Source organism: Agrococcus jenensis, from assembly GCF_003752465.1.
GTDB classification, from domain to species: domain Bacteria; phylum Actinomycetota; class Actinomycetes; order Actinomycetales; family Microbacteriaceae; genus Agrococcus; species Agrococcus jenensis.
In genome coordinates this window covers 2458333-2516003 of the sequence record NZ_RKHJ01000001.1, presented here as the reverse complement: position 1 = coordinate 2516003, position 57671 = coordinate 2458333, and the positions used below count along the sequence as shown (strand labels likewise).

Below are 57671 nucleotides of genomic sequence, written 5' to 3'. Positions count from 1 at the left end.
AAGAATCATGAGCATGCTGCGCTGGCTCACCGCCGGGGAATCCCACGGCCCCGAACTGCTCGCCCTCCTCGAGGGGCTGCCCGCGGGCGTGCCCATCACCGCGGAGCAGATCCAGGCAGACCTGCAGCGCCGCAAGCTCGGCGCCGGTCGCGGCGCCCGGATGAAGTTCGAGCAGGACGCGCTGTCGATCTCCGGCGGCGTTCGCCACGGCAGCACCCAGGGCGGCCCGATCGCCCTCCGCATCGGCAACACCGAGTGGCCGAAGTGGACCGAGGTCATGGGCGCCGCGCCGCTCGAGGAGGAGCTCACCGGCGCCCGCGCCGCGAAGCTCACCCGCCCGCGTCCCGGCCACGCCGACCTCGTCGGCATGCAGAAGCACGGCTTCGACGAGGCGCGCCCGGTGCTCGAGCGCGCGAGCGCCCGCGAGACCGCGGCCCGCGTCGCGCTCGGTGCCGTCGCCCGCGCCTTCCTCGGCGAGCTGGGCGTGCGGCTCGTGAGCCACACGCTCTCGATCGGGCCGGTGCGCGTGCCCGACGGCGCAGCGCTGCCCGCGCCCGACGACGTCGACCTGCTCGACGCCGACGAGCTGCGCTGCTTCGACGCCGCGACGAGCGCCGCGATGCTCGCGGAGGTCGAGGATGCGCGCCGCGCCGGCGACACGCTCGGCGGCATCGTCGAGGTGCTCGCGTACGGCCTGCCGCCGGGGCTCGGCTCCTACGTGCACTGGGACCGCAGGCTCGACGGCCGGCTCGCCCAGGCGCTCATGAGCATCCAGGCCATCAAGGGCGTCGAGGTCGGCGACGGCTTCGAGACCACCCGACGGCGGGGGAGCGTCGCGCACGACGAGCTCATCGTCGGCGAGGGCGGCGTGCACCGCGAGACCGGCAGGGCGGGCGGCATCGAGGGCGGCATGACCACCGGCGACCCGCTCCGCGTGCGCGCCGGCATGAAGCCGATCGCGACGGTGCCGCGCGCGCTGCGCACCGTCGACGTGTCGACCGGCGAGGCCGCCCAGGCGCACCACCAGCGCAGCGACGTGTGCGCCGTGCCCGCTGCCGGCGTCGTCGCCGAGGCGATGGTCGCGCTCGTGCTCGCCGACGCGATGGTCGAGAAGTTCGGCGGCGACTCGGTCGCCGAGACGCGCAGGAACCTCGACGCCTACCTCGCCGCGATCCCCGAGCAGCTGCGCACCACCTCGTGACCGCCGACCGGTCGGGCGAGGCCGGCGCCGGTCCGCGCCCGGGCGACGAGGCGGGCACCGTGCCGCCGATCGCGCTCATCGGGCCGATGGCGGCGGGCAAGTCGTCGCTCGGCCGCAAGCTCGCCGCCCGCTTGGGTCGCACCTTCGCCGACACCGACCGGCTGGTCGTGCTCGAGCACGGGCCGATCCCCGAGCTGTTCGCCAAGCACGGCGAGCCCGCCTTCCGGCGCTGGGAGGCGGATGCCGTGCGGCGCGCGCTCGTGCCCGGTGCGGTCGTCGCGCTGGGCGGCGGCGCCGTGCTCGACGAGCACACTCGCGCGCTGCTCGCGCACGCGACGGTCGTCCTCGTCACCGTCGACGAGCAGACCGCCGAGCGGCGCATCAGCGGCGGCGGCCGGCCGCTCGTCGCCGACGGCATCGCGTCGTGGCGGCGCATCGCGGCAGAGCGGGACCCGATCTACCGCGAGCTCGCGGACACCGTCGTCGACTCGTCGAGGACGCCGATGGCCCAGCTGGTCGACCGGCTCGAGGCCTGGCTCGCGGAGCGCGGGCTGTGACACTCCAGAGGGGGAGCGCATGACCACCATCCGCGTCGAGACCGAGGCGCCCTACGACGTCCACGTCGGCAGGGGCATCCTGGTCGACCGCATCCGCGAGTCGCTCGGCGACGCGACGCGGCTGCTCGTCGTGCACCAGCCGGCGATGAGCCGCATCGCGGAGCACCTCAAGGCGGAGCTCGACGTCGAGGTGCTGCTCGCGGAGGTGCCCGACGCGGAGGCGGCGAAGCGCATCGAGGTCGCGCAGTTCCTCTGGCAGATCATGGGGCAGGCGGAGTTCACCCGCACCGACGCGGTCGTCGGGCTCGGCGGCGGCGCGGTCACCGACCTCGCGGGCTTCGTCGCCGCGACGTGGCTGCGAGGCGTGCGCGTGATCCAGGCGCCGACCAGCGTGCTCGGCATCGTCGACGCCGCCGTCGGGGGCAAGACCGGCATCAACACCGAGCAGGGCAAGAACCTCGTCGGGGCGTTCCACCACCCGACGACGGTCGTCGCCGACCTGGAGCTCGTCGACTCGCTGCCGCGCAACGAGCTGCTGACGGGCTTCGCAGAGGTCGTGAAGGCCGGTTTCATCGCCGATCCGCGGATCCTCGAGCTGCTCGAGGGCTCGCTCGATGCGACGACCGACCCGTCGACGCCGGAGTTCCAGGAGGCGATCGCCCGCGCGATCGAGGTCAAGGCGCGCGTGGTGGCGAACGACTTCCGCGAGCACGGCGAGCGCGAGTTCCTCAACTACGGGCACACGCTCGGCCACGCCATCGAGCACACGGAGCGCTACCGCTGGCGGCACGGCGCGGCCGTCGCGATCGGCATGGTCTTCGCGGCCGAGCTCTCGCGGCTGGCGGGGCGCCTGCCGGAGTCGGTCGTCGACCGGCACCGAGCGGTGCTCGAGTCGCTCGAGCTGCCGACGACCTACCCGGTCGGCCGGTGGCAGACGGTGCTCGGCACGATGCGCAAGGACAAGAAGACGCGCGGCTCGATGCTGCGCTTCGTCGTGCTCGACGACGTCGCGCGGCCCCGCATCCTCGAGGGCCCGGACGACAGCCTGCTGTTCATGGCGTACCAGTCGCTCGCCGACTGACCCCAGCGCCGACCGCCGCCATCCCCGCACGCAGCGGCCATCGCCGCACGCGGAGTGGTCACTCCCGCGCGTGAGTGGTCGCTCTCGCGCGTGAGTGGTCACTCCAGCGCGTGAGTGGTCTCTCCAGCGCGTGAGCGGTCACTCCAGCGCTTGAGTGGTCAGGGACACGCGTGAACGGTCACTTCCGCGCGTACAAGTTCCTTCGCGTCTGGATGCCCGCTGCCCCGCGAGGTCGCTTCCCAGTGCACGGCCGAGCGCGCATCCCGACTGACCACTCAGCGGCGGGTGTGACCACTCAGCGGCGGGTGTGACCAGTCAGGGGCAGACGTGACCACTCGGGGGCGGGAGTGACCACTCGGGGGTGGGAGTGACCACTCGGGGGTGGGAGTGACCGCTCAGCGGGCGGCGCGGGGGCCGGCGCTGCGACGGGAGGGCTGGCGGCGCGGCCGCGCGCGGTGCAGACTCCCAGCCATGGCACATGGCGACATCACCCATCTCGAGATCCCGGTCACCGACATGGCGCAGGCGACGCGCTTCTACGGCGCCGTGTTCGGCTGGCAGATCACCGAGTCCGAGGGCTATGAGGGCTACCCGATGTGGCAGGCGCCCAACGGCGTCTCCGGCGGCGCGCTCACGGCACGCGAGGACGGCTTCACGCAGCCGCGCTCGGTGATCGAGGTCGACTCGATCGACGAGGCCCTCGCGAAGGTCGAGGAGCTCGGCGGCACCGTCACGCTCCCGAAGGGAGAGATCTCGCCGACGAGCTGGTGGGCGGTGTTCACCGACCCGGACGGCAACAGCATCGGCCTCTTTGAGGGCGAGATGTAGCGAGCCGCGCGGCGCCGTGCGCCGGCGACCATGCGGCAGGATGGCGGCATGCGCATCCTCGTCCTCAACGGACCCAACCTCGGCCGCCTCGGCACGCGCGAGCCCGACGTGTACGGCACCGCGACGCTCGCCGACATCGCGCCGCTCGTCGCGTCCGCCGGCACCGCGGACGCGCCGATCGAGGCCGACGTGCGGCAGACGGATGACGAGGCGGAGCTGGTCGGCTGGATCCACGAGGCCGTCGACGCCCGCACGCCGGTGATCCTCAACCCCGCGGCCTTCACGCACTACTCCTACGCGCTGCGGGACGCGTGCGCGCAGCTGCAGGGCGTGGCGCCGCTCGTCGAGGTGCACATCTCGAACCCGCACGCGCGGGAGGCGTTCCGGCACACGTCCGTCGTGTCCGCCGTCGCGACCGGCGTCATCGCCGGGTTCGGGCTCGACGGCTACCGCCTGGCCGCGTCGGCGATCATCGCCCGGTAGGATCATCTGTCGGCCCGATGAGGGCCGCGACGATCACGGAACGGAACACGCATGGCAACGACCAACGACATCAAGAACGGCGCGGTGCTCAACCTCGACGGCCAGCTCTGGAGCGTCGTCGAGTTCCAGCACGTCAAGCCCGGCAAGGGCGGCGCCTTCGTGCGCACGAAGCTCCGCAACGCGCGCAGCCAGAAGCTCGTCGACAAGACCTTCAACGCCGGCACGAAGGTGGAGTTCGCCACCGTCGACCGCCGCGACTACCAGTTCCTGTACAACGACGGCACCGACTTCGTGTTCATGGACAACGACACGTACGAGCAGCTGCCCGTCCCGGCCGACATCGTCGGCGACGGCGCGAAGTACCTGCTCGAGAACGGCACCGCGACCATCTCGATGCACGAGGGCGAGGCGCTGCAGGTCGAGCTGCCCGCATCCGTCGTGCTCGAGATCACCTACACCGAGCCCGGCCTGCAGGGCGACCGCTCGAGCGCCGGCACGAAGGCCGCCACGGTCGAGACCGGCGCCGAGATCCAGGTGCCGCTGTTCGTCGAGCAGGGCACGCGGGTCAAGGTCGACACGCGCGACGGCAGCTACCTCGGCCGCATCAGCTGACGTGGGCGAGGAGACCTACCCCGCCCGGCGGAAGGCGCGCAAGCACGCCGTCGAGGTGCTCTACTCGGCGCAGGCGCGGGACGAGGCGCCCGAGACGGTGCTCCGCGACACCGCCGACCGGCTCGGCTGGGCGACCCACGGATGGTTCCCCTTCGCCCGCGAGATCGTCGCGGGCGTGTCGGACGAGCTCGAGGGCGTCGACGAGCTGATCGCCTCGTCGAGCGCGAACTGGCCGATCGACCGCATGCCGCGCACGGACCTCGCGATCCTGCGCGTCGGCGTCTGGGAGCTCGAGCACGAGACCGCCCCGGCGAGCGTCGTGATCTCGGAGGCCGTGCACATCGCCAACGAGCTCTCGACCGAGCGCTCCGGCGCCTTCATCAACGGCGTGCTCGGCAAGATCGCAGCCGCGCGCACGTAGCGCTGCCGTCGCCCGGGGCGGACGCCGCTCCGGGCGGCTCTGGCGCGGCGCGCGTCGCGCGACCACGCTGGGGGCGTGAGCGAGCGCCTCGAGACGGACTGCGCGATCGTCGGCGGCGGGCCCGCGGGACTGATGCTGGCCCTGCTGCTCGCCCGCCGCGGCGTGCGCGTCGTCGTGCTCGAGCAGCACGGCGACTTCCTCCGCGACTTCCGGGGCGACACGATCCACCCCTCGACGCAGCAGGTGCTGCACGAGATCGGGCTGCTCGACCGCTTCCTCGCCCTGCCGCACGCCGACATGCCGCAGGTGTCGATGCGCTTCTCGGGGCACCGGCTCGTGCTGGCCGACTTCACGCGGCTCCCGACGGCGCGGCGCTGCATCACGTTCATGCCGCAGTGGGACTTCCTCGACCTGCTCGCCGACGCCGGGCGCGCGCTGCCCGGCTTCGACGTGCGGATGCGCCACACCGGCCGGGCGCTGCTGCGCGACGGCGGCCGCATCGCGGGCGTGCTCGCCGATGGCCCCGACGGCCCGGTCGAGGTGCGGGCGAGGCTCACGGTGCTCGCCGACGGCCGCGACTCCGCCCTCCGCGACGATGCCGGGCTCGAGCCGGTGGGTCCGCCCAGCGCGATCGACGTGCTCTGGTTCCGGCTGCCGCGGACCGAGGGGGAGCGGGTGCCGTTCATGCAGATCGGCGACGGCGCGCTGCTCTCGATCGACCGCGGCCACTTCTTCCAGGCGGCGCACATCGTCCGCCGCGGCGCGTGGACGGGCGATGATGCGTCGCTCGCCGCGCTCCGCCGGCGGGTGGCGGCCCTCGAGCCCAGCTTCGCCGAGCGGGTGGCGCGCCTCGGAGCCTGGGACGTGCGCGTGCTGCAGGTGCGCATCGACCGGCTCGAGCGCTGGCATCGCGACGGGCTGCTCGCGATCGGCGACGCAGCGCATGCGATGTCGCCCGCGGGCGGCGTGGGCGTCAACCTCGCGATCCAGGACGCGGTCGCCGCGGCGAACGCGCTCGCACCGGGGCTCGCGAGCGGGCGGCCGACCGAGGCGCTGCTGCAGCGCATCCAGCGTCGGCGGGAGCCGCCCGCCCGGGCGACGCAGGCCTTCCAGCGGCGGCTCGAGACCGTGCTCGTGCGCATCGCGGAACCGGGCGCGGCGGTGCCGGTACCGCTGCCGCTCCGGGTCGTGCAGCGGCTGCCGGCGCTCCGGCACGCGATGGGCCGGTTCATCGGCATGGGCCTGCGCCCCGAGCACGTCGACGCCCCCTCGACCCCCGAGCGGCACCCGTCGACGCGGTAGGGTGGAGTCATCAGACAACCTTGAAGCCCGTCCTGTGAGGCGGAGAAGGGAGTCCCCGTGACTGCACCGCGCACCGTGCTCGGCCCCGACGAGATCGCCAGGGCCCTGACGCGCATCGCCCACGAGATCCTCGAGGCGAACCAGGGACCCGACGACCTCGTGCTGCTGGGCATCCCCACCCGCGGCGCCCACCTCGCGCAGCGGCTCGCCGATCGCCTCACCGGCATCACGGGCATCGACTTCTCGGCCCGCGTCGGCGCGCTCGACGTGACGATGCACCGCGACGACCTGCGCGGTCGTCCGACGCGCGCGTCGCACCCCACGCGCATCCCGCTCGACGGCATCGACGAACGCGTCGTGGTGCTCGTCGACGACGTGCTCTACTCCGGCCGCACCATCCGGGCAGCCCTCGACGCGCTCGCCGATCTCGGCCGGCCGCGCGCCGTGCGGCTCGCGGTGCTCGTCGACCGCGGTCACCGGGAGCTGCCGATCCGCGCCGACTCGGTGGGCAAGAACCTGCCGAGCGCCCGCACCGAGCACGTCTCGATCCTGCTCGAGGAGGTCGACGGCCGCGACGGCGTGACGATCGAGTCCGCGACCGGGTCGACCGAGACCGGCGACGGGGGTGCCGCGTGAAGCACCTGCTGACGGCGGCGATGCCGCGCGACGAGGCCATCGGGCTGCTCGACCTCGCCGAGGACATGCACCAGATCCAGGACCGGGAGCTCAAGAAGCTCCCGGCGCTGCGCGGCCGCACGGTCGTGAACCTGTTCTTCGAGGACTCCACCCGCACGCGCTCGTCGTTCGAGATCGCCGGCAAGTGGCTCTCAGCCGATGTCATCAACGTCTCGGGCAAGGGCTCGAGCGCGTCGAAGGGCGAGTCGCTCCGCGACACGGGCCTCACGATCGCCGCGATGGGCGTCGACGGCGTGGTCGTGCGCTCCGGCGCCTCCGGCGCGCCCGCGCTGCTCGCCGACTGGATCGGCAAGCCCGTCATCAACGCCGGCGACGGCACCCACGAGCACCCGACGCAGGCGCTCCTCGACGCCTTCGCGCTCCGCCGCCGGATCCACGGGCGTGCCGCCCGCGGCAAGGGGCTCGACGGCGTGCGCATCGCGATCGTCGGCGACATCGCCCACTCCCGCGTCGCGCGCTCGAACGCCCTGCTGCTGCCGGCGCTCGGCGCCGAGGTCACGCTCGTCGGCCCCGCGGCATTCCTGCCGGTCCCGGCCGCCGACGGCACCCGGCTCGGTCTGCGCGCCGAGACGAGCCTCGACGCCGTCATCGACGAGCGGCCGGACGCGCTCATGCTGCTGCGCGTGCAGCTCGAGCGGCAGGCCGGGAAGGTGGCGCCGAGCGTCGGCGAGTACATCACCGGCTGGTCGCTCACCGACGAGCGCCTCGCGCGCCTCGGCGACGCCGCGATCATGCACCCCGGCCCCATGAACCGCGGGCTCGAGCTCTCGAGCCGCGCGGCCGACGGCGACGCCTCGACCGTGCTCGCGCAGGTCACCGCCGGCGTCTCCGTGCGCATGGCGGTGCTGTACTCGCTCCTCGCGTCGGACCACGCCGCCGACCACCGACCCGCGAACGACGGAGGCCTCCGATGACGACGCTGCTGCAGAACGCATCCGTGCTGGGCGGCGAGCGCCGCGACCTCGCGATCGAGGGCGGCGTGCTCGTCGACCCCGCGACCGTCGACCGCGCCACCGCCGAGGTCGTCGACGCGACCGGCCTCATCGCCCTCCCGGGCCTCGTCGACCTGCACACGCACCTGCGGCAGCCCGGTGGCGAGCAGGCGGAGACCGTCGCGAGCGGCGTGCGCGCCGCCGCAGCCGGCGGCTACACGTGCGTGTTCGCGATGGCGAACACGAACCCGGTCGCCGACACCCCCGCGGTCGTCGAGCAGGTGCACCGCCTCGGCCTGCAGGCCGGCCTCGCGACCGTGCGGCCCATCGGGGCCGTCACCGTCGGTCTCGCGGGCGAGCGGCTCGCCGACATGACGATGCTGGCGCAGAGCGCCGCTCGGGTGACCGTCTTCAGCGACGACGGGAAGTGCGTCGCCGACGCCGAGCTCATGCGCCGCGCGCTCGAGCACGCGGCGTCGCTCGGCGGCGTCGTCGCCCAGCACGCGCAGGACCCGCACCTGACGCGCGGCTCGGTGATGCACGAGAGCCCGCTCGCCGCGGAGCTCGGCCTCACCGGCTGGCCCTCGGTCGCCGAGGCGTCGATCGTCGCGCGCGACGCGATGCTCGCCGAGGTCGCCGGCGCGCGCCTGCACGTCTGCCACGTGTCGACGGTCGAGACCGTCGAGGTCGTGCGCGCGGCGAAGGCACGCGGCATCCAGCTCACCGCCGAGGTCACGCCGCACCACCTGCTGCTCACCGAGGAGCTCGTGCGCTCCTACGACGGCCGCTTCAAGGTCAACCCGCCGCTGCGGGCCGAGCGCGACGTGCTCGCGCTCCGGGAGGCGCTCGCCGACGGCACGATCGACATCGTCGCGACCGACCACGCACCGCACGCGCCGGAGGCCAAGCAGACGGCGTTCGCGGATGCCGCGTTCGGCATGGTCGGGCTCGAGACCGCGCTCGGCGTGGTGCAGCAGGCGATGGTCGAGACGGGGCTCCTCGACTGGGCCGGCGTCGCGCGCGTCATGTCGACGGCGCCCGCCGCGATCGGCAGCGAGCCCGGCTACGACGCGCCGCTCGAGGTCGGGTCGCCCGCGCACGTCGTGCTCGTCGACCCCGACGCCCGCAGCGTCATCGACGTCGACCGCCTGCACGGCCGCTCCACGAACTCGCCGTTCCTCGGGGTCGAGCTGCCCGGCCGCGTCCTGCACGTGTGGCACGGCGGCGTGCGCACGGTCGCGGACGGCCGCGTGGGCGTCGCGACCGAGGGCGCGAACCGATGACCAAGGAGCTCTTCGCGCTCCTGTGCGCCGGGTTCGTGGCCCTGCTCGCCGCCCTCGCGGTGCTCGGCGTGCTCGGGCGCCGGCGCCGGCAGCGCGACATCGAGGCGCCGCAGCCGTGGGTCCAGGCGGTGCCGACGCTCGTCGTCGAGGCGCTCTACGTCGCGACCACGCGAGCGGGCGACCCGTACGACCGCATCTTCGCCCACGGCCTCGGCTTCCGCGGCCGCACGCAGCTCGCCATCGACGCGGACGGCGTGCAGCTCGTCGCCGACCGCACTGAGGTGCGCATCCCGGCCGACCGCATCCGCGCGGTCGAGCGTGCCACCTGGACCATCGATCGCGTCGTCGAGCCAGGCGGGATCATCGTGATCGCCCACCGGCTCGGCGCCGACGTCGACACCTACCTCCGCATCATCGGCGACGACCGCGAGGCGTTCGACGCGCTCGCCGGCCTCGCCCCCATCCGCACGCAGACACCTGGGGAAGGAACCACCACATGAGCACCCCGACGCCCGCCGCCCTCGTCCTCGAGGACGGCACCATCTACCGCGGCACCGCCTACGGCGCCGAGGGCACCGCCCTCGGCGAGGCCGTCTTCGCGACCGGCATGACCGGCTACCAGGAGACCCTCACCGACCCCTCCTACGCGGGGCAGATCGTCGTGCAGACGTCGCCGCACATCGGCAACACCGGCGTGAACGCCGAGGACGCCGAGTCGCGCAGGGCCTGGCCCGCCGGCTACGTCGTGCGCGCCGCGAGCCGCGTGGTGTCGAACTGGCGCTCCGAGGGCAGCCTGGGCGAGCAGCTCGAGCGCGACGGCATCGTCGGGATCGCCGGCGTCGACACGCGGGCGATCACCCGCCGCCTGCGCGACGCGGGCGCCATGCGCGCGGGCGTCTTCTCGGGCGCCGCGCTCGTCGACGACGACGCGATGGTCGCGGCGGTGCGCGAGAGCCCCCAGATGGCGGGCCGCAGCCTCGCCGAGCTCGTCTCGACGACGGAGGCGTACACGCTGCCCGCGGTCGGCGAGTCGCTCGGCACGCTCGCGGTGCTCGACCTCGGCGTGAAGGCGTCGACGCTGCGCTTCCTGCAGGAGGAGGGGTTCGACCTCGTCGTGCTGCCGCAGAGCGCGACCCTCGAGGAGGTGCTCGCGCACCGCCCGATCGCCGCGTTCTACTCGAACGGCCCCGGCGACCCGGCCGCGAGCGACCAGCAGGTCGCGCTGCTGCAGGGACTGCTGCGCGAGGACCTGCCGTTCTTCGGCATCTGCTTCGGCAACCAGCTGCTCGGCCGCGCGCTCGGCTTCGGCACCTACAAGCTGCCCTTCGGCCACCGCGGCATCAACCAGCCGGTGCTCGACACCGCGACCGGCAGGGTCGAGATCACGAGCCAGAACCACGGCTTCGCGGTCGACGCGCCGCTGCACGAGGAGCTCTCGAGCCCGGCCGGCTTCGGCCGGGTCGAGGTGAGCCACTACTCGCTCAACGACCAGGTGGTCGAGGGCCTGCGCGCGCTCGACATCCCCGCGTTCAGCGTCCAGTACCACCCGGAGGCCGCCGCCGGTCCCAACGACGCCCGCCACCTCTTCGCGCGGTTCCGCGAGCTGGTCGTCGCCCACCGCGCCGGTGCGCAGCCGACCGGCGCCGACACCACCACCGATGCCGTCGTGGAGGCCGCCACCGGCCGCACGACCGACGCCACCGACTCGCAGAAGGACGCCTGAATGCCCAAGCGCGACGACATCCGCTCCGTCCTCGTCATCGGCTCCGGGCCGATCGTCATCGGCCAGGCCGCCGAGTTCGACTACTCCGGCACCCAGGCGTGCCGCGTGCTGCGCGAGGAGGGCGTCCGCGTCATCCTGGTGAACTCGAACCCGGCGACGATCATGACCGACCCCGACTTCGCCGACGCCACCTACATCGAGCCGATCACGCCCGAGGTGATCGAGACGATCATCATCAAGGAGCGCCCCGACGCGATCCTGCCGACGCTCGGCGGCCAGACGGCGCTCAACGCCGCGATCGCGCTGCACGAGCAGGGCATCCTCGAGCGCCACGGCGTCGAGCTCATCGGCGCGAAGGTCGACGCCATCCAGCGCGGCGAGGACCGGATGCTGTTCAAGCAGCTCGTGCTCGACGCCGGCGCCGACGTGGCCTCGAGCGTCATCGCGAAGTCCGTCGACGACGCCCTCGCCTTCGCCGACGAGTTCGGCTACCCGGTCGTCGTGCGCCCGTCGTTCACGATGGGCGGCCTCGGCTCCGGCTTCGCGCACGACGAGAAGGAGCTCCGCCGCTTCGTGGGCGACGGCATCCACTCGTCGACGATCGGCGAGGTGCTGCTCGAGGAGTCGATCCTCGGGTGGAAGGAGTACGAGCTCGAGCTCATGCGCGACACGGCCGACAACACGGTCGTCGTCTGCTCGATCGAGAACGTCGACGCGGTCGGCGTGCACACCGGCGACTCCATCACCGTCGCGCCGGCGCTCACGCTCACCGACCGCGAGTACCAGCGGCTCCGCGACATCGGCATCGACATCATCCGGCGCGTGGGCGTCGACACCGGCGGCTGCAACATCCAGTTCGCCGTCGACCCCGCGACCGGCCGCATCATCGTCATCGAGATGAACCCGCGCGTCTCGCGCTCGTCGGCGCTCGCCTCGAAGGCGACCGGCTTCCCGATCGCCAAGATCGCGGCGAAGCTCGCGCTCGGCTACCGGCTCGACGAGATCCCCAACGACATCACGAAGGTCACGCCCGCGTCGTTCGAGCCCGCGCTCGACTACGTCGTCGTGAAGGTGCCGCGCTTCAACTTCGAGAAGTTCCCGGCGGCGGATGCCACCCTCACGACGACCATGAAGTCGGTCGGCGAGGCCATGGCCATGGGCCGCACGTACGCGCAGGCGCTGCAGAAGGCGCTCCGCTCGCTCGAGAAGCGCGGCTCCTCGTTCCACTGGGAGGGCGAGCCCGGCGACGCCGCGGCGCTCCTCGAGCTGGCGAGCGTGCCGACCGACGGCCGCATCGTGACGCTGCAGCAGGCGCTCCGCGCCGGTGCGACGATCGAGCAGGCGCACGCGGCGACCGGCATCGACCCGTGGTTCCTCGACCAGATGGTCCTCATCAACGAGGTCGCCGACGAGGTGCGCGCCGGGAACGACGCCGGCGAGCTCGACGAGCCGCTGCTGCGGCGCGCGAAGGAGCACGGCTTCTCGGACGCGCAGATCGCGCAGCTGCGCGGCACGACCGAGGCCGAGGTGCGCGAGGCGCGCTGGGCCGCCGACGTCCGGCCGGTCTTCAAGACCGTCGACACGTGCGCGGGGGAGTTCCCTGCCGTGACGCCGTACCACTACTCGAGCTACGACCTCGAGACCGAGGTCGTGCCGTCCGACCGCCGCAAGGTGATCATCCTCGGCTCCGGCCCGAACCGCATCGGCCAGGGCATCGAGTTCGACTACTCGTGCGTGCACGCGTCGTTCGCGCTCGCCGACGCCGGCTTCGAGACGATCATGGTCAACTGCAACCCCGAGACCGTCTCGACCGACTACGACACGAGCGACCGGCTCTACTTCGAGCCGCTCACGCTCGAGGACGTGCTCGAGATCGTGCACGCCGAGCGCGGCGACGGCGAGCTCGTCGGCGTGATCGTGCAGCTCGGCGGGCAGACGCCGCTGGGCCTCGCGCGCGGGCTCGAGGCCGCGGGCGTGCCGATCCTCGGCACCACCCCGGACGCGATCGACGCGGCCGAGGAGCGCGGGCTGTTCCAGCGCATCCTCGACGACGCCGGCCTCGTCGCGCCCCGCAACGGCACGGCGACGACGGAGGACCAGGCGGTCGCGATCGCCGAGGGCATCGGCTACCCGGTGCTCGTGCGCCCGTCGTTCGTGCTCGGCGGCCGCGGCATGGAGATCATCTACGACACCGCGAGCCTGCACGGGTACTTCGACCGCATCGCCTCGCACGGGATCGTGGGCCCGGACCGGCCGCTGCTCGTCGACCACTTCCTCGACGACGCCGTGGAGATCGACGTCGACGCGATCTACGACGGCGAGGAGCTCTACGTCGGCGGCATCCTCGAGCACATCGAGGAGGCGGGCATCCACTCCGGCGACTCGTCGTGCACGCTGCCGCCCGTCGGCCTCGGCCGCGCGCAGCTGCTCGAGATCCGCGACGCCACCCTGCGCATCGCGCAGGGGCTCGACGTGCGCGGACCGATCAACGTGCAGTTCGCGTACGCCGCGGGCGTGCTCCACGTCATCGAGGCGAACCCGCGGGCGAGCCGAACGGTGCCGTTCGTGGCGAAGGCGCTCGGCACCCCGATCGCGAAGGCGAACGCCCGCGTGCTCGCCGGTGCCACGATCGCCGAGCTGCGCGCCGAGGGCATGCTGCCCGAGCAGGACGGCACGATCCTGCCCATCGACGCGCCCGTGGCCGTCAAGGAGGCCGTGCTGCCGTTCCGGCGCTTCCGCACGGCCGAGGGCCACGTCGTCGACTCGCTGCTCGGGCCGGAGATGCGCTCGACCGGCGAGGTGATGGGCATCGACCGCGACTTCCCGACCGCGTTCGCGAAGAGCCAGTCCGCCGCCTACGGAGGGCTCCCCACCTCGGGCACCGTCTTCGTCTCGCTCTCCGACCGCGACAAGCGGCAGGCCGTGCTGCCCGTGCACCGCCTCCAGCAGCTCGGCTTCCGGATCGTCGCGACGATCGGCACCGCCGAGGTGCTCGCGCGCAACGGCATCCGCGTCGAGACGGTGCGCAAGCACTCGGAGGCCGGCGACGAGCCGTCGATCGTCGACCTCATCGACGCCGGTGAGATCGACATCATCATCAACACCCCGACCGGTGGCATCGCCCGCGCCGACGGCTACGAGATCCGCGCGGCCACGGTCGCGGCCGACAAGGCGCTCTTCACGACCGTCTCGCAGCTCGGGGCCGCGGTCGCGGCGATCGAGGCGTCGCGCGAGCCGTACGAGGTGACGAGCCTGCAGGAGTACCACGCGCGGCGGGCCGGATGACGTTCCTCGCGCGCCTGACGGCGTCCGTCGCCGCGCACGGTCCGCTGTGCGTCGGCATCGACCCGCACCCCGGCCTGCTCGACGCGTGGGGCGGGGGAGCGCCGGTCGCGCAGGCCGAGCGCCTCGGCCGCGCGGTCGTCGCCGCTGCCGCGGGCCGGGCGGGCGTCGTCAAGCCGCAGGTCGCGCTCTTCGAGGCGCTCGGGTCGCCCGGCATCGCGGCGCTCGAGCGCGTGCTCGCCGACGCCCGCGATGCGGGGCTCGTGGTCATCGCCGACGCCAAGCGCGGCGACATCGGGTCGACGAACCTCGGCTACGCCGCAGCCTGGCTCGCGCCCGGCTCGCCGCTCGAGGCCGACGCGCTCACGGTGAGCCCGTACCTCGGCGTCGGCGCGCTCGACGGGCTCTTCGACGCGGCGGAGCGCGCGGACAAGGCGCTCATCGTGCTCGCCGCGACCTCGAACCCGGAGGCGGCCGCCGTCCAGCTCGCCCGCCTGCCGGACGGCCGCACGATCGCCGCGGCCGTGGCCGACGCGGTCGCCGAGCGCAGCGCCTCCACCGGCGCGGGCCACGGCCTCGTGATCGGGGCGACGGTCGACCGCGCCGCGTTCGGGCTCGGCGCGATGGATGCCGCGACCCCCGTGCTCGCGCCCGGGTTCGGGGCGCAGGGTGCCCGGCTCGAGGACCTCCGCGCGCTGTTCCCCGACGACGCGCTCGTGCTCGCGAGCGCCTCCCGCAGCATCCTGCAGGCGGGCCCGGACGGGATCGCCGCCGCGATCGACGCGGCCACCGCAGCGCTCCCGCGATGACGGCGGGCGCCGCGATGCCCGATCCGGCCGCCGCGGGCCGTGCCGCCATCGAGGCGCGCCGGGCCCGCGCGGCCGTGAAGCGCGCGCTCGGCGCGGGCCAGCGCGGCCCGCGCGACGTCGCCGAGCGCGCCTGGCAGGAGCCGGGCAGCCCCGAGGCGCTGCTGCGCTTCTCGGAGTACGCAGCGAGCCTGCGCGGCTTCGGCCCCACCCGGGTCGAGCGGCTCATGGCCGACCTCGGCATCGCGACCGGCAAGCGGCTCGGCGCGCTGGGCAATTTGCAGCGCGAGCGGGTTCGCGGTTGGCTTGACGACGTGGATCCCTCGCGTCGCCCCCGTCTCATCGTGCTCGCCGGGCCGACCGCCGTCGGCAAGGGCACGGTCGCCCAGTACGTGCGCGAGCACTTCCCGCAGATCCGCCAGTCGGTGAGCGCGACGACGCGCGCCGCCCGCCCGGGCGAGATCGACGGGGTGCACTACGCGTTCGTGTCCGACGCCGACTTCGACCGCATGATCGAGGAGCGCGAGTTCCTCGAGTGGGCGACGGTGCACAACCAGTCGCGCTACGGCACCCCGCGCTCGAGCGTGCAGGCCGCGCTCGACGAGGGCAGCTCGGTGCTGCTCGAGATCGACCTGCAGGGCGCGAGGCAGGTGCGCGAGTCGTTCCCGGATGCCGTGCTGCTGTTCCTGGCGCCGCCGTCGTGGGACGAGCTCGTGCGCAGGCTCGTCGGCCGGGGCACCGAGACCGCGTCCGAGCGCGAGCGCCGGCTCGAGACCGCCAAGGTCGAGCTCGCGAGCCAGCCGGAGTTCGACGCCACCATCGTCAACGCCGACGTGGCCGAGGCCGCGCACCAGGTCGTGGAGCGCATCCTCGCCGCCGAGGCGGACGACGGCGCAGCGCGCACCCGCTCCGGCCACTGAGCCCTCCGCGCGGCGCCGGTGGTGACCGGCCTCGCGCGCGCGAGTCGCCCTTGACTTCATCCGCTCCCTGTGGACAATTGGGGTACAACCAGTGCTCTCCAGACCTCGGAGCACGCGTCGCCGGCGGATGCCGGCTCGATGCGGAAGAGGACGCCATGGAGAGCTCCACCGTCACCATGTCGCGGCAGCGCGACGACCGGCCGCAGGAGCCGGCGCCGTCGGCACCCGCGGTGTCGCACCGCGGCGCGGGCAAGATGCTCGACGAGCGCGCGTACCTCGTCGCGTTCGGGCGCGGGGGAGCGCAGCGCATGGCGATCCCGCTGCACAGGGGCTGAGCCGTGGACCACGCGCTCGACATCCGCGTCCTGGCGATCGTGCTGGCGGTCGTGCTCATCGTGCAGATGCTCGCGCTGGCGTGCTGGCTCGTCGGCAAGGGCTGCGGCAGGGCGTTCGCGACCGCGCGGCGGTCGCGGGAGGCGCGCGAGCCGCAGCGGCCCCCGGTGCAGGCCGAGCCCATGGTCTGACGCGCATCCGGCGCCTCCCGCCGGAAGCCTCCGCCACGCGGTAGGATGGACTCTTGCGCCCACCGGCGCACGAGCTTCGCGGGCGCGAACCCGCACCCGCCAAGAGTCTGCAGGAGGCACCCATGGCCAAGGGCATCATCAACCCGCCGATCGACGAGCTGCTCGACAAGGTCGACTCGAAGTACCAGCTGGTCATCTTCGCGTCCAAGCGCGCGCGCCAGATCAACGACTACTACACCGACATCCACGAGGGCTCGATGTTCGACAACGTCGGCCCGCTCGTCGATGCGACGATCGAGGACAAGCCGCTCTCGGTCGCGCTCCACGAGATCCACGCCGACAAGCTGAGCCTCACCCACGACGAGGTCACCGAGGCCTGATGCGCGTCGTCGTCGGGATCTCCGGCGGTATCGCCGCATACAAGGCAGCGCTCGCCATCCGCGAGCTCGTGCAGGCGGGGCACGACGTGCACGTCGTGCCGACCGCGTCGGCCCTGCGCTTCATCGGGCGTCCCACGCTCGAGGCGCTGAGCCGGAATCCCGTCTCCGACGAGGTCTTCGACGACGTCGCGGCCGTGCGCCACGTGGCGCTCGGCCAGTCGGCCGACCTGATCGTGGTGCTGCCGGCGACCGCGAACACGCTCGCGAAGCTCGCGACCGGTCTCGCCGACGACCTGCTCGGCACCACCGTGCTCGCCTCCCGCGCGCCGCTCGTGCTCGCCCCCGCGATGCACACCGAGATGTGGGAGCAGCCCGCCACGCAGGCGAACGTGCGCACCCTCACCGAGCGAGGCGTCACCATCGTCGGCCCGGTCGCCGGCGAGCTGACCGGCGGCGACACCGGCCTCGGGCGCATGGCCGAGCCCTCCGAGGTCGTCGCGGCCGCGCTCGCGCGCGTCACAGGCTCCGGCGCCCTCGCCGGCCGCACGCTCGTCGTCTCGGCCGGCGGCACCCGCGAGCCGATCGACCCCGTGCGCTTCCTCGGCAACCGCTCGAGCGGCGCCATGGGCGTCGCGATCGCCGAGGCCGCCCGCGACGCGGGCGCCGCCGTCACCCTCGTCGGCGCGAACCTCGACGTGCCCGCGCCCCGCGGCGTCGAGACCGTCGTCGTCGAGACGACCGCGCAACTGCGCGAGCGGATGCTCGAGCGCGCCGACGCCGACATCGTCGTGATGGCGGCCGCGGTCGCCGACTACCGCGTCGACGACGTCTCCGACGCGAAGCGCACGAAGGAGTCGTGGGGCGAGCGCCCGACGCTGACCCTCGCGCTCAACCCCGACATCCTCGCCGAGCTCGCGCACCGCGAGCGCTCGACCCTCGTCGTCGGCTTCGCCGCCGAGACCGAGGCCGACGACGACGCGCTCGTGCAGCGCGGCCGCGACAAGCTCGCCCGCAAGGGCGCCGACCTGCTCGTCGTCAACCGCGTCGGCCACGCCGAGGGCTTCGGCCACGTCGACACGCGCGTGCGCGTGCTCGACGGCTCTGGCGTCGTCGCCGACGCGAGCGGCAGCAAGGCGTCAGTGGCCCGCGCGATCATCGACGCGGTCGCCGAGCGCATCGCCGCGCGACCCGCGTCCGGCATCCCCGCCCCCGCATCCCCATCCGAGGAGCATCAGTGAGCCTGCGGCTGTTCACGTCCGAGTCCGTCACCGAGGGCCACCCCGACAAGATCTCCGACCAGATCTCCGACGCGGTGCTCGACGCCATGCTGACGCAGGACACCGAGGCGCGCGTCGCCGTCGAGACGCTCGTCACCACGGGTCTCGTGCACGTCGCCGGCGAGGTGCGCACGACCGGCTACGTCGACATCGCGTCGGTCGCGCGCAAGGTCATCGTCGACATCGGGTACGACTCGAGCGAGGTGTCGTTCGACGGCAACTCGTGCGGCGTCACCGTCTCGATCGGCGAGCAGTCGCCCGAGATCGCCACCGGCGTCGACACCGCGGTCGAGGCGCGCGACGGCTCCGTCGACCCGCTCGACCGCGACGGCGCCGGCGACCAGGGGATCATGTTCGGCTTCGCGACCGACGAGACGCCCACGTACATGCCCGCGACCGCGTGGGCCGCGCACCGGCTCGCCGAGCGGCTCGCCGCCGTGCGCCGCAGCGGCGAGATCCCGTGGCTGCGCCCCGACGGCAAGACGCAGGTGACGATCGGCTACGACGGCTTCCGCCCCGTGAGCGTCGACACGGTGCTCGTCTCGACCCAGCACGCGCCCGGCGTCACCGACGCCGACATCCGCGCCGCCGTCATCGAGCACGTCATCGACCCCGTCGTCGCCCGGCTCGGCCTCGACGCGAGCGGCATGCGCGCGATCGTCAACCCCTCGGGCTCGTTCCTCACCGGCGGACCGAAGGGCGACGCGGGCCTCACCGGTCGCAAGATCATCGTCGACACGTACGGCGGCGCCGCCCGCCACGGCGGTGGCGCGTTCAGCGGCAAGGACCCGTCGAAGGTCGACCGGTCCGCCGCCTACGCGCTCCGCTGGGTGGCGAAGAACGCCGTCGCCGCGGGCCTCGCATCGCGCCTCGAGGTGCAGGCCGCGTACGCGATCGGCATGGCGCAGCCCGTCGGCCTCTACGTCGAGACCTTCGGCACCGGCACCGTCGACGACGCGACGATCCAGGCGGCGATCCAGGAGGTCTTCGACCTGCGCCCCGGCGCGATCGTGCGCGACCTCGACCTGCGCAAGCCCAAGTACCGCCAGACCGCGGCGTACGGCCACTTCGGCCGGGAGCTGCCCGACTTCACCTGGGAGCGGCTCGACCGCGTCGACGACCTGCGCGCCGCCGCGGGGCTCTGACCCCCTTGCCCGGGGCGCCGGTGGGCGAGCGGTTCGCCCGGGTCGTCGTCGACTCGCGCCTGCCGCAGCTCGACCGGCTGTTCGAGTACCGCGTGCCGCCGGGTCTCGAGGGCGTGGAGCCCGGCGTGCGGGTGCGCGTGCCGCTGCGCGGTGACCGGATGACCGCGGGCTACGTCGTCGAGGTGGCGGATGCACGCGCCTGGGAGGGCGAGGTCGCCGACATCGAGAAGCTCGTCTCCCCGGTGCCGGTGCTGCGGCCGGAGGTGTGGGCGCTCGCCCGCGCGGTCGCGGATCGCGCCGCGGGCGGCGCGGCCGACGTGCTGCGCGTCGCGATCCCCGGCCGGCAGGCCCGCGTCGAGAAGGCCTGGCTCGAGTCGCGCGCGGGCGACGCTGCGCCGCCGCCCCCGCCGCCCCCGCTGCCCGAGGTGCTGGAGACAGCCGCGGTGCTGCCCGGGCTCGTCGAGGCGCGTCGCCGCATCGCCCTCGAGTGCGCGGGCGGCGTCGCCGCCGTCGAGACGGCCGAGGGCACCGCGTGGATCGGGCGCTGGGCCATCGCGCTCGCCGCGCTCGCCAGGCAGGCGCTCGAGCGCGGCGAGCAGGCGATCCTCGTGGTGCCCGACCACCGCGAGCAGCGCCAGCTGCGGCTCGCGCTCGAGGCCGTGGTCGGCGTCGAGCGCGTCGTCGAGCTCGATGCCCGGCAGAAGAACCCGGAGCGCTACCGCGGCTTCCTGCGGTGCATCGACGACGAGCCGGTCGCGATCATCGGTCCCCGCTCGGCCGTCTACGCGCCGGCCGCGCGCCTCGGCCTGCTCGCCGTCTGGGAGGACGGCGATCCGCTGCTCGCCGAGCCGCTCTCGCCCTGGGTGCATGCGCGCGACGCCGCGCTCGTGCGGCAGGGGCAGTCGGGCTGCGCGCTCGTCATCGCCGGGCACGCGCGCTCGACCGACGCGGAGCGGCTCGTCGAGCTCGGCCACCTCGAGCACGAGCGGCTGGGCGCGCAGCGCGTGCGCGTGCTGCCGGCGGCCCTCGCCGACGACGGCCGGCGCGTGCCCGCCTCGGCATTCGCCGCGGCGCGCGATGCGCTGACGTCGAGACCGGTGCTCGTGCAGGTCGGCCGCCCCGGCCACGCACCGGGCCTGCGCTGCGCGGACTGCGGCGCCCGCGGCCGCTGCACCGCGTGCGGCGGCCCGCTCGGCCAGCGCTCCCGGGGCGCCGCGCCCGCGTGCCGGCTCTGCGGCCGGCTCGCCGCGGGCTGGCGATGCCCCTCGTGCGACGGCCAGCGGCTCGTGCCCGTCGGCCGCGGCTCCAGCCGCATCGCGGAGGAGCTCGGCCGCGCGTTCCCCGGCGTGCCGGTGGTCGTCGCCGACGGCGCGCACGAGCGGCTGACGGTCGACGCGCGTCCGCGCATCGTCGTCGCGACCCGCGGGGCCGAGCCCGTCGCCGACGGCGGCTACGGCGCCGTCGTGCTGCTCGACGGCGACGCGCTCCTCGCGCACGAGGGCCTGCGGGTCGCGGAGGAGGCCGTCCGGCAGTGGGCCGCGGCGCGCGCGCTTGCCGCGGAGGGCGCCACGGTCGTGCTCGCGGGGGTCGTCGGGCCGGCGGCCGCGGCGCTCACGGGCGACACGACGGTGCCCTTCGCGAAGGCCGAGCTCGCCGAGCGGCGGCAGCTGCGCTTCCCGCCCGCGGTGCGCACCGCATCCGTCGTCGGCACGCCCGACGCGGTCGCCGAGGCCCTCGAGGCCCTCGAGGGGAGCGAGCACCTCGACGTGCTCGGGCCCGTCGCCGTCGCGAGCGACGACCGCGCACGGCCCGGCGACGAGGTGCAGCGCGCGATCGTGCGGTTCGCGTACGGCGACGGCCCGCGCGTCGCCGGCATCGTGCGCGCCCGCGTGCTCACCGCCGCGTCGCGGCCGCGGCGTCCGGGCGCGCCCGCGAGGCTCCGCATCCGGTTGGATGATCCTGAGCCCTTCGACGGGCTCTGAGCCCCCAGCCCCTCCGAGAGGAACCATGCGCATCGTCTTCGCCGGCAGCCCCGCCGCCGCCGTCCCGAGCCTCGAGGCGCTCGCGCGGGCCCACGAGGTTGTCGCCGTCGTCACGAGGGCGGCGTCACCGCAGGGGCGCAAGCGCATCCTCACACCGACACCTGTCGCGGCGGCCGCGGCGGCGCTCGGCATCCCCGTGCTGGAGGCGAACCGGCTCGACGCGGATGCCACGGCCGCGATCACGGCGCTCGCGCCCGAGCTCGCCGTCGTGGTCGCCTACGGCGGCCTCGTGCGCGAGCCGCTGCTGTCGGCACCGCCGCACGGCTGGATCAACCTGCACTTCTCGCTGCTGCCCGACTACCGCGGCGCCGCGCCCGTGCAGCGCGCGCTCATCGACGGCCGGGGCATCACGGGCGTGAGCGTCTTCCGGCTCGTCCCAGAGCTCGACGCCGGCCCCGTCGTGCGGATGCGCGAGGCGGCGATCCCGGAGGGCGCGACCGCCGGCGCGCTGCTCGAGCAGCTCGCGGCGCTCGGCGCCGACGAGCTCGTCGCCGCCGTCGACGCGATCGCCGACGGCACCGCGACGTTCGAGCCGCAGTCCGGCGCGCCGACCTTCGCGCCGAAGCTGGCGCTCGCCGACGGGGCGCTCGACCTCACCGCGACCGCACCGGCGGTGCTCGCGCGCTGGCGGGGCGTGACGCCGGAGCCGGGCGCGCACGCGACGGTGCTCGACGAGCGCGGCGAGGGCGAGCGCGTGAAGCTGCTCGCGCTCGCCCGCTCGGGCGCCGAGCCGATCGAGCCGGGGCACGCGCTGCTCGCGGGCCGCACGGCGGTCGTCGGCACCGGCAGCGCGCCGCTCGAGCTCATCGAGGTGCAGCCGGCCGGCAAGCGGCCCATGTCTGGCGCCGACTGGCTGCGCGGCCGCGGAGGCAGTGCGACCTTCGAGCCGGGAGCAGCGGCATGAGCGGCGCGAGCGCACGCGAGGTCGCGCGCGACGTGGTGCTGGCCGTCGCCCGCGACGACGCCTACGCCAACCTGCTGCTGCCCGCGCGCATCCGCGAGGCCGGGCTGACCCCCGCCGACGCCGGCTTCGCCACCGAGCTCGCCTACGGCACGCTGCGCTGGCAGGGGCAGCACGACGCGCTCATCGCCGATGCGGCCGGCCGGTCGATCGACGCGATCGACCCGACGACGCTCGCGACCCTGCGCATCGGCTCGCACCAGCTCAGCCGCATGCGGACCCCCGTGCACGCGGCGGTGCACGAGACGGTCGCGCTGCTGGGATCCCACCGGGGGAGGGCCGGCTTCGCGAACGCGGTGCTGCGCCGGCTCTCGGAGGTGCCGGCCGAGGAGCGGCTCGCGCGCCTCACGGCGGACGCCTCGGACGACGACCGGCTCGCGCTCGAGACCGCCCACCCGGCGTGGGTGCTGCGGGCGCTGCGGCGCACGCTCGACCGCGAGGGGGCCGGCGACGAGCTGGGCGCGCTGCTCGCGGCGGACAACGACCCGCCCGCCGTGCAGCTCGTCGCGTTGCCGGGCATCGCCGACCCGGACGCCGTCGACGGCGCCGAGACGGCGAGCCCGATCGGCCGCGTCGCGCCGCCAGGGGATCCGGCGCGGCTGCCGCAGGTCGCCGACGGCAGCTGGCGCGTGCAGGATGCGGGCTCGCAGCTCGCGGCGCTCGCGCTGACGCGTGCGCGGCCGGTGCAGGCGGGGGAGCGGTGGCTCGACCTGTGCGCCGGGCCCGGCGGCAAGGCGGCCCTCATGGCTGCGGAGGCCGCGGCGGCCGGCGCCACCCTCGAGGCGAACGAGCTGCTGCCGCACCGCGCTCGACTCGTGCGCGAGGCCGTGCGGGGCATCCAGCCCCGCCCCGACGTCGTGACCGGCGACGGCCGGCGCTACGGCCGCGGCGAGACGGCGGGCGCGTTCGACCGCGTGCTGCTCGATGCGCCCTGCACGGGGCTCGGCGCGCTGCGCCGCCGCCCGGAGGCGCGCTGGCGCAAGCAGCCGACCGACGTGCCCGAGCTCGCCGCGCTGCAGGTCGAGCTGCTCGAGGCCGCGGCGCGCGCCGTCGCGCCGGGCGGCCTCGTCGCCTACGTCACCTGCTCACCCCACCTCGCGGAGACCCGCGCGGTCGTCGATCGCGCGGCGGCGCTCGGCCTCGTGCCCGTCGACACCCGCGCGGTCGTGCGCGAGCTGTCGCCCGGCATCGAGCTGGGCGAGACGGGCGACGCTGTGCAGCTGTGGCCGCACCGCAACGGCACCGATGCGATGTTCGTGCAGCTGCTGACGACGAAGTAGGTGCCGCGGGGTTCGGGGTCCCGCTGCTGGGGGTGAAAAGACGCAGGGATGACCGAGCGTGCCCCGCGATTCGCCCAACTCGAGACTCACCAGCTAGAAGTTGCACGGATCTGCGGGTGCGAACGGCCCAGACCCGCAGATCGGTACCAGTTGCGGATGCCCCCCCCCACGTGAGCGCGCTTTGGGTGCGCCTCGTGTGGAGCGGGGCGAAATGGGTACCGATGTGCTGCTCGAACCCCGCCCGAGGCGGCACGTCGGTACCCCTTTCCGCCGAGCCGCCGCGCGTCCGGGCGGGACTTGCACCGATCTGCGGTTCCGACCCCTCCAGAGCGACACTTCCGTGCAACTCCTAGGCGAACCGCCTGCGAGACGACCCCCGAGCGCCCGACCCGGCCACCCCGCTCCCGTCAAGGCTTCCCATCCCCGCCGAAGCGCAACGACCACCGCAGCTGCGGACCGAAGCGCAACGACCACCGCAGCTCCGCACCGAAGCGCAACGACCACCGCAACCGCGGACCGAAGCGCAACGACCCCCGCACGCACCGACCACCCGGCAACCGCCACCGTCGGCACCGACCACCCCAGCGACGCCCACCACACGCCCCGACGCCCCCGCACCCCCCTCGACCGCCCCCACCCGCCCCCGCGGCTAGGCTGGACCCATGGTCAGGATCCACCCCAGCATCCTGTCGGCCGACTTCGTGAACCTCGAGCGCGACCTCGAGAAGATCGCGACGGCCGACGGCGTGCACGTCGACATCATGGATGCGCACTTCGTCCCGAACCTCACGTTCGGGCTGCCGATGGTGCAGCGCATCGCCGAGGTGACGCGGCTGCCGCTCGACGTGCACCTGATGATCGACGACCCCGACACGTGGGCCCACCAGTACGCGATCGACGGCGTCGACTCCGTCACGTTCCACGCGGAGGCCACCCGCGACGCCGTCGCGATCGCGCGCGAGCTGCGCGCCCGCGGCACGCGCTCGGCGATCGCCGTGAAGCCCGGCACGCACATCGACCGGGTCCTCGAGCACCTGCCCGAGTTCGACATGGTGCTCGTCATGACCGTCGAGCCCGGCTTCGGAGGCCAGGCCTTCATGGCCGACATGATGCCCAAGCTGCGGCAGCTCCGCGACCGCGCCGACGAGCTCGGCATCGAGCTCGCGCTGCAGGTCGACGGCGGCATCACCGACGACACGCTGCCCATCGCGGCGGCCGCGGGCGCCGACGTCTTCGTCGCAGGCTCGGCCGTCTACGGGCACGCCGATCCGGCCGCGCGCATCGACGCGCTGCGGGAGGCGGGCATGCTCCAGCCCGGTAGCCTGGAGCGGTGAAGACCTTCGACGAGCTGTACGGGGAGCTCGAGCGCACCCTCGCCGAGCGCCGTGAGGGATCCGGCACCGTCGCGGCCGTCGACGCCGGCGTGCACGAGATCGGCAAGAAGATCGTCGAGGAGGCCGCCGAGGTCTGGATGGCGGCGGAGCACGAGACCGACGAGGACGCGGCGCTCGAGATCTCGCAGCTGCTGTACCACCTGCAGGTGCTCATGCTGGCGAAGGGCATCACCCTGCAGGACGTCTACCGACATCTCTGACGCGCATCCCCACACCCGTCAGAGACCTGAGGAAGCCATGCTGAAGATCGCCGTGCCCAACAAGGGCTCGCTCGCCGAGACGGCCGCCTGGATGCTCGAGGAGGCCGGCTACCGCGGCCGCCGCGACGCGAAGGAGCTCATCTCCGTCGACGCGCGCAACGAGGTCGAGTTCTTCTACCTCCGCCCGCGCGACATCGCCACCTACGTGGGCTCCGGTGCCCTCGACGTCGGCATCACCGGCCGCGACCTGCTGCTCGACTCGGGCTCGCCCGCGACCGAGGTGCAGGGGCTCGGCTTCGCGCGCTCGACGTTCCGCTTCGCCGGTCAGGCCGGCCGCTTCGGGTCGGTGCAGGACCTCGCCGGCGCCCGCGTCGCTTCGTCGTACACCGTGCTCGTCGAGCAGCACCTCGCGTCGCTCGGCGTCGAGGCGACGCTCGTGCGCCTCGACGGCGCCGTCGAGTCCGCGGTGCGGCTCGGTGTCGCGGATGCCGTCGCCGATGTCGTCGAGACCGGCGCCACGCTGCGCGCCCAGGGCCTCGAGGTCTTCGGCGACCCGATCCTGTCGAGCGAGGCGGTGCTCATCACGAGCGGCCGAGACGCGCCGGGTCTCGGGACGCTCAAGCGCAGGCTCGACGGCGTGATCGTCGCCCGCGACTTCGTGCTCGTCGACTACGACATCGAGCGCTCGCGCCTCGACGCCGCGATCGGCGTCGCCTCCGGCTTCGAGAGCGCGACCGTGAGCCCCCTCCACGACCCCGAGTGGGCGGCCGTCCGCGTGATGGTGCGCCGCGCCGAGACGAACGCCATCATGGATGCGCTCGCCGACGTGGGCGCGCGCGCGATCATCGTCACGCGCATCCACGCCGCGCGCATCTGATGCCGGCGCAGCTGATGACCGCCACGTCGACGCTCGCCACCCGGGTCATCCCATGCCTCGACGTGGCGCACGGCCGCGTCGTCAAGGGCGTGCAGTTCCAGGGCCTCACCGACCAGGGCGACCCGGTCGAGCTCGCCGCGCGCTACGCCGCGCAGGGAGCCGACGAGCTGACGTTCCTCGACGTGAAGGCGACGGTCGACGACGCCGGCACCATGCTCGACGTCGTCGAGCGCACCGCCGAGCAGATCTTCATCCCGCTGACCGTCGGCGGCGGCGTGCGCAGCCGCGACGACGTCGCGCGCCTGCTCGCGCATGGCGCCGACAAGGTGGGCGTCAACTCGGCCGCCATCCGCGACCCGGAGCTCATCGACCGGATCGTCGCCGACTTCGGCTCGCAGGTGCTCGTCCTGTCGCTCGACGTGCGTCGGTCGCCGACGCAGCCCTCCGGCTTCGAGGTGACGACGCACGGCGGCAGCCGCGGTGCGGGCCTCGACGCGCTCGCGTGGGCGAGCGAGGGCGTCGCGCGCGGCGTCGGGGAGCTGCTCGTCAACTCCATCGACGCCGACGGCACGAAGGAGGGCTTCGACCTCGAGCTGCTCGCCGCGGTGCGCGCCGTCGCGACCACACCGGTGATCGCCTCCGGCGGCGCCGGCGGCCCCGCGCACTTCGCCCCGGCCGTCGCCGCCGGGGCCGACGCGGTGCTCGCCGCGAGCATCTTCCACAGCGGTCAGTGCACGATCGGCGAGGTCAAGGCCGCGATGCGCGAGGCAGGGGTGACGGTCCGATGAGCGACACGATCGCGGACGGCCAGCTGCCGTCCCTCAAGCTCGACGCCGACGGCCTCGTCGCCGCCGTCATCCAGGACGACGCGACCGGCGACGTGCTCATGGTCGGCTACATGGACGAGGAGGCGCTGCGGCGCACCGCGACCGAGGGCCGCGTCACGTTCTGGTCGCGCTCGCGCCAGGAGTACTGGCGCAAGGGCGACACCTCCGGCAACATCCAGGTGCCGCGCTCGATCGCGCTCGACTGCGACGGCGACGCGCTGCTCGTCCGCGTCGACCAGACGGGCCCCGCGTGCCACACCGGCGCGCGCTCGTGCTTCTTCACGCCGGTGCCCACGCAGACCGGCCAGGCGACCGCGCCGCCCGACGATGGGGACGACGCGTGACGACCACCGATCGCGCCGCCTTCGACGCGCTGCTGCCGCACCACCGCGTCGTGCCGGTCGTGCGCGAGGTGTTCCTCGACGCCGAGACGCCCGTCGGCGTCTACCGCCGCGTCGCTGCCGGCCGCGCGGGCACGTTCCTGCTCGAGTCGGCCCAGCAGGGCGTCTGGAGCCGGTACTCGTTCGTGGGCGTCGCATCCTTCGGTCAGCTCACCGCCGACCGCGGCGAGGTGCGCTGGCGCTCCGAGACGGTCACGACCGAGCGGCTGCTCGGCGACGACGCCCCGCGCACCGGGCTCGACACCATCGAGCACGTGCTGCGCCGCTGGGCGACGCCGCGCATCGACGGCCTGCCGCGGCTCACGAGCGGCCTCGTCGGCCACATCGGCTGGGAGGCCGTGCGCGAGCTCGAGCGGCTCCCGGACGCGCCGCCGCGCGAGGTCGACGTGCCCGCGATCGCGATGTCGCTCGTGGCCACGCTCGTCGTGCTCGACCACCGCACCGGTGCCGCCCACCTCGTGGCGAACGTGCTGCACGACGGCGTCGACGACGCCGATGCGCTGTGGCACGACGCGCAGTCGCGGCTCGACGCGCTCGAGGCCGAGCTCGCCCGCCCGGAGGCCGGCTCGATCGCCGTGCTCGACCGCGATGCCGCGCCCGAGCCCAGCGCGCGCGTGACCGCCGAGGACTTCCGCGCGATGGTGGGCACCTCGAAGCAGCACATCGTCGACGGCGACGTCTTCCAGGTCGTGCTCTCGGCGCGCTTCGACCTCGAGACCGACGCCGACCCGCTCGAGGTCTACCGCGTGCTGCGCATGCTCAACCCCTCGCCGTACCTCTACCTGCTCTCGCTCGAGGACGCCGCGGGCGCGCCCTACGCCGTCGTCGGCTCGAGCCCCGAGGCGCTCGTGACGGTGCACGACGGCGCGGCCACGATGCATCCGATCGCCGGCAGCCGACCGCGCGGCGCCGACGCGGTCGCCGACCGCGCGCTCTCCGACGAGCTGCTCGCCGATCCCAAGGAGCGCAGCGAGCACGTCATGCTCGTCGACCTCGCCCGCAACGACCTCGCGAAGGTGTGCGTGCCCGGCACGGTGGCCGTGACCGAGCTCATGGCGATCGAGCGCTTCAGCCACATCATGCACATCGTCTCGACCGTCGAGGGCCGGATGCGCGACGACGCGACCGCCGTCGACGCGTTCCGCGCCACCTTCCCGGCGGGCACGCTCTCGGGTGCGCCGAAGCCGCGCGCGCTCGCCATCATCGACGAGCTCGAGCCCGCGCAGCGCGGCGTCTACGGCGGCGTCGTGGGATGGCTCGACCTGGCCGGCGACGCGGATCTCGCGATCGCCATCCGCACCGTGACCATGCGCGACGGCGTCGCGCATGTGCAGTCGGGCGCTGGGCTCGTCGCCGACAGCGACCCGGAGACCGAGCTGCAGGAGGTGCGCAGCAAGGCAGCGGCGCCGCTGCGCGCGGTCGCCGTCGCATCCTCGATGCGCCGAGGCGCATGAGCGCGCGCATCGCGGCGGTGCTGGGCCTGCTGCTCGCCGGCGCGATGGGGCTGCTCGCCGCCACGCAGCCGTGGGGGAGCGCGACGCTGATCGACGGCCGCGTGCTCGCGGTCGCCGGGCAGGACGTCGCCGGCGCGATGACGACGCTGTCGCTCGCGACCGTCGCGCTCGCGCTCGTGCTGCCGATCGCCGGGAAGGTGTGGCGGCTCGTGCTCGGCGCGCTCGCGCTGCTGCTCGGCGCGCTGCTCGCGGTCCACGCCGGCGGCGCGCAGGCCGGCGTCGCGGGCGCGCTCACCACGCTCGTCGCCGACGCGACCGGGCTCGCCGGTACCGCCCAGCAGGCGGAGCTCACGGCGACCGCGACGACGGCGTGGCCGCTCGTCGGCATCGCCGCGGGCATCGTCGCCGCCGCCGTCGGCGTGTGGGTGCTCATCACGGCACGTCGATGGCCCGCGCGCGCCCGCCGGGCGGCCCGCTACGAGCGGAGCGGCTCCGGCCTCGCGTGGGATGTCATGGACGACGGCGACGACCCGACTCGGTAGACTGGGGGAGTGGCGCGCCAGCGCGCCGGAGGATCGACCCGAGGAGCATCGTGAGCGCACGCACCGGCATCACCGAGCAGCACGCATCTGAGCTGAGCATGACCGAGCAGGACGAGTCGTTCGGCGACCCGGGCCACGGCCACTCGCGCGCAGCCTGGGCCAGCGTGCTCGTGATGATCGCCGCGTTCACGCTCGGCACGCTCTTCTTCTTCCTCGACATGCCTCTGCTCGTCTGGGCGAGCGCCGGGCTGCTCGTCGTCGGCATCATCCTCTGGCCGATCCTGAACCGCGCCGGCTTCGGCCCGCAGGGCCACTAGGCCGTGCTCGACGCGCTCACCGCGGGCGCGCTCGAGGACGCGGCGCGGCGCCGGGCCGCGCTGCCCGCCGACCGCCTGGAGTCGATCGCGCTCCAGACGCCGACGCCCCTCGATGCCGCCGCCATCCTCGGCACGCCCAAGCCCGACTCCGACGGCCCGCACATCATCGCCGAGGTGAAGCGCGCGAGCCCGTCGAAGGGTGCGCTCGCCGACATCCCCGAGCCCGCCTCGCTCGCCGCGCGCTACCAGGCGGGCGGTGCGACCGCCATCAGCGTGCTCACCGAGGAGCGCCGGTTCCTCGGCTCGCTCGACGACCTGCGCGCGGTGCGCGCCGCGGTGTCGGTGCCGGTGCTGCGCAAGGACTTCATCGCCGACGAGTACCAGCTGCTCGAGGCGCGGGCGTTCGGCGCCGACCTCGCCCTGCTCATCGTCGCCTCGCTCGAGCCCGCCCGGCTCGCCGAGCTGCACCGCTTCGCGACGCAGCTGGGCCTGTCGGTGCTCGTCGAGGTCCATGACGAGCACGAGATCGACGCGGCCCTCGAGGCGGGCGCCCGGATCCTCGGCGTCAACACGCGCGACCTCAAGACCTTCACCATGCACCCCGAGCGCTTCGCGGAGCTCCGCGCGCGCATCCCCGACGGCGTCGTCGCCGTCGCGGAGTCGGGTGTGCAGAGCGCGGCGGACGTCGCGCGGTACCGGCGCGACGGCGCCGACGCCGTGCTCGTCGGCGAAGCCCTCGTCACCGACGGCGACCCCGAGTCGCGCGTCGCAGAGTTCGGGAGAGCAGCATGACCGATGCACCGGCAGCCTCGCTGCGCGACCACCACGGCCCCTGGTTCGGCGGGTACGGCGGCGTCTTCATGCCCGAGCCGCTCATGGCCGCGATCGACGAGCTCGCCGCGTGCTACGAGGCGTGCAAGGTCGACCCGGCGTTCCAGGCCGAGTTCGCGCGCCTCTCGCGCGACTACACCGGCCGTCCCTCGATGCTCACGGAGGCGAGCCGCCTCAGCGAGCAGGCGGGTGCCCGCATCCTGCTGAAGCGCGAGGACCTCAACCACACCGGCAGCCACAAGATCAACAACGTGCTCGGCCAGGCGCTCGTCGCGCAGCGGCTGGGCAAGACGCGCCTCATCGCCGAGACCGGTGCCGGCCAGCACGGCGTCGCGACCGCGACCGCGGCGGCGCTCTTCGGCATGGAGTGCGTCGTCTACATGGGCGAGGTCGACACCGAACGCCAGGCGCTCAACGTCGCGCGGATGCGCCTGCTCGGTGCCGAGGTCGTGCCGGTGACGAGCGGCTCCCGCACCCTCAAGGACGCCATCAACGAGGGCCTCCGCGACTGGGTCGCGAACGTCGACTCCACCCACTACCTCATGGGCACCGTGGCGGGCCCGCACCCGTTCCCGGAGATGGTGCGCGACTTCCACCGCGCCATCGGCGAGGAGGCGCGCGAGCAGACCATCGCGATGACCGGCGGCCTGCCGGATGCCGTGCTCGCGTGCGTGGGCGGCGGCTCGAACGCGATGGGCATCTTCCACGCCTTCCTCGACGACGCCGACGTGCAGCTCATCGGCCTCGAGGCGGCCGGCGACGGCGCCGACACCGAGCGCCACGCGCTGTCGATCGAGCGCGGTGAGCCCGGGCTGCTCCACGGCATGCGCACGTACCTGCTGCAGGACGGCGACGGCCAGACGCTCGAGTCGCACTCGATCTCCGCGGGCCTCGACTACCCGGGCGTCGGCCCGGAGCACGCGTGGCTGCACGACATCGGCCGCGCCGAGTACCAGCCGGTGAGCGACGCGGAGGCGATGGAGGCGTTCCTCGCGCTCACGCGCGCAGAGGGCATCATCCCCGCCATCGAGTCGGCGCACGCGATCGCGGGCGCGATGCGGCTCGCGCGTGAGCTGCCCGGCTCCACCCTGCTCGTCTCGCTCTCCGGCCGCGGCGACAAGGACGTGGCGACCGCTGGCCGCTGGTTCGACGTGCTCGACGAGGACGCGAGGCAGCAGTGACCGCGCGCATCACCACCGAGGAGGCCATCCGCGCGAGCGGCGGGCGCGCCCTGATCGGCTACCTCCCGGCCGGCTTCCCCGACCTCGCCACGAGCATCGAGGCAGCCGTCGCGATCGCCGAGGCGGGGTGCACCGCGATCGAGCTCGGCGTGCCGTACTCCGACCCCGGCATGGACGGCCCCGTCATCCAGGCCGCGACCCAGTCGACGCTCGAGCGGGGCTTCCGGCTCGAGGAGCTGTTCGAGGCGGTCGCCGCGATCACCGCCCGCACGAGCGCGCCGGTGCTCGTCATGACCTACTGGAACCCGGTGCTGCGCTACGGCGTCGACCGGTTCGCCGAGCAGCTCGCCGCGGCCGGCGGCGCCGGCCTCATCACACCCGACCTCACGCCCGAGAACGCCGCCGACTGGCTCGCGGCCGCCGAGCGCCACGACCTCGACCGGGTCTTCCTCGCCGCGCCGTCGTCGTCGGACGCCCGCATCGACCGGGCGGTCGAGGCCTCGCGCGGCTTCGTGTACACCGTGTCGACCATGGGCACGACCGGTGCCCGCACCGACGTCGACGACGCCGCGCGGGCGCTCGCCGACCGCATCGCCGCACGCGCTGCCGCGGCCGGCACGACGGCGCTGCGCTGCGTCGGCCTCGGCATCTCCACCGCCGACCAGGTGCGCGACGTGCTCACCTACGCCGACGGCGCGATCGTCGGCTCCGCGCTCGTCCGCGCGCTCGGCGCGGGCGGCGTGCCCGCCGTCCGCGAGCTCGCCGCGTCCCTCGCCGCCGGTACACTCGACGGCGGCCCGGCCGACGCCGCGCCGGCCATCGCACCGTCGAGCACCGCCTCGTCCAGCCCACAGAAGGACGCCTCCGCGTGACCACCGTCTTCCAGAGCATCCCGAGCCCGAGCCCCGAGTGGCAGCAGGTGCCGCTCGGCGCGTGGCTCGACGCCATCGGCGTGCTGCCGCTCGTGCAGGGCTCGGTGCTCGGCGCCGTGCTCTTCGGCGTCGTGCTCGGCCTCGTCATCACCGTCGTCGCGCTGCTCGTGCGCGCGCTCAGCAGCGGCCTCTCGAAGCGCGACGCTGCGTGGACGCTCGTCGGCTCGGTCGCGACCGGCGTCATCCTCGCGATGTTCCTGCGCATCGTGGGGCCGACCTGGGGCATCCAGACCTACGCGCTCTGCATCCTCGCGGGCATCGTCGTCGCGACGCTGCTCACCGGCTGGCGCCTGCGCCAGCGCGGCGTCGAGGCCGGCTACGTCGTCGACATCGCCGTCTGGGCCGTGCTGCTCGGCATCATCGCCGCGCGCATCTTCCACGTCGCGACGCACCCGGACGACTACTTCGGCCCGGGCCGCGACCCGATGACCGCGCTGTACATCTGGGAGGGCGGCATCGCGATCTTCGGCGCCCTCATCGGCGGCGCGCTCGGCGTCTGGCTCGGCTGCCGGCAGACCGGCGTGCGCTTCACGACCTTCGCCGACGCGCTCGCCCCCGGCCTGCTGCTCGCTCAGGCGTTCGGCCGGCTCGGCAACTGGTTCAACCACGAGCTGTTCGGCCAGCCGACCGGCCTGCCGTGGGGCCTCGAGATCGAGGCGTCGAACCCGGCGTTCCCGGTCGGCCTGCCCGCCGACACGCTCTTCCACCCCACGTTCGCGTACGAGATCGTCTGGAACGTGCTCGGCGCCGCGGTGCTGCTGTGGCTCGACCGCAAGCGCGACGTGCAGTGGGGCCGACTCGTCGCGCTCTACCTCGTCTGGTACGGCCTGGGCCGCTCGGTGTTCGAGACGATCCGCCTCGACCCGTCCGAGCTGTTCCTCGGCATCCGCACGAACGTGTGGATGGCGTTCCTCGCGATCGCGCTCGGCGTGGTCGTCTGGATCGTGCAGACGCGCCGCCACCCCGGCCTCGAGCCGTCGCCCTGGCAGCCCGGGCGCGAGCCCGGTGCCGAGGAGGGCGTAGACTCAGATGTCTACACCGAGCTCCCGGAGTCCCGCACCCAGGACGACGCCGAGCCCGCCGCTCATCCCGCGGCCGCCACGAGATAGTCACGCGCCTTCCGGCGCGCCGCGGGCCGACGGCGTCCCGCTCCCACAGCGAGAGCAGAGGAGCACGATGCGAGCATCCAGCGAGCGTCCGAACCCCGCCGCCCCCATCCGGGGCGCGGCGATGCCCCCCGCGACCGGCATGTACGACCCGCGCCACGAGCGGGACTCGTGCGGCCTCGCGATGGTGGCCACCACCCGCGGCACCGCGGGCCATGACATCGTCGCGCTCGCGCTCGACGCGCTGCGCAACCTCGAGCACCGCGGCGCGGTCGGCTCCGATGCCGGCACCGGCGACGGCGCCGGCATCCTCACGCAGATGCCCGACGCGTTCCTGCGCGCGGTGGTCGGCTTCGAGCTGCCCGCCGCCGGCGCCTACGCCGCCGGGCTCGCCTTCCTGCCGCTCGACCCCGCCGAGCGCACCGACGCGCGCGCCCGGATCGAGGAGATCGCCGGCCAGGAGCGCCTGCGCGTGCTCGGCTGGCGCGAGGTGCCGATCGCACCCGACGCGCTCGGCAAGCTCGCGCGCGGCGCCATGCCCGCCATCGAGCAGCTCTTCGTCACCGCCGCCGGCTCGCCTGTCGCCGGCATCGAGCTCGACCGGCTCGCCTGGCGGCTCCGCAAGCGCATCGAGCGCGAGGTCGGCGAGTACCTGCCGTCGCTGTCGAGCCGCACCATCACGTACAAGGGCATGGTGACGACGCTCCAGCTCGAGCCGTTCTACCCTGACCTCTCGGACGAGCGCTTCGAGACGAAGCTCGCGATCGTCCACTCGCGCTACTCGACGAACACGTTCCCGTCGTGGCCGCTCGCGCAGCCGATGCGCATGATCGCGCACAACGGCGAGATCAACACCGTCGAGGGCAACCGCAACTGGATGCGCGCGAGGGAGTCGCAGCTCGCGAGCGAGCTGCTCGGCGACCTGCGCCCGCTCAAGCCCATCGTCACGCCCGGCATGAGCGACTCCGCCTCGTTCGACGAGGTGCTCGAGCTGCTGACCCTCGCGGGCCGCTCCCTGCCGCACGCGATCATGATGATGGTGCCGCAGGCGTGGGAGAACCAGCCGGACATGCCGCAGGACCTGCGCGACTTCGCCGAGTACCACTCGCTGCTCATGGAGCCGTGGGACGGCCCCGCCGCGATCAGCTTCACCGACGGCAGCATCGTCGGCGCGACGCTCGACCGCAACGGCCTGCGCCCGGGCCGCTGGCTCGAGACCTCCGACGGCCTCGTCGTGCTCGCGAGCGAGACCGGCGTGCTGCCGATCGACCCGAGCCGCGTCGTCCGCCGCGGCCGGCTGCAGCCGGGCAGGCTCTTCCTGGTCGACACGGAGGCCGGCAGGCTCGTGCCCGACGAGGAGGTCAAGCGCGAGCTCGCCGCCATGGAGCCGTGGGGGGAGTGGCTCGAGTCGAGCCGCATCCACCTCGCCGACCTGCCCGACCGCGAGCACGTCGCGCACACCGCCGCGTCGGTCGTGCGCCGCCAGCGCACCTTCGGCTACACCGAGGAGGAGGTGCGGATCCTCATCGCCCCGATGGCGAAGACCGGCGCCGAGCCGCTCGGCGCGATGGGCTCCGACACCCCGATCGCGGCGCTCTCCGACCGGCCGCGCCTGCTGTTCGACTACTTCAAGCAGGCGTTCGCGCAGGTGACGAACCCGCCGCTCGACTCGCTGCGCGAGTCGATCGTCACGAGCATGACGATGGGCATCGGCCCGGTGCGCAACCTGCTCACGGCCACGCCGTCGCACGCGAGCCAGATCATCGTCGACTTCCCGGTGATCGACAACGACCAGCTCGCCAAGATCCGCTCGATCGACCGCACGCCCGGCTCGCGCCGCACCGTCGTCGTCAAGGGGCTCTACCGGGTCGAGGACGGCCCTGAGGCCATGGAGCGCCGCATCGACGCGATGTGCCGCGAGGTCGACGAGGCGATCGCCGAGGGCGCGCAGTTCGTCATCCTCTCCGACCGCGACTCGACCGACCAGCTCGCGCCCATCCCGACGCTCCTCATGACGAGCGCGGTGCACCACCACCTCATCAAGGCATCCACGCGGATGCGCGTCGGCATCGTCGTCGAGGCCGGCGACGTGCGCGAGGTGCACCACGTCGCGCTGCTCATCGGCTACGGCGCGAGCGCCGTGAACCCGTACCTCGCGATGGAGACGGCCGAGCAGCTCGCGCTGTCGGGCCAGCTCGGCGCCGACGTCGACACCGCCGTGCGCAACGTCATCAAGGGGCTCGGCAAGGGCGTCACGAAGATCATGTCCAAGATGGGCATCTCGACCGTCGGCGCCTACGGCGGCGCGCAGGCGTTCGAGGCGATCGGGCTCTCGCGCGACGTCGTCGACCGCTACTTCACGGGCACGCACTCGCCGCTCGGCGGCGTGGGGCTCGACGTGATCGCCGAGGAGAACCGCCTCCGCCACCGCTCCGCCTACCCGGACGAGCGGGCGCCGATCGCCCACGAGCGGCTCACGACCGGCGGCGAGTACCAGTGGCGCCGCGACGGCGCCCCGCACCTGTTCAACCCCGAGACCGTCTTCAAGCTGCAGCACTCGACGCGCACCGGTCGCTACGACGTGTTCCGCGAGTACACCCGCATGGTCGACGACCAGGCGGAGGAGCTCAAGACGCTCCGCGGCCTGCTGCGGCTGCGCGAGAGCGCGACGCCCGTGCCGCTCGACGAGGTCGAGTCGGTCGCGTCCATCGTCAAGCGCTTCTCGACCGGTGCGATGAGCTACGGCTCGATCTCGCAGGAGGCGCACGAGACGCTCGCGATCGCCATGAACCGGCTGGGCGCGAAGTCGAACACCGGCGAGGGGGGCGAGGACGTCGACCGGCTGCTCGACCCCGAGCGCCGCAGCGCGATCAAGCAGGTCGCCTCCGGCCGCTTCGGCGTGACGAGCATGTACCTGACGCACGCCGACGACATCCAGATCAAGATGGCGCAGGGCGCGAAGCCCGGCGAGGGCGGCCAGCTGCCGCCGCAGAAGGTGTACCCGTGGGTCGCGCGCACGCGGCACGCGACCGCCGGCGTCGGCCTCATCTCGCCGCCCCCGCACCACGACATCTACTCGATCGAGGACCTCAAGCAGCTGATCTTCGACCTCAAGCGGTCGAACCCGGCCGCGCGCGTGCACGTGAAGCTCGTCTCGCAGTCCGGCATCGGCGCGGTCGCCGCGGGCGTCGCGAAGGCGAAGGCCGACGTCGTGCTCGTCTCCGGCCACGACGGCGGCACCGGCGCGAGCCCGCTGAACTCGCTCAAGCACGCGGGCACGCCGTGGGAGATCGGGCTCGCCGAGACGCAGCACACGCTCATGGTCAACGGCCTGCGCGAGCGCGTGAGCGTGCAGGTCGACGGCCAGCTGAAGACCGGCCGCGACGTCATCGTCGGCGCGCTGCTCGGCGCGGAGGAGTTCGGCTTCGCCACGGCGCCGCTCGTCGTCTCCGGCTGCATCATGATGCGCGTCTGCCACCTCGACACCTGCCCGGTGGGCGTCGCGACGCAGAACCCCGTGCTGCGGCAGCGCTTCACCGGCAAGCCGGAGTTCGTCGTCCAGTTCTTCGAGTTCATCGCCCAGGAGGTGCGCGAGCTGCTCGCGTCGCTGGGCCTGCGCAGCCTCGACGAGGCGATCGGCCGCGGCGACCTGCTCGAGGTCGACCACGCCGTCGCGCACTGGAAGGCCGACGGGCTCGACCTCGCGCCGGTGCTCGCGCAGCCGCAGGGCGCGCTGGGCGCGCCGCGCCGCACGACCGAGCAGGACCACGAGCTCGAGCAGCAGCTCGACACGCGACTGCTCGAGCCGCTGCGTCGCGCGCTCGAGGCGGGGGAGCGGCTCGTGCTCGACCTCGAGATCGCCAACACCGACCGCGCGGTCGGCACGATGCTCGGCAACGCGGTGACGCTGCACGCCGGCGCGGAGGGCCTCGAGCCCGGCACCGTCGACCTGACGCTCCGCGGCTCCGCGGGGCAGTCGCTCGGCGCCTTCGTGCCCCGCGGCATCGCGCTGCGCCTGCACGGCGACGCGAACGACTACGTCGGCAAGGGCCTCTCCGGCGGCCTCGTGACGGTGCAGCCCGCGGAGGGCGCGGCGCTCGTCGCCGAGGAGAACGTCATCGCCGGCAACGTCATCGGCTACGGCGCGACGAGCGGCGAGCTCTACCTGCGCGGCATCGTCGGCGAGCGCTTCCTCGTGCGCAACTCCGGCGCGACCGCGGTCTGCGAGGGCGTGGGCGACCACGCGCTCGAGTACATGACCGGCGGCATCGCCGTCATCCTCGGCTCGACCGGGCGCAACATCGGCGCCGGCATGTCGGGCGGCATCGCCTACGTGCTCGACCTGGACGAGCGGCTGCTCAACCAGGACGCGTGGCACCAGGGCGAGCTGCGCGTCGAGCAGCTCGACGAGGAGGACGAGATCGAGCTGCGCGCGATCCTCGCGCGCCACGTCGAGCTGACCGGCTCGACCGTCGCGGAGGCCCTGCTCGAGCACGGCCTGCAGCGCGTCTCGAAGCTCGTGCCGCGCGACTGGGCGATGGTGCGATCCATCCGCCTCGATGCGGAGCGGCAGGGCGTCGACCCCGATTCGGACAACATCTGGCGGCAGATCCTGGAGGTGACCGGTGGCTGATCCTCGTGGATTCCTAAAGGTGACGGAGCGAGAGCTCCCGAAGAAGCGCCCGGTGCCCGTGCGCATCCTCGACTGGCGCGAGATCGGCGAGCCCGGCGACAAGGCCGTGCTCCGACGGCAGGCGGGCCGCTGCATGGACTGCGGCGTGCCCTTCTGCCACCAGGGCTGCCCGCTCGGCAACCTCATCCCGGAGTGGAACGACCTCACCTGGCGGAGCGAGGGCAGGGCGGCGAGCGACCGCCTGCACGCGACGAACAACTTCCCGGAGCTGACCGGCAGGCTCTGCCCGGCGCCGTGCGAGTCGTCGTGCGTGCTCGGCATCAACCAGCCGGCCGTGACGATCAAGTCGATCGAGCAGTCGATCGCCGACGAGGCGTTCGCGAACGGCTGGACCGAGCCGCACCCGCCCGCCCGCCTCACCGGCAAGACGGTCGCCGTGGTCGGGTCCGGGCCCGCCGGGCTCGCCGCCGCGCAGCAGCTCACGCGCGCCGGCCACACGGTCGCCGTCTACGAGCGCGACGACCGCATCGGCGGCCTGCTGCGCTACGGCATCCCCGACTTCAAGCTCGAGAAGCGGCAGCTCGACGCGCGCCTCGCGCAGATGACCGCCGAGGGCACCCGCTTCCGCGCGGGCGTCGAGATCGGCCGCGACCTCACGTGGGAGCAGCTGCGCGCGCGCTTCGACGCCGTGGTGATCGCGACCGGCGCGCCCGTCGCGCGCGAGCTCGAGATCCCCGGGCGCTCCCTCGACGGCGTGCACCTCGCGATGGACTACCTCGTGCAGCAGAACCGAGCGGTCGCCGGCACGACGCCGGAGCACCAGATCACCGCGGCCGGCAAGCACGTCGTCGTCCTCGGCGGCGGCGACACCGGCGCCGACTGCATCGGCACCGCGCACCGCCAGGGCGCGGTCTCGGTCACCAACCTCGCGATCGGCGTGCAGCCGCCGTCGGAGCGCCCGGAGCACCAGCCGTGGCCCGTGCACCCGGCGATCTTCGAGGTGCAGTCGAGCCACGAGGAGGGCGGCGAGCGCAGCTACCTCGTCTCGACCGTCGAGTTCCTCGCGAACAAGGCCGGCGAGGTGCGGGCGCTGCTCGTCGCCGACACCGAGATCGTCGACGGCGTGCGCCGGGCGAAGCCGGGCACCGAGCGCGAGATCCCCGCGGACCTCGTGCTGCTCGCCCTCGGCTTCACCGGTGCGGACGCCTCGATCGGCGAGGCGCTCGACGTGCCGTTCCAGCGCGGCGTGCCGGAGCGGCGTCCCGACTTCGCGACGGACGCGCCCGGCGTGTTCGTGGCGGGCGACGCCGGTCGCGGCGCCTCGCTCATCGTGTGGGCGATCGCCGAGGGCCGCGCCGCGGCTGCCGCGGTCGACGCGTACCTCGAGGGCTCGACCGAGCTGCCGGCCCCCGTGCGCGCCACGGACCGGCCCTTCGCAGCGGTCTGACGCCACGCCGCTCGGGCCGAGCCGCGCACGTCGGCAGCGGACGCCTCCCTCTGGAAGGATGGGGGCGTCCGCGCCGAACACCCAGGCGGCGCGAAAACGGAAAGAGAACCCGATGAGACGAGCCAAGATCGTCGCGACGTGGGGGCCCGCCCTCGCCGGCTACGAGCACACGAAGGCCGCGATCGCGGCCGGCGTGAACGTCGCGCGCATGAACCTCAGCCATGGAGACCGCAGCGTGCACGAGGAGGTGTACGCGAACATCCGCCGCGCCTCTGACGAGCTGCACATGCCGGTCGGCATCCTGGTCGACCTGCAGGGCCCGAAGATCCGCCTCGGCAAGATCCCCGGAGGTCCGTTCGAGCTGGTCGAGGGCGAGCGCTTCACGATCACCACCGACGAGATCGAGGGCGACGGCCAGCGCGCCGGCACGACCTTCAAGGGCCTGCCCGCCGACGTGAAGCCGGGCGACCCGCTGCTGATCGACGACGGCCGCATCACGCTGCGCGCGCTCGAGGTCACCGAGACCGACGTGATCACCGAGGTGGTCGTCGGCGGCCCGGTGAGCTCGAACAAGGGCATCAACCTGCCCGGCGTCGCCGTCAACGTGCCGGCGCTCAGCGAGAAGGACGAGTCCGACCTGCGGTGGGCGCTCGACCTCGGCGCCGACATCATCGCGCTCTCGTTCGTGCGCGACGCCTCCGACATCGTGCGCGTGCACGAGATCATGGCGGAGGAGGGCAGGAAGCTGCCCGTCGTCGCGAAGATCGAGAAGCCGCAGGCGGTCGACAACCTCGCCGACATCATCGACGCGTTCGACGCGATCATGGTCGCCCGCGGCGACCTCGGCGTCGAGCTGCCGCTCGAGCAGGTGCCGCTCGTGCAGAAGCGCGCGGTCGAGCTCGCCCGCCGCTGGGCGAAGCCCGTCATCGTCGCCACGCAGGTGCTCGAGTCGATGATCGAGAACTCGCGCCCCACCCGCGCCGAGGCGAGCGACTGCGCCAACGCGATCCTCGACGGCGCGGACGCCGTGATGCTCTCGGGCGAGACGAGCGTCGGCAAGCACGCGATCACGACCATCGAGACGATGGCGCGCATCGTCTCCGCGGCGGAGGAGATGGGCCTCGGCCGCATCCCGCCGCTCGGCACGAAGCCGCGCACGCAGGGCGGCGCCGTGACGCTCGCCGCGATGGAGGTCGCGAGCTTCGTCGAGGCGAAGGCGATCGTCGTCTTCACCGAGTCCGGCGACTCCGCGCGCCGCATGTCGCGGCTTCGGCCCGCGATCCCGATGTTCGGCTTCACGCCCGACCCCGAGATCGAGTGCCGGATGCAGATGATCTGGGGCATGAACACCCGCCTGGTCGACCGCGTCACGCACACCGACGAGATGATCGCCCAGGTCGACGACGTGCTCATCGGCGAGGGCCTCGTGGCCGTCGGCGAGAAGGTCGTCGTCATCTCCGGCATGCCCCCCGGCACGTCCGGCTCGACGAACGACCTGCGCATCCACCGGGTCGGCGACGTGCACGCCGAGGCCGTGCCGGCCTACCACGGCCTGCGCCGCATCCAGGTGCCGCACCCGTCGGCGCCGCACCCCGCAGAGGGGTAGCAGGCGGCCCTCGGGCTGCTGCGCGACCGCGCGGCCGAAGGGCTCAAGCCGGCTGACGCTGGCTTGAGCCCTTCGGTGTCTCGTGCCGGTGGTGGGACTCGAACCCACACTCCTCGCGGAAGCGCAGTTTGAGTGCGCCGCGTCTGCCGATTCCGCCACACCGGCCCTGGTCGGGGCGGAGCCCGCCTCGCCCGAAGACTAGGCTAGTGCTCATGACCGACGACCTCTTCGCCGAGCCCGAGCTCGGGTCCGCACCTGCTGAGACGCCCTCCACCTCGCGCACCGTGCTCGTCGCCGAGGACGAGTCGCTCATCCGCCTCGACATCGTCGAGACGCTCCAGGCCGCAGGCTTCGACGTGATCGGCGAGGCGGGCGACGGCGAGCGCGCGGTCGAGCTCGCGAAGGAGCTGAAGCCCGACCTCATCGTCATGGACGTGAAGATGCCCAAGATGGACGGCATCACCGCGGCCGAGCGCATCAGCGCCGAGAAGATCGCGCCCGTCGTGCTGCTGACCGCCTTCAGCCAGAAGGAGCTCGTCGAGCGCGCCGGCGAGGCTGGGGCGCTCGCCTACGTCGTGAAGCCGTTCACGCAGAACGACCTGCTGCCGGCGATCGAGATCGCGCTGGCCCGCTGGGACCAGATCCGCACGCTCGAGAGCGAGGTCGCCGACCTCGCCGACCGCTTCGAGACGCGCAAGCTCGTCGACCGCGCGAAGGGCCTGCTGAACCAGCGCATGGGCCTCGCCGAGCCGGAGGCGTTCCGCTGGATCCAGAAGGCCTCGATGGACCGCCGCCTCACGATGGCCGAGGTCGCCCAGGCTGTCATCGAGCAGCTCGGCGCCCCCAAGAAGTAGCCCGCCGCGGCCCTCCGCGCCCGCGAGTGGTCGCGCCCGCGCGTGAGTGGTCATTCCCGCGCGTGAGTGGTCATTCCCGCGCGTGAGTGGTCATTCCCGCGCGTGAGTGGTCATGCCCGCGCGTGGGTGGTCATCCCCGCGCGTGAGTGGTCATCCCCGCGCATGAGTGGTCACGCCTCCCGTGAGCGGTCAGCCCCGCCTGCGAGTGGTGACGCTCGCCGGTGAGGGTCGTCACCGTGCGCGAGCGGCTTGCGATCGCCCGAGCGGTCATCAGCGGGCTGCGTGGGCATCCGCTGAGCACCGCGTCTCTCCACAGCCGGGACGGCAGTGGCCCGCCGGGCTGCAGCGCTGCAGGCATCATCCTCCGCATGGAGAGTCCGCACGGCTTCACGATCCGGCAAGGCCTGGAGCGGGGATACACCGCAGCAGAGCTGCGCTCGATGGCGTTCACGAGACCGGCCCGCGGCGCCCGCATCACCGCGGCCGTCGGCGACGAGGCGCGAGCGCTGCTCGAGGCAGTTCGCGTGCTCGCGCGGCAGGACAGCTTCTTCTGCCACACGACCGCTGCACGCATCCATGGCATGCCGCTGCCGTCGCGGTTCGAGAGGGAGGCCAGAGTCCACCTCGCGTCTCCGACTGGCGGCTCCCGCATGCGACGGCCCGGCGTCGTCGGCCACCGCCTCAAGTCTGCGGTGGAGGAGGTCGACGGGCTGCGGGTGGAAGCGAGAGCCGACACGTTCGTGCACCTGGCCACCATGCTGAGCCTCGAGGAGCTGGTCGCGGTCGGGGACTGGCTGGTGTCGACGAAGCGGCGTGATCCGCTCACGGTCCAAGACTTGACGGATGCGCTGCGGCGCTACGAGGGAGCCCGTGGGCTCCACCTGGCTCGGCGAGCGCTGGCGCTCGTCTGCGTCGGGGCGGAATCGCCGCGGGAATCCCTGCTGCGCCTCCTGATCATCGGCGCGCTGCCCGCGCCGGTGCTCCAGCATGAGGTGTTCGACGCGACGGGCATGTTCGTCGCGCGACTCGACCTCAGCTGGCCCCGCCTGAAGCTGGCCGTGGAGTACGACGGCGAGCATCACACGGATCCTGCCCAGCAGGAGCGCGACCGCATCCGCCGTCAGAAGCTGCGGGCGTTGGGCTGGCACATCATCGTGGTCACGAAGGACGATCTGCTCGACGGCGGACAGCAGCTCCTGCGGGGGATCGTGGCCGCGTACGAGCGCTACTCCTCCTGGAGCGCTGCTTGAGCGATCTCCCTCAGGCCGCGTACGGACGGGTGAGGTCACGGCCTCTCGCGCTCGGCAGTGACCGCTGTGGCTCCGGAGTGGCCACTCAGGCTCCGGATTGACCGCTCAGGCTCCGGATTGACCGCTCAGGCTCCGGAGTGACCGCTCAGGCTCCGGATTGACCGCTCGCGCTCGGGAGTGACCACTCAGGCTCCGGATTGACCGCTCAGATCCGGGAGTGACCACTCACGTTCGGGAGTGACCGCTCGTGCGGGAAGGAGGGGCTACGCGCTCGGGTGGCGCTTGATGAAGTTCGTGATGCGGAGGGTCGACGCGCGGTTGCCGTCGTCGTCGGTGCAGACGATCTCGTGCACGGTCATCGAGCGCCCGAGGTGGACCGCCTTGCACTCCGCGTTGACCCAGCCGCTCGTGATCGAGCGCGTGTGGGTCGCGTTGATGTCGACGCCCACGGCGTAGCCGCCCTCGCCGGCGTGGATGTTCGCGCTGATCGAGCCGAGGCTCTCGGCGATGACGCAGTACGCGCCGCCGTGCACGAAGCCGGCCGGCTGCCGGTTGCCGTCGACCGGCATCCGCGCGATCGAGTGCTCGGCCGAGAGCTTCACGAACTCGATGCCCATCCGCGCCGAGAGCTCGCCGCCGGGCACCTCGCCCTGGGCATCGAGCACCGCTTGCGTCTGGGCGTCGAGCTGGGTCACGTGGGCTCCCGGAGGTGGTGTCGGATGCGGCGGCTAGGCTGGCCACCGTGTCGGACACGAAGCCTACCCTCATGGTCATCGATGGCCATTCCCTCGCGTTCCGGGCGTTCTTCGCCCTGCCGCTCGAGAACTTCGTCAACTCGGAGGGGCAGCACACCAACGCCATCCACGGGTTCCTGTCGATGCTCCTCAAGCTGCTGCAGGACCACAAGCCGACGCACCTCGCGGTCGCGTTCGACATCTCGCGCTTCTCGTTCCGCACCCGCGAGTACGCGGAGTACAAGGGCACCCGCGACGAGACGCCGAAGGAGTTCAAGGGCCAGGTGCCGCTGCTCGAGGAGGCGCTGCACGCGATGGGCGTGCGCACCATCTCGAAGGAGGACTACGAGGCCGACGACATCCTCGCGACGCTCTCGGTCGAGGGACGCAAGGCGGGGATGGACGTCTTCGTCGTCTCCGGCGACCGCGACACCATCCAGCTCGTCAACGACGACGTCACGCTGCTCTACCCGTCGGTGCGCGGCGTCTCCGAGCTCAAGCACTACACGCCAGAGACGGTGCGCGAGCGCTATGGCATCGAGCCCGAGCAGTACCCCGAGATCGCCGCGCTCGTCGGCGAGACGAGCGACAACCTCACCGGCATCGACAAGGTCGGCGAGAAGACGGCCGTCAAGTGGATCACGCAGTACGGCACCGTCGAGAACCTGCTCGCCCATGCCGACGAGATCAAGGGCGTGGTTGGCAACAACCTGCGCGAGCAGCGCGAGCGCGCCGAGCGCAACCGCAGGCTCAACAAGCTGCTCACCGACGTCGACCTCGGCGTGACGCCCGACGAGCTCACGCGCGGGCAGGTCGACGAGGCGAAGCTGCGCGAGGTCTTCCAGCGCCTGCAGTTCCGCACGCTGCTCGACCGCGTGCTCAAGCAGGAGGGCAGCGGCGAGGCCGTCGCCGCCCTCGAGCCGGAGGTGCAGGCGCCCGCCGTGCAGAAGCTCGTCGACGAGGAGCTCGACCTGTGGCTCTCGCGCGCGAAGGGCACGGTCGCCGTCTCGATCGCCCACGACGGCGTCGGCGGCATCGCCGGCTTCGGCGTCGCGACCGAGGGCGCGAGCGCGTACGTGCCCTACAAGGCGGGCACCGGCGACTACGACGGATTCGCCACCTGGCTCGCGTCGGACGCACCGAAGGCGCTCCACGACGTCAAGGCGTCGAAGAAGGCGCTCGAGCGCGCCGGCCTCGCGCTCGGCGGCGCAGCCCACGACACGCGCGTCGCCGCGTGGCTGCAGACGCCGACCGCGCCCCCGAAGACCTTCGAGCTCGACTGGCAGACCGAGGCGCTGCTCGGCGCGACGCTGCCGGCGCCCGACCCGAACCAGCTCGTCCCCGAGATCGAGCCCGAGGAGCTCGGCACGGTCGCGTGGCTCACCGGTGAGCTCGCCCGCGCCCAGCGGCCGCGGCTCGACCCCGGCACGCTCGGCGTGCTCGACGACATCGAGCTGCCGCTCATGCCCGCGCTCATCCGCATGGAGCAGCAGGGCGTGCACATGGACCGCGACGTGCTGCAGCGCATCCTCGACCAGATGCGCGAGCAGGCGGCCCGCCACGCCGAGGCCGCGTACGGCGTGATCGGGCGCGAGGTGAACCTCGGCAGCCCCAAGCAGCTGCAGAGCGTGCTCTTCGAGGAGCTCGACATGCCGAAGACGCGCGCGACGAAGACGGGCTACTCGACCGACGCGCAGTCGCTCGCCGACCTGCAGGAGACGAACCCGCATCCGTTCCTCGGGCTGCTGCTGCAGCACCGCGAGACGACGAAGCTCGCGCAGATCATCGAGTCGCTGCTCAAGGCGATCCACGACGACGGGCGCATCCGCACCCGCTACGACCAGACCGGCTCCGCGTCGGGCCGTCTCTCGTCGAACGACCCGAACCTGCAGAACATCCCGGTGCGCACCGAGGTGAGCCGCGAGATCCGCTCCGCGTTCGTGCACGGGCCCGCGTTCGAGACGATGCTGACCGCCGACTACTCGCAGATCGAGATGCGCATCATGGCGCACCTCTCAGGCGACGAGGGCCTCATCGAGGCGTTCCTCTCGGGCGAGGACCTGCACCGCTTCGTCGGCTCGCGCATCTTCGGCGTCGACCCGAGCGAGGTCACGGCGCTCCAGCGCGTGAAGGTCAAGGCGATGAGCTACGGGCTCGCCTACGGGCTGAGCGCGTTCGGCCTCTCGAAGCAGCTGCGCATCACGCAGGCCGAGGCGAAGCAGCTCATGCTCGACTACTTCCAGCGCTTCGGCGGCATCCGTGACTACCTGCGTGGCGTCGTCATGCAGGCGAAGGACGACGGCTACACGACGACCATCTTCGGCCGCCGCCGGCCGTTCCCCGACCTCACGTCGTCGAACCGCGTGCTGCGCGAGAACGCCGAGCGGCAGGCACTCAACTCGCCGATCCAGGGCTCCGCGGCCGACATCATCAAGCGGGCGATGATCGCGATCGACCGCCGCATCCTCGACGAGGGCCTCGGCTCGCGCATGCTCCTGCAGGTGCACGACGAGCTCGTGTTCGAGGTGGCGACAGGGGAGCGCGAGGCCCTCGAGGCGATCGTGCGCGCCGAGATGGGCGGCGCCGCCGACCTGTCGGTGCCGCTCGAGGTGCAGGTCGGCGTCGGCCCGAACTGGGACGCCGCCGCGCACTGAGCCCCTCGCGCACTGGGCCCCGCCGCAAGCGCGCCGCGGCGCTCGGACGCCTCCTGCGTCAGGCGCGCCGGTCGCGCCGGAACGCGAGCGCGGTGCCCAGCATCCCGGTCAGCAGCAGTCCCGCGGCCAGCAGGATCGCCCACGCGCCCCGCGCCGTCGTCGCGGCAACAGCAGGGCCACCGGCGAGCGGCACCGCGGCGGCGAAGCCGGCGGCGAGGAGCAGCGCCAGCACGAGGCACGGGATGCGCGCCGCGCGCGGGCCGATCGTCCCGAGACCGAACCCGCCCAGCACGAGCGCGGCCGGCACGGCGATCGCGCCCCCGCCGATCCCGGTCGTCACGAGCGCGGTGAGCGCGCCCGGCTCCAGCATCGTCAGCGCGGTGAACGCGAACGGGGCGAGGCCGAGCAGCCACGCGCGCCCGCGCGCGCGGCGCGCGTGCGCGACGCCGATGCACGCGCCCGCGATCGCGCCCGGCAGCAGGATGGCGGCGAGCGTCCACCACGTGAACGACGAGCCGGGGCCCGCGATCGTGACCATGTAGGCGCGGAGCGCGGCTGCCCACGTGAGCCCGAGCAGCGCGCCGATCGCCGCCGCGGTCAGCGGCTCCGTCGCACCCGCCGGTCGGCGGAGCACCGCCATCTCCGTCGCATCCCGCATGTCGCCCTCCGCGACCGCCGCGCGTCGGGCGCGGCTCGGCGCCATCGTCCTCCCGCGGGCTGCGGCGGTCAACGGGGCGTCGCGGGCATCGTCCGCCGAGCATCACGGCGAACGCGAGCGCCGCTCGGCCTAGGCTGGCGGGATGACCGCAGACGCACTCCGATTCGGCCTCTTCGTCCCGCAGGGCTGGCGCCTCGACCTCGTCGGCATCGACCCCGCAGAGCAGTGGGGGCGGATGCTCGACGTCGCCCAGCGCGCCGACGCCGGCGCATGGGACTCCATCTGGGTCTACGACCACTTCCACACGACGCCGCAGCCGACGGATGAGGCGACGCACGAGGCGTGGACGCTCATGGCCGCGCTCGCCGCGAGCACGTCGCGCGTGCGGCTCGGCCAGATGTGCACGTGCATGGGCTACCGCAACCCCGCGCTGCTCGCGAAGATCGCCGCGACCGTCGACCTCATCTCGGGCGGCCGGCTCGAGTTCGGCATCGGCGCCGGCTGGTACGAGCACGAGTGGCGCGCCTACGGCTACGGCTTCCCCGGCGTCGGCGACCGCATCTCGGCGCTCCGCGACGGCGTGCAGATCATCCAGCGGCTCTGGGCGGAGGGCGAGGCGACGATCGAGTCGCAGACGTTCACGGTCGACGGCGCGATCTGCCGGCCGCAGCCGCTGCAGCGCGGCCGCGACGGCCGCCCCCGCATCCCCACCTGGATCGCGGGCGGCGGCGAGCAGCGCACGCTGCGCTACGCGGCGAAGTGGGCGGACGCCACGAACTTCGGCGGCAGCCCGGAGCAGTTCGCGCGCAAGCGCGACGTGCTGCTCGGCCACCTCGACAAGGAGGGCCGCGACCCGGCGGAGGTGCGGCTGACCTCGAACCTCAACATCGTCGTGCGCGAGACGGAGGCGGAGGCCCGCCGCGTGGTCGACGAGGTGAACGCCCGGGCCGACTCGGCGATGCCGGCCGAGCACGCCGGCACCGGCTTCTCGACGCGCGGCGCCGTCGTCGGCACGCCGCAGCAGGTCGTCGACCACGTCGGCGCGCTGCGCGAGGCGGGGCTCGGCACGCTCATCGCCTACATGCCGGAGGTCGCGTTCGAGCAGGACGGCATCGAGCTGTTCGAGCGCGACGTGATGGCCGCGCTCGCGTAGATCCGGCCCCCGCGCCCCTAGGCTGTCGCCATGACTGACGCGAACGTCGGCGCCCCCTCGCGCCCGCAGACCGACATCGACCGCATCGCCGAGGACTACGTCCACCGCGCGGCGGCCCTCAACCCCGAGATCAACGTCTACGTCGGCCTCGAGGGCGACAAGGCCGGCTTCGGCGACTACTCCCCGGAGGGGCGCGCCGCCGGCGCCGCCCTCGCGAGCGAGACGCTCGCGAGCCTCGCGGCGGTCGAGCCCGCCGACGACATCGACTGGGTCACGAAGACCGACCTGTCGCGCGAGCTGCAGCTCGACCTCGACGTCGAGGCCTCCGGCTGGGGCGACCGCGACCTCAACAACCTGGCCAGCCCCGCCACGGGCATCCGCGACATCTTCGACCTCATGCCGACCGGCACCGAGGACGACTGGGCGACGGTCGCCGAGCGCATGCGCAACGTGCCTGCCGCGATCGACGGCTACATCGCGTCGCTGCGCAACGGCATCGCGACCGGCAGCACGCCCGCCGGCCGCCAGATCGAGAACGTGCTCGAGCAGTTCGCCGACTACCAGCCGGGCACGGGCTTCTTCCACGAGCTCGCCCAGTCGGCCAAGGCGGGCGACGCCGAGCTGCCCGAGTCGCTGCGGGGCGACCTCGCCGACGCGGCCGCCGTCGCCACCGAGGCCCACGACCGGCTCGCCACCTTCCTGCGCGGCGAGCTCGCCGCCTCCGCGAACCCGGTCGACGCCGTCGGCCGCGAGTTCTACTCGCTCATGTCGCGCCGCTTCCTCGGCGCCGACGTCGACCTCGACGAGACCTACGCGTGGGGCATCGAGGAGCTCGAGCGGATGCGCGACGAGCAGGAGGCGATCGCCCGCGAGATCAAGCCCGGCGCCACGGTGCAGGAGGCCATCGCCCACCTCGACGGCGACGCGAGCCGCAAGCTGCACGGCACCGACGCCCTCAAGGCCTGGATGCAGGAGACGAGCGACCGCGCGATCGAGGAGCTCGGCCGCACGCACTTCGACATCGCCGAGCCGATCCGCGCCCTCGAGTGCATGATCGCGCCGACGCAGACCGGCGGCATCTACTACACCGGCCCGGCCGACGACTTCTCGCGTCCCGGCCGCATGTGGTGGTCGGTGCCCGAGGGCGTCACCGAGTTCGACACCTGGCGCGAGCTGACGACCGTCTACCACGAGGGCGTCCCGGGCCACCACCTGCAGATCGCGCAGGCGACCTACAACCGCGGGCAGCTCAACCTCTGGCGGCGCGCGTTCGCCGGCACGTCGGGGCACGCGGAGGGCTGGGCGCTGTACGCCGAGCGCCTCATGCAGTCGCTCGGCTACCTCGACGACCCGGCCGACCGACTCGGCATGCTCGACGGCCAGCGGATGCGCGCGGCACGCGTCGTGCTCGACATCGGCGTGCACCTCGGCAAGCCGCGCCTCGACGGCACGGGGGAGTGGGACTTCGACTACGCGTTCGAGTTCATGAAGTCGAACGTGAACATGAACGAGCCGTTCGTGCGCTTCGAGGTGAACCGCTACTTCGGCTGGCCGGGGCAGGCGCCGTCCTACAAGATCGGCCAGCGCATCTTCGAGCAGATCCGCGATGCGGCGAAGGAGGCGGAGGGCGACGCGTTCGACCTGAAGTCGTTCCACTCGCGCGTGCTGAACATCGGCGGTGTCGGCCTCGACACGCTGCGCGGTGCCGTGCTCCGCGGGGCGTGACGGCGCTCGAGGTCGCCTCGGGCATGCGCGAGCCGGTCGAGCACTTCGACCAGCTCGCGCTGCTCGAGCGTGCGGCGCTCGGCGCCCACGCCGGCGAGCCGATCGGGGTCTGCGACCGCGCCCACGCCGAATCGCTGCGGCTCCGCGCCGAGGAGCCGGGACCGGCACCGCGCGTCGGCCTCTGGCGACGCCGCGCGGCCGAGCGCGAGCACGAGGCGAGCGTGGACGCGTGGCACGAGGCGCTCGACGCGCTGGAGGCCGAGACCGAGGCGGCGCTCGCCCGCTGGCGCGCGAGCTGCGCCCCCGGGCTCGTCGAGGCCGCGACGGCGGATCGCGACGCCGCCATCCGGTCGCTCGCCGACCGGGACCTGTTCGATCGCACGCTCGCGGAGGGCTCGTGCGCCGAGCCGCTCGGCACGATGATGGTGCGCTCGGCGCTCGCGCACGACTGACGCGTCCCGGCGAGCCGGGGCCTCGCTTGTCGACCTGTGCGAACGCCGTGTAGAGTTGCCGGGTCACTCGTGTGGTGACGACCCCAATCCGAAGCGCTGGATGGGCATCCGCATGCCCATCGGCCCGAGACCACCAACAAGGCACCTTGAACTCTATGACCACTGCAACGACCACGGCTCCCAAGCAGGTCGCTGTGAACGACATCGGCTCGGCCGATGACTTCATGGCCGCCGTTGAGAAGACCCTGAAGTTCTTCAACGACGGCGACCTCATCGAGGGCACCGTCGTCAAGATCGACCGCGATGAGGTCCTTCTCGACGTCGGCTACAAGACCGAGGGCGTCATCCCCTCGCGCGAGCTCTCCATCAAGCACGACGTCGACCCGACGGAGGTCGTCGAGGTCGGCGACACCGTCGAGGCGCTCGTCCTCCAGAAGGAGGACAAGGAGGGTCGTCTGATCCTCTCCAAGAAGCGCGCGCAGTACGAGCGCGCCTGGGGCGACGTCGAGCGCATCAAGGACGAGGACGGCGTCGTCACCGGCACGGTCATCGAGGTGGTCAAGGGCGGTCTCATCGTCGACATCGGCCTCCGCGGCTTCCTGCCGGCCTCGCTCATCGAGCTGCGCCGCGTCCGCGACCTCACGCCGTACCTCGGCCAGGAGATCGAGGCGAAGATCCTCGAGCTCGACAAGAACCGCAACAACGTCGTGCTCTCGCGCCGTGCGCTGCTCGAGGAGACCCAGTCGGCCTCGCGCGGCCAGTTCCTCCAGTCGCTCCAGAAGGGCCAGGTCCGCAAGGGCGTCGTCTCGTCGATCGTCAACTTCGGTGCGTTCGTCGACCTGGGCGGCGTGGACGGCCTCGTGCACGTCTCCGAGCTCTCGTGGAAGCACATCGAGCACGCGTCGGAGGTCGTCGAGGTCGGCCAGGAGGTCACCGTCGAGATCCTCACGGTCGAGCTCGACCGCGAGCGCGTCTCGCTGTCGCTCAAGGCGACGCAGGAGGACCCGTGGCAGATCTTCGCGCGCACCCACGCCATCGGCCAGGTCGCGCCGGGCAAGGTCACGAAGCTCGTCACGTTCGGTGCGTTCGTCCGCGTCGCGGACGGCATCGAGGGCCTCGTGCACATCTCGGAGCTGTCGTCGAAGCACGTCGAGACGGCTGACCAGGTCGTCGCGGTCAACGACGAGGTCTTCGTCAAGATCATCGACATCGACCTCGAGCGCCGCCGCATCTCGCTCTCGCTCAAGCAGGCGAACGAGGGCGTCGACCCCGACGGCACCGACTTCGACCCCGCGCTCTACGGCATGCTCGCCGAGTACGACGAGCAGGGCAACTACAAGTTCCCGGAGGGCTTCGACCCCGAGACGAACGAGTGGAAGGAAGGCTTCGACGAGCAGCGCGAGGCCTGGGAGGCCGAGTACGCCGCAGCGCAGACGCGCTGGGAGGCGCACAAGGCGCAGGTCGCCGCGGCCCGCGACGCCGACGTGCACTCGAACGACGTGCCCTCGGGCGCATCGTCGTTCGGCGGCTCCTCCGAGGAGTCCGGCGCCGGCACGCTCGCCGACGACGAGGCCCTCGCCGCCCTCCGCGAGAAGCTCACCGGCTCCGCCGAGTAAGCACCGCACCACGCCTGCGGGCCGCACCTCCGGGTGCGGCCCGCTTCGCGTTGGCGGGGGCATGGCAGGATCGGAGCATGCCTGCGTATCCGTCGCTCCCGCACGCCCTCGACTACGCGGACCGCTGGCTCGCCTACCGCCGGTGGCGGCTGCGGATCCCCGGCGTGCAGGTCGCGGTGCGGATCGACGGCGAGCTCGTGCTGGAGCGCGCGCACGGCGTCGCCGACGCGTCGACGGGGGAGGCGCTCACGCCCGCGCACCGGTTCCGCATCGCCTCGCACTCGAAGGCCCTCGCCGCGATCGCCACGATGCGGCTCGTCGACGACGGCAGGCTGCGGCTCGACGACGAGGCGCAGCTGCACGTGACCGCGCTCCGCGGCACCGACGCCGGCGCGCTGCTGCTGCGCGAGCTGCTGTCGCACGGCGGCGGCGCCGTCCGCGACGGCGACGACGTCGCCTTCTGGCACCTCGAGGACGACTTCCCCGACGCCGACCGCCTGCTCGGCATCGCCCGCGCCGGCGTCTCGCGCGTGCCTGCATCCACCGAGTTCAAGTACTCGAACATCGGCTTCGGGCTGCTCGGGCTCGTGATCGAGGCCGTCACCGGCCGCTCGTACGCCGACGCGATCGAGGCGCTGCTCGTCGAGCCGCTCGGGCTCGGCGCCACGAGCGCCGACCTCGGCACCGGCAGCGGCCCGCTCGTGGCAGGCCACTCCGCGCTGCACTCGCACGAGGGCCGGGTCGTGCTCGGCAGCCCCTCGACCGGCGCGCTGGCCGCCGCGACGGGCGCCGTGGCGACGGCTGCGGAGCTCACCGACCTGCTCCGCACGGTCGCGGACGGCGACGACCGGCTGCTGGACGCCGCGAGCCGGCGGCGGATGCGGCAGCAGCTCTGGACGACCACGGCGCGCGACGGCGGCAGCGCCGGCTACGGCCTCGGCATGATGCTGCGCACGATCGACGGCCGCACGTGGGCGGGCCATGGCGGTGCCTGGACAGGGCAGGCGACGCGCACGCTCGTGGACGCCGAGCGCGACGTGGTCGTGACCGTGCTGACGAACGCGATCGACGCACCCGCCGAGGAGCTGGCGGTCGGCATCGCGCGCATCGTCGGCACGGCGCTCGATGCGTCCTCGACCGATGTCCGCGACCTCGACCTCGCCCGCTCGTTCGAGGGCGCCTACGCGAGCATCTGGGGCCGCGTCGACGTCGTGGAGCTCGGCGGCCGGCTGCTCGCGATCGCGCCCACGGCGCCGGACCCGCTGCAGGCGGTGGACGTGCTCACGCCCGAGGGCGACGACCGCGTCCGCATCGCGGCCGCCACGGGCATGGGCTCGGGCCACGAGCACGCGATCGCCGAGCGCGACGACGACGGGCGCGTGGTCCGCTGGCGCGGCGCGTGGCGCATGGATGCCGTCGCACCCGTGCCCGCGGACGCGACGGCCGAGGGCGGGGCCTCGGCGGCCCGGCCCGCCTAGGGTTCCGCCGGCCGCTCGGTCGCCGCTCGGAGGTCCGAGCCGCGGCGCCTCGCCCGTCGCCAGAGCGACCAGCCCAGCAGGCCGAGCAGCGCGAGGGCGACGAGCACGAGCACCGGTGCCACGATCGCGAGCAGCGAGAGGCCGATCGCGCCGACGTCCTCGATCGTCGAGACCACCGGCGCCGCCGTGCCCGCGGTCGCGACGTTCGCGGCCGGCCGCGTGAGCGACTTCGCCGTGTGCACGCCGAGCGCTATCACCGCGCCGACCACGATCGGCACCCACTGGTTCGAGGCGAAGAAGGCGGCCGGATCGGTGACGGCGACGGTGGAGGCCGTCGACGACGAGCCGAAGGCGAGGCCACCAGCGGTCGGTCGCACGATCGACTGCAGCACGTCGTTGACGCTGTCGACGGCGGGGATCTTGTCGGCCACCACCTCGACCACGAGCAGCACCGCGACGATGCCGAGCACCCAGCCGTTCGACAGCCACGCCCAGCCGTCCGGCAGCTGCATGGCATCCGGGAAGAAGCGGTTCGCGAGGCCGACGACCAGCAGCGGGATGTACGCGTTCATGCCCGCGGCCGCGGCGAGGCCCGAGCCTGTCAGGAACTCCAGCACGACGCCTCCCGTCCGCGGCCGCTGCGGCCGCCTGCCGCGATCGTAGCCGCGCGTGCCGAGCGTGCGCCGCGAACGCCGCGCGCGGTACCGTCGTCCCATGGACGCGGCCGTGACGGTGAGTCGCACCGACGCGGTGCGCCCAGACCGCACTCGAGAGCGCGTCACCGCTGTCAACCAGCTGCTGCTCGCCGCGGCGTGCCTCGTCGCCTGCGGGCTCGTCGTCGTCGTGGGCGAGCTCGCCGCGGGCGACGTGCTCTTCGTGGGCATGCTGCTGCTGTTCGCCCTCACGGTGCTGGCCCTCGTGGTGCCGTGGAACCGCGTGCACCCGATCTGGGTCGGCGTCGTGCCGACCGGCGACCTGCTCGCCATCTTCCTGCTGCAGATCGGCGACCCCGACTCCGAGCTGTGGCTGCTGTGGATGGTGCCCGCGACGTGGCTGGCGACCGTCGGCGGCTGGCGCGGCCTCGTCGTCGGCGCGGGCGGCTCGTCGCTGCTGTTCTGGGCCGCGAGCATCATGCTCGAGCAGGAGGTCGACCCGGTGCACACGTACCTCGGGCCGCTCGTGCTCACCGCCGGATCGATCGTCGCCTTCGTCGCCGCCCGGCGCGCGGCGGCGCAGCGCACGCTGCTCGACGAGCAGGCGACCTACCTCGACCACGCGGTGGAGCGCGCGAGGCGCCAGGAGGATGCCGTGAGCGAGGTGCTCGACGCCGTCGACTTCGGCGTCGTGCGCATCGGCGCCGACGGCTCGGTCTCCGTCGAGAACGACGCCCACCTGCGCCTCAACGCGTTCGACGACACGGCGGAGCTGTACGACGCCGACGGCGTGACGCCCGTCGAGCCCGGCCAGTCGCCCGCGGCGCGAGCCCGGCGCGGCGAGGTGTTCGAGAACGTGCTCTGCTGGCAGGGGCCTCCCGGCGACAGCCGCCGTGCGCTGCAGTCGACGGTCCGCCGGCTCGTCGACGTCGACGGCGCCGACGTCGGGGCGATCCTCATCACGCGCGACGTCACCGCCGAGCAGCTCGCCGGCCAGATGCGCGACGAGCTCGTCGCCTCCGTCTCGCACGAGCTGCGCACGCCGCTGACGAGCGTGCTCGGCCACCTCGACCTCGCGCTCGACGGCGGCGACGTGGGCCCCCACGCCCGCCGCAGCCTCGAGATCGCCGAGCGCAACGCCTCCCGACTGCTCGTCATCATCGGCGACGTGCTCGCAGCGACCGGCGACGGCCCCGGGCGGTTCGACGTCCGGCTCGTGCGCGAGGACATCGCGCGCGTCGTGCAGGCGTCCGCCGAGGCGATGGAGCCGCGCGCGGCGGCGCGCAACATCCGCATCGACACGACCGGGATCGAGTCGGTCGAGGCCGACATCGATCCGATCCGCATCCGCCAGGTCGTCGACAACCTCGTCGGCAACGCGGTCAACTACCACACGGGCGACGGCCTCATCGAGGTCGGCGTCACCTCCGACGACAAGCACGCCTGGCTCGTCGTGCGCGACGACGGGCCAGGCATCGCCGAGGAGTCGCTGCCGCGGCTCTTCGAGCGCCGCTACCGCGCCGCCCAGGCGGGCAACATGGCGCCCGGCAACGGGCTCGGGCTCGCCATCAGCCGCGATCTCGTGCGCGCGCACGGCGGCGAGATCACCGTCCAGAGCGAGCCCGGCGGCGGGGCGACGTTCGTCGTCCGGCTGCCGCTCATCCGGCGAGGAGCCGCAGCATGACCCTCGACGTCCCCACGATCCAGTTCCTCACCGCCGTCGTGATGCACGTCGCCGGCGGCGTGTTCGTGCTCGAGACGATGCTGCGCAAGGACGACCGCGCCGGCCGGGTGTGGGCGCTGGGCTTCATCGGCGGCATGATCGCGACGGAGGCCTACATCGTGCGCGCGGTCAGCACCGACGCGTGGTGGCTCGTCGCGATCGGCAACGCGGCGTGGGTCGCCGCGCTCGGACTGCTGTGGCTCGGATGCCGCGTGTTCAACGGGCACCGCCTGCGACGGTCGGCGGTGGCGGTGATCGCCGCCTCGGTCGCGACCGTCGTCATGGTGCTGCTCGAGACCCCGACCGAGGGCTGGTCGGCGTCGCCCCTCGTGTTCGGCGCGAACGCGCTGTTCTCGGCGCTGACGGCCTCGGAGGCGACGCGCGGCGCGATGCGACGCACCCGCACGGCGCTCGGCCTGAGCGTGACGCTCGGGCTCGCCGCCGCCTTCCAGCTCACGCGGAGCCTCACGGCGCTCGCGCTCGGCACCGAGCACCCGGTCTTCCAGACCTGGCTCTCGAACAGCCTGGTCGGGATCGTCACGATGTCGCTCATCGTGATCGTGGTCGTGCTCACCTCGGTGCTGCGCGCCGAGCAGGTGCGGCTCCGCGGCACCGAGGACTCCACGCTCATGGCGATCGCGCCCGACGGGGTGCTGCTCGAGCCGTCGTTCGTGCGCGTGCTCGGCGGACGGCTCATGCGCGCCAATCGCCGGGCGGAGCTCTTCGCGGTGCTCGTGGTGAAGATCGACGCCCTGTCGCGCATCTCGACGGCCTTCGGCGCCGACGAGGCGGAGCACGTGCGCCAGGCGGCGAGGGCGGCCGTGCGGCGGCTGTCGCCGACGACGGCGGCGATGGGCACCGACGACGAGGGCAAGCTGCTGCTCGCGTTCCAGCCCAAGTCGCCCGCCGAGGCGCGGCAGCTCGCGGCGCGCATGCACCGCGCGATGCTCGACCAGCTGCGCACGGCCGGCGTGCCCGTGATCCCGCCCATCGGCATGGGGCTCAGCGTGACGAGCACGAGCGGGTACGACCGCGAGACGCTGCTCGACGCCGCGCGTGCTGCGGCGCGCCGCGCGATCGCGAGCGACGACGTGACCGTGGTGGTCGCCGGCGAGGACGACGACGCCGACAGCGCCGCGCGCGGCGATCAGGCCGTGCGGCGGTAGCCCACTCCGCGCACGGTCTCGATCCAGCGCGGCTCGGAGGGCGACTCGCCCAGCTTGCGGCGCAGGTTGGC

The 57671-nt window shown here is 73.4% G+C and carries 54 protein-coding genes and 1 tRNA gene (2 of these 55 only partly in view); 50 read left to right on the top strand and 5 right to left on the bottom strand.

Annotated features, from left to right (window positions below):
* From EDD26_RS12375 to pyk, 40 genes are all read left to right on the top strand, one after another.
* On the top strand, positions 1–11 hold the final stretch of the coding sequence (locus tag EDD26_RS12375; RefSeq protein ID WP_170165634.1) for a shikimate dehydrogenase. It extends 868 nt beyond the left edge of the window; the window shows 11 of its 879 coding nt (coding positions 869–879); the start codon falls outside the window, past its left edge; it ends in the stop codon at positions 9–11.
* 2 nt (positions 12–13) lie between these two features.
* The gene (aroC, locus tag EDD26_RS12370) at positions 14–1201 is read left to right on the top strand and encodes a chorismate synthase (protein WP_123697987.1); all 1188 of its coding nucleotides are present in this window, start codon (positions 14–16) and stop codon (positions 1199–1201) included.
* The gene (locus EDD26_RS12365) at positions 1198–1758 is read left to right on the top strand and encodes a shikimate kinase (RefSeq protein WP_245989898.1); all 561 of its coding nucleotides are present in this window, start codon (positions 1198–1200) and stop codon (positions 1756–1758) included. The genes aroC and EDD26_RS12365 overlap by 4 nt, the downstream gene beginning before the upstream one ends.
* 19 nt (positions 1759–1777) lie before the next feature.
* On the top strand, positions 1778–2839 hold the full coding sequence (gene aroB, locus EDD26_RS12360; protein WP_123697986.1) for a 3-dehydroquinate synthase: 1062 nt from the start codon (positions 1778–1780) through the stop codon (positions 2837–2839).
* 471 nt (positions 2840–3310) lie between these two features.
* Positions 3311–3667 (top strand): VOC family protein, encoded by a 357-nt coding sequence (locus EDD26_RS12355; protein WP_123697985.1) that lies wholly within the window; start codon positions 3311–3313, stop codon positions 3665–3667.
* 48 nt (positions 3668–3715) lie between these two features.
* Positions 3716–4150 carry a type II 3-dehydroquinate dehydratase gene (gene aroQ, locus EDD26_RS12350; protein ID WP_123697984.1) on the top strand — a complete coding sequence of 145 codons (435 nt, stop codon included), beginning with the start codon at positions 3716–3718 and terminating at the stop codon, positions 4148–4150.
* 51 nt (positions 4151–4201) lie between these two features.
* Positions 4202–4762, top strand: coding sequence for an elongation factor P (gene efp, locus EDD26_RS12345; RefSeq protein WP_123697983.1), 561 nt, complete (start codon positions 4202–4204; stop codon positions 4760–4762).
* Position 4763: 1 nt separating this feature from the next.
* Positions 4764–5183: a transcription antitermination factor NusB gene (nusB, locus tag EDD26_RS12340; RefSeq protein WP_123697982.1), complete on the top strand. Its 420-nt coding sequence runs from the start codon at positions 4764–4766 to the stop codon at positions 5181–5183.
* Between the two features lie 75 nt (positions 5184–5258).
* On the top strand, positions 5259–6485 hold the full coding sequence (locus EDD26_RS12335; RefSeq protein ID WP_123697981.1) for an FAD-dependent oxidoreductase: 1227 nt from the start codon (positions 5259–5261) through the stop codon (positions 6483–6485).
* A gap of 57 nt (positions 6486–6542) precedes the next feature.
* Positions 6543–7121: a bifunctional pyr operon transcriptional regulator/uracil phosphoribosyltransferase PyrR gene (gene pyrR, locus EDD26_RS12330; RefSeq protein WP_123697980.1), complete on the top strand. Its 579-nt coding sequence runs from the start codon at positions 6543–6545 to the stop codon at positions 7119–7121.
* Positions 7118–8095, top strand: a complete 978-nt coding sequence (locus tag EDD26_RS12325) for an aspartate carbamoyltransferase catalytic subunit (protein ID WP_123697979.1) — start codon at positions 7118–7120, stop codon at positions 8093–8095. Before pyrR ends, EDD26_RS12325 begins: the two co-directional genes overlap by 4 nt.
* Entirely contained in the window at positions 8092–9396 is a 1305-nt protein-coding gene (locus EDD26_RS12320; protein WP_123697978.1) for a dihydroorotase, read from the top strand. The genes EDD26_RS12325 and EDD26_RS12320 overlap by 4 nt, the downstream gene beginning before the upstream one ends.
* Positions 9393–9896 (top strand): PH-like domain-containing protein, encoded by a 504-nt coding sequence (locus EDD26_RS12315; RefSeq protein WP_123697977.1) that lies wholly within the window; start codon positions 9393–9395, stop codon positions 9894–9896. The genes EDD26_RS12320 and EDD26_RS12315 overlap by 4 nt, the downstream gene beginning before the upstream one ends.
* The gene (gene carA, locus EDD26_RS12310) at positions 9893–11119 is read left to right on the top strand and encodes a glutamine-hydrolyzing carbamoyl-phosphate synthase small subunit (RefSeq protein ID WP_123697976.1); all 1227 of its coding nucleotides are present in this window, start codon (positions 9893–9895) and stop codon (positions 11117–11119) included. The genes EDD26_RS12315 and carA overlap by 4 nt, the downstream gene beginning before the upstream one ends.
* Positions 11120–14404, top strand: a complete 3285-nt coding sequence (gene carB / locus EDD26_RS12305; RefSeq protein ID WP_123697975.1) for a carbamoyl-phosphate synthase large subunit — start codon at positions 11120–11122, stop codon at positions 14402–14404. It begins immediately after the preceding gene.
* Positions 14401–15210: an orotidine-5'-phosphate decarboxylase gene (pyrF, locus tag EDD26_RS12300; RefSeq protein WP_123697974.1), complete on the top strand. Its 810-nt coding sequence runs from the start codon at positions 14401–14403 to the stop codon at positions 15208–15210. The genes carB and pyrF overlap by 4 nt, the downstream gene beginning before the upstream one ends.
* Positions 15207–16127 (top strand): guanylate kinase, encoded by a 921-nt coding sequence (gene gmk, locus EDD26_RS12295; protein ID WP_123697973.1) that lies wholly within the window; start codon positions 15207–15209, stop codon positions 16125–16127. Before pyrF ends, gmk begins: the two co-directional genes overlap by 4 nt.
* 155 nt (positions 16128–16282) lie before the next feature.
* Entirely contained in the window at positions 16283–16462 is a 180-nt protein-coding gene (locus tag EDD26_RS12290; protein WP_123697972.1) for a hypothetical protein, read from the top strand.
* 3 nt (positions 16463–16465) lie between these two features.
* Positions 16466–16651, top strand: a complete 186-nt coding sequence (locus EDD26_RS12285) for a hypothetical protein (protein ID WP_123697971.1) — start codon at positions 16466–16468, stop codon at positions 16649–16651.
* Between the two features lie 122 nt (positions 16652–16773).
* Positions 16774–17031 carry a DNA-directed RNA polymerase subunit omega gene (rpoZ, locus tag EDD26_RS12280; protein ID WP_123697970.1) on the top strand — a complete coding sequence of 86 codons (258 nt, stop codon included), beginning with the start codon at positions 16774–16776 and terminating at the stop codon, positions 17029–17031.
* The gene (coaBC, locus tag EDD26_RS12275; protein WP_123697969.1) at positions 17031–18269 is read left to right on the top strand and encodes a bifunctional phosphopantothenoylcysteine decarboxylase/phosphopantothenate--cysteine ligase CoaBC; all 1239 of its coding nucleotides are present in this window, start codon (positions 17031–17033) and stop codon (positions 18267–18269) included. The genes rpoZ and coaBC overlap by 1 nt, the downstream gene beginning before the upstream one ends.
* Positions 18266–19453, top strand: a complete 1188-nt coding sequence (gene metK, locus EDD26_RS12270) for a methionine adenosyltransferase (protein ID WP_123697968.1) — start codon at positions 18266–18268, stop codon at positions 19451–19453. Before coaBC ends, metK begins: the two co-directional genes overlap by 4 nt.
* Before the next feature lie 20 nt (positions 19454–19473).
* Positions 19474–21435, top strand: coding sequence for a primosomal protein N' family DNA-binding protein (locus EDD26_RS12265; RefSeq protein ID WP_123697967.1), 1962 nt, complete (start codon positions 19474–19476; stop codon positions 21433–21435).
* Positions 21436–21460: 25 nt separating this feature from the next.
* Entirely contained in the window at positions 21461–22399 is a 939-nt protein-coding gene (locus EDD26_RS12260) for a methionyl-tRNA formyltransferase (protein WP_123697966.1), read from the top strand.
* On the top strand, positions 22396–23736 hold the full coding sequence (locus EDD26_RS12255; RefSeq protein WP_123697965.1) for an RsmB/NOP family class I SAM-dependent RNA methyltransferase: 1341 nt from the start codon (positions 22396–22398) through the stop codon (positions 23734–23736). The genes EDD26_RS12260 and EDD26_RS12255 overlap by 4 nt, the downstream gene beginning before the upstream one ends.
* A gap of 662 nt (positions 23737–24398) precedes the next feature.
* Positions 24399–25070 carry a ribulose-phosphate 3-epimerase gene (gene rpe, locus EDD26_RS12250; protein ID WP_123697964.1) on the top strand — a complete coding sequence of 224 codons (672 nt, stop codon included), beginning with the start codon at positions 24399–24401 and terminating at the stop codon, positions 25068–25070.
* A complete protein-coding gene (locus EDD26_RS12245; RefSeq protein WP_123697963.1) occupies positions 25067–25330 on the top strand; it encodes a phosphoribosyl-ATP diphosphatase in 264 nt (87 codons plus the stop codon). Before rpe ends, EDD26_RS12245 begins: the two co-directional genes overlap by 4 nt.
* A gap of 37 nt (positions 25331–25367) precedes the next feature.
* On the top strand, positions 25368–26207 hold the full coding sequence (hisG, locus tag EDD26_RS12240) for an ATP phosphoribosyltransferase (RefSeq protein WP_123697962.1): 840 nt from the start codon (positions 25368–25370) through the stop codon (positions 26205–26207).
* A gap of 14 nt (positions 26208–26221) precedes the next feature.
* On the top strand, positions 26222–26995 hold the full coding sequence (gene hisF / locus EDD26_RS12235) for an imidazole glycerol phosphate synthase subunit HisF (RefSeq protein WP_123698587.1): 774 nt from the start codon (positions 26222–26224) through the stop codon (positions 26993–26995).
* Positions 26992–27378 carry a phosphoribosyl-AMP cyclohydrolase gene (gene hisI, locus EDD26_RS12230; RefSeq protein ID WP_123697961.1) on the top strand — a complete coding sequence of 129 codons (387 nt, stop codon included), beginning with the start codon at positions 26992–26994 and terminating at the stop codon, positions 27376–27378. Before hisF ends, hisI begins: the two co-directional genes overlap by 4 nt.
* Positions 27375–28889 (top strand): chorismate-binding protein, encoded by a 1515-nt coding sequence (locus tag EDD26_RS12225; RefSeq protein ID WP_123697960.1) that lies wholly within the window; start codon positions 27375–27377, stop codon positions 28887–28889. The genes hisI and EDD26_RS12225 overlap by 4 nt, the downstream gene beginning before the upstream one ends.
* Positions 28886–29431, top strand: a complete 546-nt coding sequence (locus EDD26_RS12220; RefSeq protein ID WP_123697959.1) for a Trp biosynthesis-associated membrane protein — start codon at positions 28886–28888, stop codon at positions 29429–29431. Before EDD26_RS12225 ends, EDD26_RS12220 begins: the two co-directional genes overlap by 4 nt.
* Positions 29432–29529: 98 nt before the next feature.
* Complete coding sequence (locus EDD26_RS12215; RefSeq protein ID WP_123698586.1) at positions 29530–29748, top strand: DUF6704 family protein; 219 nt, start codon at positions 29530–29532, stop codon at positions 29746–29748.
* A gap of 3 nt (positions 29749–29751) precedes the next feature.
* Positions 29752–30540, top strand: a complete 789-nt coding sequence (trpC, locus tag EDD26_RS12210) for an indole-3-glycerol phosphate synthase TrpC (RefSeq protein WP_123697958.1) — start codon at positions 29752–29754, stop codon at positions 30538–30540.
* Positions 30537–31760: a tryptophan synthase subunit beta gene (trpB, locus tag EDD26_RS12205; RefSeq protein ID WP_123697957.1), complete on the top strand. Its 1224-nt coding sequence runs from the start codon at positions 30537–30539 to the stop codon at positions 31758–31760. The genes trpC and trpB overlap by 4 nt, the downstream gene beginning before the upstream one ends.
* A complete protein-coding gene (gene trpA / locus EDD26_RS12200) occupies positions 31757–32632 on the top strand; it encodes a tryptophan synthase subunit alpha (protein WP_123697956.1) in 876 nt (291 codons plus the stop codon). The genes trpB and trpA overlap by 4 nt, the downstream gene beginning before the upstream one ends.
* A 251-nt stretch (positions 32633–32883) precedes the next feature.
* Positions 32884–33801, top strand: coding sequence for a prolipoprotein diacylglyceryl transferase (gene lgt / locus EDD26_RS12195; protein WP_123698585.1), 918 nt, complete (start codon positions 32884–32886; stop codon positions 33799–33801).
* 67 nt (positions 33802–33868) lie between these two features.
* Positions 33869–38431 (top strand): glutamate synthase large subunit, encoded by a 4563-nt coding sequence (gene gltB, locus EDD26_RS12190; RefSeq protein ID WP_425453447.1) that lies wholly within the window; start codon positions 33869–33871, stop codon positions 38429–38431.
* A complete protein-coding gene (locus EDD26_RS12185; RefSeq protein ID WP_123697955.1) occupies positions 38424–39878 on the top strand; it encodes a glutamate synthase subunit beta in 1455 nt (484 codons plus the stop codon). Before gltB ends, EDD26_RS12185 begins: the two co-directional genes overlap by 8 nt.
* Positions 39879–39990: 112 nt before the next feature.
* Positions 39991–41484: a pyruvate kinase gene (gene pyk / locus EDD26_RS12180; protein ID WP_123697954.1), complete on the top strand. Its 1494-nt coding sequence runs from the start codon at positions 39991–39993 to the stop codon at positions 41482–41484.
* 83 nt (positions 41485–41567) lie between these two features.
* On the opposite strand, the gene EDD26_RS12175 is transcribed toward pyk, so the two are convergent.
* A tRNA-Leu gene (locus EDD26_RS12175) sits at positions 41568–41649 on the bottom strand.
* Between the two features lie 47 nt (positions 41650–41696).
* On the opposite strand from EDD26_RS12175, the gene EDD26_RS12170 reads away from it, so the two are divergent.
* Complete coding sequence (locus tag EDD26_RS12170; RefSeq protein WP_123697953.1) at positions 41697–42338, top strand: ANTAR domain-containing response regulator; 642 nt, start codon at positions 41697–41699, stop codon at positions 42336–42338.
* A gap of 221 nt (positions 42339–42559) precedes the next feature.
* A complete protein-coding gene (locus EDD26_RS12165; protein ID WP_123697952.1) occupies positions 42560–43588 on the top strand; it encodes a DUF559 domain-containing protein in 1029 nt (342 codons plus the stop codon).
* A gap of 263 nt (positions 43589–43851) precedes the next feature.
* Here the strand turns inward: EDD26_RS12165 and EDD26_RS12160 are convergent, their stop codons facing one another.
* Positions 43852–44205, bottom strand: coding sequence for a PaaI family thioesterase (locus tag EDD26_RS12160; RefSeq protein WP_123698583.1), 354 nt, complete (start codon positions 44203–44205; stop codon positions 43852–43854).
* Positions 44206–44354: 149 nt separating this feature from the next.
* Here EDD26_RS12160 and polA point away from each other — a divergent pair, with 149 nt between their 5' ends.
* Positions 44355–46976, top strand: coding sequence for a DNA polymerase I (gene polA / locus EDD26_RS12155; RefSeq protein ID WP_123697951.1), 2622 nt, complete (start codon positions 44355–44357; stop codon positions 46974–46976).
* 58 nt (positions 46977–47034) lie between these two features.
* Here the strand turns inward: polA and EDD26_RS12150 are convergent, their stop codons facing one another.
* Entirely contained in the window at positions 47035–47634 is a 600-nt protein-coding gene (locus EDD26_RS12150; RefSeq protein ID WP_148058746.1) for a hypothetical protein, read from the bottom strand.
* Between the two features lie 142 nt (positions 47635–47776).
* Here EDD26_RS12150 and EDD26_RS12145 point away from each other — a divergent pair, with 142 nt between their 5' ends.
* The 5 genes from EDD26_RS12145 to EDD26_RS12125 all read left to right on the top strand — a co-directional run bounded on the left by EDD26_RS12145 (position 47777) and on the right by EDD26_RS12125 (position 54058).
* Positions 47777–48787, top strand: coding sequence for an LLM class F420-dependent oxidoreductase (locus tag EDD26_RS12145; RefSeq protein ID WP_123697949.1), 1011 nt, complete (start codon positions 47777–47779; stop codon positions 48785–48787).
* A gap of 30 nt (positions 48788–48817) precedes the next feature.
* The gene (locus EDD26_RS12140; protein WP_123697948.1) at positions 48818–50512 is read left to right on the top strand and encodes a DUF885 domain-containing protein; all 1695 of its coding nucleotides are present in this window, start codon (positions 48818–48820) and stop codon (positions 50510–50512) included.
* Positions 50509–50964, top strand: coding sequence for a hypothetical protein (locus EDD26_RS12135; protein ID WP_123697947.1), 456 nt, complete (start codon positions 50509–50511; stop codon positions 50962–50964). Before EDD26_RS12140 ends, EDD26_RS12135 begins: the two co-directional genes overlap by 4 nt.
* 155 nt (positions 50965–51119) lie before the next feature.
* Positions 51120–52580 (top strand): 30S ribosomal protein S1, encoded by a 1461-nt coding sequence (gene rpsA, locus EDD26_RS12130; RefSeq protein ID WP_123697946.1) that lies wholly within the window; start codon positions 51120–51122, stop codon positions 52578–52580.
* Between the two features lie 77 nt (positions 52581–52657).
* Positions 52658–54058, top strand: coding sequence for a serine hydrolase domain-containing protein (locus EDD26_RS12125; RefSeq protein WP_123697945.1), 1401 nt, complete (start codon positions 52658–52660; stop codon positions 54056–54058).
* Here EDD26_RS12125 and EDD26_RS12120 read toward each other — a convergent pair.
* On the bottom strand, positions 54055–54675 hold the full coding sequence (locus EDD26_RS12120) for a DUF4126 domain-containing protein (RefSeq protein ID WP_211333863.1): 621 nt from the start codon (positions 54673–54675) through the stop codon (positions 54055–54057). The genes EDD26_RS12125 and EDD26_RS12120 overlap by 4 nt on opposite strands.
* Before the next feature lie 97 nt (positions 54676–54772).
* Between EDD26_RS12120 and EDD26_RS12115 the strand changes: the two genes are divergently transcribed.
* Positions 54773–56395 carry a sensor histidine kinase gene (locus EDD26_RS12115; RefSeq protein WP_123697944.1) on the top strand — a complete coding sequence of 541 codons (1623 nt, stop codon included), beginning with the start codon at positions 54773–54775 and terminating at the stop codon, positions 56393–56395.
* The gene (locus EDD26_RS12110) at positions 56392–57600 is read left to right on the top strand and encodes a diguanylate cyclase domain-containing protein (protein ID WP_123697943.1); all 1209 of its coding nucleotides are present in this window, start codon (positions 56392–56394) and stop codon (positions 57598–57600) included. The genes EDD26_RS12115 and EDD26_RS12110 overlap by 4 nt, the downstream gene beginning before the upstream one ends.
* Here EDD26_RS12110 and EDD26_RS12105 read toward each other — a convergent pair.
* On the bottom strand, positions 57582–57671 hold the 3' end of the coding sequence (locus EDD26_RS12105; RefSeq protein WP_123698581.1) for a response regulator transcription factor. Its footprint extends 756 nt past the window's final position; only the last 90 of its 846 coding nucleotides appear in the window; its start codon lies beyond the right edge, outside the window; it ends in the stop codon at positions 57582–57584. The genes EDD26_RS12110 and EDD26_RS12105 overlap by 19 nt on opposite strands.

Bases quoted from the DNA above. Each gene is read 5' to 3' on its own strand.
- aroC (WP_123697987.1), top strand. From the start codon at position 14: ATGCTGCGCTGGCTCACCGCCGGGGAATCCCACGGCCCCGAACTGCTC.
- aroB (WP_123697986.1), top strand. From the start codon at position 1,778: ATGACCACCATCCGCGTCGAGACCGAGGCGCCCTACGACGTCCACGTC.
- EDD26_RS12355 (WP_123697985.1), top strand. From the start codon at position 3,311: ATGGCACATGGCGACATCACCCATCTCGAGATCCCGGTCACCGACATG.
- aroQ (WP_123697984.1), top strand. From the start codon at position 3,716: ATGCGCATCCTCGTCCTCAACGGACCCAACCTCGGCCGCCTCGGCACG.
- efp (WP_123697983.1), top strand. From the start codon at position 4,202: ATGGCAACGACCAACGACATCAAGAACGGCGCGGTGCTCAACCTCGAC.
- EDD26_RS12320 (WP_123697978.1), top strand. From the start codon at position 8,092: ATGACGACGCTGCTGCAGAACGCATCCGTGCTGGGCGGCGAGCGCCGC.
- EDD26_RS12315 (WP_123697977.1), top strand. From the start codon at position 9,393: ATGACCAAGGAGCTCTTCGCGCTCCTGTGCGCCGGGTTCGTGGCCCTG.
- carA (WP_123697976.1), top strand. From the start codon at position 9,893: ATGAGCACCCCGACGCCCGCCGCCCTCGTCCTCGAGGACGGCACCATC.
- carB (WP_123697975.1), top strand. From the start codon at position 11,120: ATGCCCAAGCGCGACGACATCCGCTCCGTCCTCGTCATCGGCTCCGGG.
- pyrF (WP_123697974.1), top strand. From the start codon at position 14,401: ATGACGTTCCTCGCGCGCCTGACGGCGTCCGTCGCCGCGCACGGTCCG.
- gmk (WP_123697973.1), top strand. From the start codon at position 15,207: ATGACGGCGGGCGCCGCGATGCCCGATCCGGCCGCCGCGGGCCGTGCC.
- EDD26_RS12290 (WP_123697972.1), top strand. From the start codon at position 16,283: ATGGAGAGCTCCACCGTCACCATGTCGCGGCAGCGCGACGACCGGCCG.
- rpoZ (WP_123697970.1), top strand. From the start codon at position 16,774: ATGGCCAAGGGCATCATCAACCCGCCGATCGACGAGCTGCTCGACAAG.
- coaBC (WP_123697969.1), top strand. From the start codon at position 17,031: ATGCGCGTCGTCGTCGGGATCTCCGGCGGTATCGCCGCATACAAGGCA.
- EDD26_RS12260 (WP_123697966.1), top strand. From the start codon at position 21,461: ATGCGCATCGTCTTCGCCGGCAGCCCCGCCGCCGCCGTCCCGAGCCTC.
- EDD26_RS12255 (WP_123697965.1), top strand. From the start codon at position 22,396: ATGAGCGGCGCGAGCGCACGCGAGGTCGCGCGCGACGTGGTGCTGGCC.
- rpe (WP_123697964.1), top strand. From the start codon at position 24,399: ATGGTCAGGATCCACCCCAGCATCCTGTCGGCCGACTTCGTGAACCTC.
- hisG (WP_123697962.1), top strand. From the start codon at position 25,368: ATGCTGAAGATCGCCGTGCCCAACAAGGGCTCGCTCGCCGAGACGGCC.
- hisF (WP_123698587.1), top strand. From the start codon at position 26,222: ATGACCGCCACGTCGACGCTCGCCACCCGGGTCATCCCATGCCTCGAC.
- hisI (WP_123697961.1), top strand. From the start codon at position 26,992: ATGAGCGACACGATCGCGGACGGCCAGCTGCCGTCCCTCAAGCTCGAC.
- EDD26_RS12220 (WP_123697959.1), top strand. From the start codon at position 28,886: ATGAGCGCGCGCATCGCGGCGGTGCTGGGCCTGCTGCTCGCCGGCGCG.
- EDD26_RS12215 (WP_123698586.1), top strand. From the start codon at position 29,530: ATGACCGAGCAGGACGAGTCGTTCGGCGACCCGGGCCACGGCCACTCG.
- trpB (WP_123697957.1), top strand. From the start codon at position 30,537: ATGACCGATGCACCGGCAGCCTCGCTGCGCGACCACCACGGCCCCTGG.
- lgt (WP_123698585.1), top strand. From the start codon at position 32,884: ATGTTCCTGCGCATCGTGGGGCCGACCTGGGGCATCCAGACCTACGCG.
- gltB (WP_425453447.1), top strand. From the start codon at position 33,869: ATGCGAGCATCCAGCGAGCGTCCGAACCCCGCCGCCCCCATCCGGGGC.
- pyk (WP_123697954.1), top strand. From the start codon at position 39,991: ATGAGACGAGCCAAGATCGTCGCGACGTGGGGGCCCGCCCTCGCCGGC.
- EDD26_RS12170 (WP_123697953.1), top strand. From the start codon at position 41,697: ATGACCGACGACCTCTTCGCCGAGCCCGAGCTCGGGTCCGCACCTGCT.
- EDD26_RS12160 (WP_123698583.1), bottom strand. From the start codon at position 44,205: ATGGGCATCGAGTTCGTGAAGCTCTCGGCCGAGCACTCGATCGCGCGG.
- polA (WP_123697951.1), top strand. From the start codon at position 44,355: ATGGTCATCGATGGCCATTCCCTCGCGTTCCGGGCGTTCTTCGCCCTG.
- EDD26_RS12150 (WP_148058746.1), bottom strand. From the start codon at position 47,634: ATGCGGGATGCGACGGAGATGGCGGTGCTCCGCCGACCGGCGGGTGCG.
- EDD26_RS12145 (WP_123697949.1), top strand. From the start codon at position 47,777: ATGACCGCAGACGCACTCCGATTCGGCCTCTTCGTCCCGCAGGGCTGG.
- EDD26_RS12140 (WP_123697948.1), top strand. From the start codon at position 48,818: ATGACTGACGCGAACGTCGGCGCCCCCTCGCGCCCGCAGACCGACATC.
- rpsA (WP_123697946.1), top strand. From the start codon at position 51,120: ATGACCACTGCAACGACCACGGCTCCCAAGCAGGTCGCTGTGAACGAC.
- EDD26_RS12125 (WP_123697945.1), top strand. From the start codon at position 52,658: ATGCCTGCGTATCCGTCGCTCCCGCACGCCCTCGACTACGCGGACCGC.
- EDD26_RS12115 (WP_123697944.1), top strand. From the start codon at position 54,773: ATGGACGCGGCCGTGACGGTGAGTCGCACCGACGCGGTGCGCCCAGAC.
- EDD26_RS12110 (WP_123697943.1), top strand. From the start codon at position 56,392: ATGACCCTCGACGTCCCCACGATCCAGTTCCTCACCGCCGTCGTGATG.